At 48.0% G+C, this 57,671-nt stretch carries 37 protein-coding genes and 1 pseudogene (1 of these 38 only partly in view); 23 read left to right on the top strand and 15 right to left on the bottom strand.

The features are described 5' to 3' along the window. Nucleotides 1-1,669, bottom strand: partial view of an alpha-amylase family protein gene (locus G8768_RS14070; RefSeq protein WP_166845653.1) — the 5' portion only. The gene continues 323 nt to the left of window position 1, outside the view; only the first 1,669 of its 1,992 coding nucleotides appear in the window; it begins with the start codon at nucleotides 1,667-1,669; its stop codon lies beyond the left edge, outside the window. A gap of 262 nt (nucleotides 1,670-1,931) precedes the next feature. On the opposite strand from G8768_RS14070, the gene G8768_RS14065 reads away from it, so the two are divergent. Then, complete coding sequence (locus tag G8768_RS14065; protein WP_341801009.1) at nucleotides 1,932-4,466, top strand: glycoside hydrolase family 95 protein; 2,535 nt, start codon at nucleotides 1,932-1,934, stop codon at nucleotides 4,464-4,466. A 55-nt stretch (nucleotides 4,467-4,521) separates the two neighbouring features. Here G8768_RS14065 and G8768_RS14060 read toward each other — a convergent pair whose 3' ends face one another. Beyond that, nucleotides 4,522-5,445 carry a LysR family transcriptional regulator gene (locus tag G8768_RS14060; protein WP_166845659.1) on the bottom strand — a complete coding sequence of 308 codons (924 nt, stop codon included), beginning with the start codon at nucleotides 5,443-5,445 and terminating at the stop codon, nucleotides 4,522-4,524. 529 nt (nucleotides 5,446-5,974) lie between these two features. On the opposite strand from G8768_RS14060, the gene G8768_RS14055 reads away from it, so the two are divergent. The 3 genes from G8768_RS14055 to G8768_RS14045 all read left to right on the top strand — a co-directional run bounded on the left by G8768_RS14055 (nucleotide 5,975) and on the right by G8768_RS14045 (nucleotide 12,407). Continuing rightward, complete coding sequence (locus G8768_RS14055) at nucleotides 5,975-8,632, top strand: TonB-dependent receptor (protein ID WP_166845663.1); 2,658 nt, start codon at nucleotides 5,975-5,977, stop codon at nucleotides 8,630-8,632. A 296-nt stretch (nucleotides 8,633-8,928) separates the two neighbouring features. After that, nucleotides 8,929-10,347 carry a solute:sodium symporter family transporter gene (locus G8768_RS14050; protein WP_166845666.1) on the top strand — a complete coding sequence of 473 codons (1,419 nt, stop codon included), beginning with the start codon at nucleotides 8,929-8,931 and terminating at the stop codon, nucleotides 10,345-10,347. 146 nt (nucleotides 10,348-10,493) lie between these two features. Next, the gene (locus G8768_RS14045; RefSeq protein WP_166845670.1) at nucleotides 10,494-12,407 is read left to right on the top strand and encodes a metallophosphoesterase; all 1,914 of its coding nucleotides are present in this window, start codon (nucleotides 10,494-10,496) and stop codon (nucleotides 12,405-12,407) included. A 51-nt stretch (nucleotides 12,408-12,458) separates the two neighbouring features. Here G8768_RS14045 and G8768_RS14040 read toward each other — a convergent pair whose 3' ends face one another. From G8768_RS14040 to G8768_RS14020, 5 genes are all read right to left on the bottom strand, one after another. Beyond that, nucleotides 12,459-14,042 carry a glycoside hydrolase family 31 protein gene (locus G8768_RS14040; protein WP_208020179.1) on the bottom strand — a complete coding sequence of 528 codons (1,584 nt, stop codon included), beginning with the start codon at nucleotides 14,040-14,042 and terminating at the stop codon, nucleotides 12,459-12,461. 96 nt (nucleotides 14,043-14,138) lie between these two features. Then, complete coding sequence (locus G8768_RS14035) at nucleotides 14,139-15,005, bottom strand: sugar phosphate isomerase/epimerase family protein (RefSeq protein ID WP_208020178.1); 867 nt, start codon at nucleotides 15,003-15,005, stop codon at nucleotides 14,139-14,141. A gap of 23 nt (nucleotides 15,006-15,028) precedes the next feature. Then, nucleotides 15,029-16,201: an MFS transporter gene (locus G8768_RS14030; protein WP_279546162.1), complete on the bottom strand. Its 1,173-nt coding sequence runs from the start codon at nucleotides 16,199-16,201 to the stop codon at nucleotides 15,029-15,031. A 64-nt stretch (nucleotides 16,202-16,265) separates the two neighbouring features. Beyond that, nucleotides 16,266-17,333 (bottom strand): sugar phosphate isomerase/epimerase family protein, encoded by a 1,068-nt coding sequence (locus G8768_RS14025; RefSeq protein ID WP_166845673.1) that lies wholly within the window; start codon nucleotides 17,331-17,333, stop codon nucleotides 16,266-16,268. After that, nucleotides 17,330-18,499 (bottom strand): Gfo/Idh/MocA family protein, encoded by a 1,170-nt coding sequence (locus G8768_RS14020; RefSeq protein WP_166845675.1) that lies wholly within the window; start codon nucleotides 18,497-18,499, stop codon nucleotides 17,330-17,332. The genes G8768_RS14025 and G8768_RS14020 overlap by 4 nt, the downstream gene beginning before the upstream one ends. A gap of 165 nt (nucleotides 18,500-18,664) precedes the next feature. Here G8768_RS14020 and G8768_RS14015 point away from each other — a divergent pair, with 165 nt between their 5' ends. Together G8768_RS14015 and G8768_RS14010 are read left to right on the top strand one after the other, a co-directional pair. Continuing rightward, nucleotides 18,665-19,429, top strand: a complete 765-nt coding sequence (locus tag G8768_RS14015; protein ID WP_166845678.1) for an AraC family transcriptional regulator — start codon at nucleotides 18,665-18,667, stop codon at nucleotides 19,427-19,429. 61 nt (nucleotides 19,430-19,490) lie between these two features. Then, nucleotides 19,491-20,414 carry a hydroxypyruvate isomerase family protein gene (locus G8768_RS14010; RefSeq protein ID WP_166845680.1) on the top strand — a complete coding sequence of 308 codons (924 nt, stop codon included), beginning with the start codon at nucleotides 19,491-19,493 and terminating at the stop codon, nucleotides 20,412-20,414. 53 nt (nucleotides 20,415-20,467) lie between these two features. Here the strand turns inward: G8768_RS14010 and G8768_RS14005 are convergent, their stop codons facing one another. The 5 genes from G8768_RS14005 to G8768_RS13985 all read right to left on the bottom strand — a co-directional run bounded on the left by G8768_RS14005 (nucleotide 20,468) and on the right by G8768_RS13985 (nucleotide 28,431). Continuing rightward, nucleotides 20,468-21,169, bottom strand: coding sequence for a 3-keto-disaccharide hydrolase (locus G8768_RS14005; RefSeq protein WP_166845682.1), 702 nt, complete (start codon nucleotides 21,167-21,169; stop codon nucleotides 20,468-20,470). A gap of 123 nt (nucleotides 21,170-21,292) precedes the next feature. Further along, nucleotides 21,293-21,928: a gluconate 2-dehydrogenase subunit 3 family protein gene (locus tag G8768_RS14000; protein ID WP_166845684.1), complete on the bottom strand. Its 636-nt coding sequence runs from the start codon at nucleotides 21,926-21,928 to the stop codon at nucleotides 21,293-21,295. A gap of 1 nt (nucleotide 21,929) precedes the next feature. Then, nucleotides 21,930-23,636 (bottom strand): GMC oxidoreductase, encoded by a 1,707-nt coding sequence (locus tag G8768_RS13995; protein WP_166845686.1) that lies wholly within the window; start codon nucleotides 23,634-23,636, stop codon nucleotides 21,930-21,932. 367 nt (nucleotides 23,637-24,003) lie between these two features. Beyond that, complete coding sequence (locus tag G8768_RS13990) at nucleotides 24,004-26,502, bottom strand: TonB-dependent receptor (protein ID WP_166845688.1); 2,499 nt, start codon at nucleotides 26,500-26,502, stop codon at nucleotides 24,004-24,006. A gap of 312 nt (nucleotides 26,503-26,814) precedes the next feature. Beyond that, a complete protein-coding gene (locus G8768_RS13985) occupies nucleotides 26,815-28,431 on the bottom strand; it encodes an alpha-amylase family glycosyl hydrolase (RefSeq protein ID WP_166845690.1) in 1,617 nt (538 codons plus the stop codon). 118 nt (nucleotides 28,432-28,549) lie between these two features. Between G8768_RS13985 and G8768_RS13980 the strand changes: the two genes are divergently transcribed. The 10 genes from G8768_RS13980 to G8768_RS13935 all read left to right on the top strand — a co-directional run bounded on the left by G8768_RS13980 (nucleotide 28,550) and on the right by G8768_RS13935 (nucleotide 44,902). Then, nucleotides 28,550-29,467 carry a LysR family transcriptional regulator gene (locus G8768_RS13980; RefSeq protein WP_166845692.1) on the top strand — a complete coding sequence of 306 codons (918 nt, stop codon included), beginning with the start codon at nucleotides 28,550-28,552 and terminating at the stop codon, nucleotides 29,465-29,467. A 432-nt stretch (nucleotides 29,468-29,899) separates the two neighbouring features. After that, entirely contained in the window at nucleotides 29,900-31,705 is a 1,806-nt protein-coding gene (locus tag G8768_RS13975; RefSeq protein WP_208020176.1) for a glycoside hydrolase family 36 protein, read from the top strand. A gap of 5 nt (nucleotides 31,706-31,710) precedes the next feature. Next, a complete protein-coding gene (locus G8768_RS13970) occupies nucleotides 31,711-32,871 on the top strand; it encodes a Ca2+-dependent phosphoinositide-specific phospholipase C (protein ID WP_166845694.1) in 1,161 nt (386 codons plus the stop codon). Between the two features lie 265 nt (nucleotides 32,872-33,136). Then, the gene (locus tag G8768_RS13965; protein ID WP_166845696.1) at nucleotides 33,137-33,715 is read left to right on the top strand and encodes an RNA polymerase sigma factor; all 579 of its coding nucleotides are present in this window, start codon (nucleotides 33,137-33,139) and stop codon (nucleotides 33,713-33,715) included. A gap of 42 nt (nucleotides 33,716-33,757) precedes the next feature. Further along, nucleotides 33,758-34,819, top strand: coding sequence for a FecR family protein (locus G8768_RS13960; RefSeq protein WP_166845698.1), 1,062 nt, complete (start codon nucleotides 33,758-33,760; stop codon nucleotides 34,817-34,819). Between the two features lie 134 nt (nucleotides 34,820-34,953). Further along, complete coding sequence (locus tag G8768_RS13955) at nucleotides 34,954-38,007, top strand: TonB-dependent receptor (protein WP_166845700.1); 3,054 nt, start codon at nucleotides 34,954-34,956, stop codon at nucleotides 38,005-38,007. A gap of 218 nt (nucleotides 38,008-38,225) precedes the next feature. Beyond that, nucleotides 38,226-38,810 (top strand): RNA polymerase sigma factor, encoded by a 585-nt coding sequence (locus tag G8768_RS13950; protein ID WP_166845702.1) that lies wholly within the window; start codon nucleotides 38,226-38,228, stop codon nucleotides 38,808-38,810. Further along, nucleotides 38,807-39,853, top strand: coding sequence for a FecR family protein (locus tag G8768_RS13945; protein WP_166845704.1), 1,047 nt, complete (start codon nucleotides 38,807-38,809; stop codon nucleotides 39,851-39,853). Before G8768_RS13950 ends, G8768_RS13945 begins: the two co-directional genes overlap by 4 nt. A gap of 555 nt (nucleotides 39,854-40,408) precedes the next feature. Continuing rightward, nucleotides 40,409-43,204: a TonB-dependent receptor gene (locus G8768_RS13940; protein ID WP_166845706.1), complete on the top strand. Its 2,796-nt coding sequence runs from the start codon at nucleotides 40,409-40,411 to the stop codon at nucleotides 43,202-43,204. Between the two features lie 123 nt (nucleotides 43,205-43,327). Beyond that, nucleotides 43,328-44,902 (top strand): tryptophan halogenase family protein, encoded by a 1,575-nt coding sequence (locus tag G8768_RS13935; protein WP_166845708.1) that lies wholly within the window; start codon nucleotides 43,328-43,330, stop codon nucleotides 44,900-44,902. A gap of 45 nt (nucleotides 44,903-44,947) precedes the next feature. Here the strand turns inward: G8768_RS13935 and G8768_RS13930 are convergent, their stop codons facing one another. After that, nucleotides 44,948-45,949 (bottom strand): Ca2+-dependent phosphoinositide-specific phospholipase C, encoded by a 1,002-nt coding sequence (locus G8768_RS13930; RefSeq protein WP_166845711.1) that lies wholly within the window; start codon nucleotides 45,947-45,949, stop codon nucleotides 44,948-44,950. 229 nt (nucleotides 45,950-46,178) lie between these two features. On the opposite strand from G8768_RS13930, the gene G8768_RS13925 reads away from it, so the two are divergent. Together G8768_RS13925 and G8768_RS13920 are read left to right on the top strand one after the other, a co-directional pair. Then, nucleotides 46,179-48,107 carry an alkaline phosphatase PhoX gene (locus tag G8768_RS13925; RefSeq protein WP_166845713.1) on the top strand — a complete coding sequence of 643 codons (1,929 nt, stop codon included), beginning with the start codon at nucleotides 46,179-46,181 and terminating at the stop codon, nucleotides 48,105-48,107. 1 nt (nucleotide 48,108) lies between these two features. Then, on the top strand, nucleotides 48,109-49,806 hold the full coding sequence (locus G8768_RS13920) for a hypothetical protein (RefSeq protein WP_166845715.1): 1,698 nt from the start codon (nucleotides 48,109-48,111) through the stop codon (nucleotides 49,804-49,806). Between the two features lie 98 nt (nucleotides 49,807-49,904). Here G8768_RS13920 and G8768_RS13915 read toward each other — a convergent pair whose 3' ends face one another. Beyond that, nucleotides 49,905-50,756 (bottom strand): MurR/RpiR family transcriptional regulator, encoded by an 852-nt coding sequence (locus G8768_RS13915; protein ID WP_166845717.1) that lies wholly within the window; start codon nucleotides 50,754-50,756, stop codon nucleotides 49,905-49,907. A 295-nt stretch (nucleotides 50,757-51,051) separates the two neighbouring features. Here G8768_RS13915 and iolG point away from each other — a divergent pair, with 295 nt between their 5' ends. The 5 genes and pseudogenes from iolG to G8768_RS13890 all read left to right on the top strand — a co-directional run. Continuing rightward, complete coding sequence (gene iolG, locus G8768_RS13910; RefSeq protein WP_166845719.1) at nucleotides 51,052-52,038, top strand: inositol 2-dehydrogenase; 987 nt, start codon at nucleotides 51,052-51,054, stop codon at nucleotides 52,036-52,038. A 147-nt stretch (nucleotides 52,039-52,185) separates the two neighbouring features. Then, nucleotides 52,186-54,105, top strand: coding sequence for a glycoside hydrolase family 97 N-terminal domain-containing protein (locus G8768_RS13905; RefSeq protein WP_243749575.1), 1,920 nt, complete (start codon nucleotides 52,186-52,188; stop codon nucleotides 54,103-54,105). Between the two features lie 8 nt (nucleotides 54,106-54,113). Next, nucleotides 54,114-56,072, top strand: a complete 1,959-nt coding sequence (locus G8768_RS13900) for a glycoside hydrolase family 97 N-terminal domain-containing protein (protein WP_166845723.1) — start codon at nucleotides 54,114-54,116, stop codon at nucleotides 56,070-56,072. A 45-nt stretch (nucleotides 56,073-56,117) separates the two neighbouring features. Next, nucleotides 56,118-56,549, top strand: a complete 432-nt coding sequence (gene fucU, locus G8768_RS13895) for an L-fucose mutarotase (protein ID WP_166845725.1) — start codon at nucleotides 56,118-56,120, stop codon at nucleotides 56,547-56,549. A gap of 104 nt (nucleotides 56,550-56,653) precedes the next feature. Next, nucleotides 56,654-56,914 (top strand): annotated as a pseudogene (locus tag G8768_RS13890) (IS3 family transposase); the annotation flags it as partial. Nucleotides 56,915-57,136: 222 nt separating this feature from the next. On the opposite strand, the gene G8768_RS13885 reads toward G8768_RS13890, so the two are convergent. Beyond that, nucleotides 57,137-57,526, bottom strand: a complete 390-nt coding sequence (locus tag G8768_RS13885) for a winged helix-turn-helix transcriptional regulator (protein ID WP_166845729.1) — start codon at nucleotides 57,524-57,526, stop codon at nucleotides 57,137-57,139. Between the last annotated feature and the right edge of the window lie 145 nt (nucleotides 57,527-57,671).

The following is a 57,671-nucleotide window of genomic DNA, read 5'->3' as shown; positions in this document are numbered from 1 at the left end:
TGAGGGCATTGTGTACCAGCTTTTTGGCCCAGAAAGGTGCGCTTTCTACGTATTGATTAAAGACCGGGTGGGCGAAATAAATGGCATTGTCGGTTTTAACAACGGCAGGGTAGCCCGGTTTACTTTTATCGACAGGGGCGTGCATGTGAGAGCAATAGTGTTCCCAGGTACGGTTGAAATAGGGGACTCGGGTTTCACTCAGTACTTCTGCACCCGCCAGAGGTTTCACTTCTTGTGCTTTTAGGTACATTGCGTGTTCAACTTGAGGAAGTCCTTCTGCCATCTCACCAGTGGGCACAATAAAGTCCGGGCTATAGGGGGCTTCACCAATGTTTTGAACACCAAATAAATCGGAAGCGAATTCCTGAGTGTCAGGATTGAGCCCAGATTTATGACTGGCGAGAATTTTTCCGCCGGCATCGGCGTAAGCTTGCAGTCGTTGGTTCAAATGTTCATCCACAGGTACCTCGTCTGGCAGGATCAGCACTTTGTAATCTTCCAGCGGTGAATGACTGTCGACGATATCAAATTGATAGCCGCCTTCAGAAAGAATGCGGTAAACCCCTTGCAAAACCATAGCCTGATCGCGGTGATCGATTACATAGCGAAACTCTTCCGGGTTCAACACGGCAATGTCTGCAATGGCTTTTGCATCGACACACCAGGCTTCCTTTTCAGCAACTTGGGAATAAACACTACCAATTAATTTATAGGTTTCCGGGCACAGTTCGCCATTGGGGAGTATCTGATCACCTACAGAACACTTGGCGTTGAGGGCCAGCATGTGAAAACACTCGAATTCCAAAGCTGCTTTTGATTTGTAGGAGTGAAAGTCTCCCCAGTGTGTGTGGAACTTTCCAGTCATGCCCAGCACGTCCTGATGAAGACTACGGGCGTAGCGTGCAATTACTGGAAAATGATCATAGCCCCAGCCACCTGTTGGCAAGGATTCAACTTCCAGATGGTTGTAATCTTCAATGACTTCGCGGGTGTCGGTGCCAATGTGTCCCTGATTATAGAAAACTTCGCTTTCGGGCTGGAAGCTGCGAATAAAGGAGCTGATGTCGTGTTTAAAGCCAACCATCATTTTTTCAGCGTACTGGATACGGTCTTCGTATTTGCTGGGGTCCAGGCCTTCTTCAATCGCACCCTGGCGGCACCAGTGACAGGAACACTCGTCCATCTTCACAATATCGAGGAAGAAACCATCGCATTTAAAACTGCTCAGCAAGTCTTTTAAATGCTCCTTTAGCTCATCGCGGTAAGGCGTATTCACACAGAGGTCTCGTCGAAAGGTTGCCTCGTAAGCTGTTGCGGTGGGTTGGCCGTCAGCATTGACTCTCAACCATTCCGGATGGCGCTCGGCGGTGTATTGATCCCATTGAATGGTTGTGTAGATTGGGGCACGGATGCCTCTGGAGTGCAGCTCTTCAATTTGTTCCTTGAGCATATTCTTATTTTCTAAATGGGGATGAATGCGCTCGGGGTGAACCTCGGAATCGTAATACAACCAGCCGTGGTGACAGCGGGCGAAACAAGTGATCGAGTTAATACTGGCTGCTTCGACGGCATCGGCAAAGGCCCTGGCATTAAAATCGGCAGCAATGCCGCTGATTTTTTCGCTGGTATGGCAATCCAAGTGAACTTGGCGAAAGGGTAGGTGTGACATTAAGTGTAACTCCAAAATTCAATTGCTGGGCCCCTGTCTGAATTTATAGTTGGGCATTGGGGCCGTTGACACGCTACAAACAAGTTTTTGTGGCGCAACCTGTGTGTCTTAAGCAAGCGTATTCACAAATATTTGAGCGATTGTCTCGCAATATAGACCATAAATATCTTTATGTATATAAATAGAAAAAATATTTCATATGTACATATGAAAATAGTTTTTATAATATAAGTCATACTAAAACATCCTGCCGACGTTTGAAATGTCGGTATATAAGCTTATCCAGTATTCAGCGAATGGGCAGACTATGCGATACCCACTACTCAACAAGTTCAATGACTCATATAAAGCTGGCGCATCTCGTGAGCGGGTGCAGAGGCCCGGCCTTTACGGTTTGCTGTCTGTTCTGATTTTTGGGAGTGTTGCCTGCTCAGATCAGCCGCCAGAAGTCGTTACGATAGATGACTCTATTAAGACGTCTGAGGCGTCAAAATCTGCTACTTCCCTCGTTCTATGGTATGACAAGCCGGCACAAGACTGGATGAGCCAGGCGTTACCGATTGGCAATGGTCGATTGGCGGCTATGGTATTTGGAGGCGTAGACGAGGAACATATTCAATTCAATGAGGAATCACTCTGGGAAGGTGGGGCCGGCGAATGGCCAGCTTATGAGGGGGGTAATCGTCCGGATGGCCATCGTTACTTGCCTCAGGTGCGCGAATTACTGAATCAGGGAAAATTCGAGAAAGCCAATGAGCTGGCCCAGGAGAAGATGTCCGGCCAGTTTCTTGGGGAGGAGCGCTCGTCTGATGGTTATAGCTATTATAAAGGCTTTGGTGCCTATCAACCGTTTGCGGATATTCGAGTGGCCCTTGTTGATCAGGGCGAGGCGAGTGAGTACCGACGTGAGCTGGATCTTGAACAGGGCATCGTTAACATTACTTACACTGCGCGTGGGATTGAGCATCGCAGAACAGTCTTTGCCAGTTATCCAGACCGTATTATCAGTGCTCAATTCAGTAACACCTCGGAACGGGGGCAGGACTATCGAATCGGCCTCCAGTCTCTGCATCAACACGATATTCAATGGAGTGAAGGACGACTGCGTTTGGTGGGTGCGCTGAAACGCAACGGTATGAAGTTTGAGGCGAGCTTGGACATTGATGCACCAGGGGCCAGCCTGAGTTTTTCCGACAATGCCCTGATGGTATCCGGAGCCAAAGAACTACAGCTAACGCTGGCCGCTGCAACGGAATACCAAGCAGTGGCGCCACACTATAAAGGAAGAGATTTTGCGGCGGACAATCAACAGGTTTTGGATGCTGTTGAAACGCTGGATTTCGACACATTACTGGCGCGGCATCAAGAAGATTACAAAGGCTTGTTTGAGCGTATGTACTTGAGGCTTGATGGCAGTGATGCAGCCCTGTCGAATTTGACCACTGAGCAACGATTACAGCGTTACCGGAGCGGTGCCGCTGATCCCGCTCTTGAGGCCTTGTTTTTTCAATACGGACGTTATCTGTTGATCAGCGCATCGCGCCCTGGGTCCATGCCTGCCAATTTACAGGGTAAATGGAATGATCGTCTGAATCCGGCTTGGGCCTCGGACTATCATTTTAATATCAATATACAAATGATTTATTGGCCCGCTGAAGTTACGGGGTTGGGAGAGCTGCAGCAGCCTCTGATTGAATATATGGATCGTTTGCGCGAACCCGGTCGCAAAACTGCGAAGCAGGTGTTCGGGAGCCCAGGTTGGGTGGTCAATACCATGAACAACCCTTTTGGCTACACCGCACCGGGTTGGGGGTTTCCCTGGGGTTATTTTCCGGGTGGGGCTGCATGGTTAAGTCAACACGCCTGGCAACATTACGCATTCAGCCTGGATGAGCAGTATCTGGAACAACGCGCTTGGCCAATCATGAAAGAAGCCGCTGAGTTTTGGTTGCACTATCTGCAAACGAATGAACAGGGAGAACTGATTTCCTCGCCCAGTTACTCACCGGAACACGGTGGTATTTCCAAAGGTGCTGCTATGGATCAGCAGCTGGCCTGGGATTTATTCAATAATATTGGTGAGGCCTGTAATGTTCTGCAAGATCATCAGTCATTTTGTGATCAAGTTGCAAAGGCCAAGTCGATGTTGCAGGGCCCCAGAATTGGGCGCTGGGGGCAGTTGCAGGAATGGGCTGAAGATCGCGATGATCCAGACAGTAAACACCGTCACGTCTCTCAGTTATTTGCACTGTACCCAGGTAATCAAATTAACCTGGAAGCCACTCCTGCCTTGGCCGATGCTGCAAAAGTGTCACTGGTGGCGCGCGGTGATGGCGGTACTGGCTGGTCGATTGCCTGGAAAATTAATTTCTGGTCTCGTTTGCACGATGGTGATAAGGCCCATCAGCTATTGCGTCGCCTGCTCAGGCTTACCAATGAAAAAAGCATTAAATATGGTGAATCGGGAGGGGGCATTTACAGTAATTTGCTGGTAGCCCATCCGCCTTTTCAGTTGGATGGTAACGAAGGTGGCACTGCAGGAATGGCAGAGATGCTCCTGCAATCTCATGCGGGTGTCATCGCTTTATTGCCGGCCTTGCCAACCGCCTGGCCAGATGGAGAAGTGAAAGGTTTGCGTGCTCGTGGCGGTGTGCAGGTCGACATCATTTGGCGTGCTGGTGAGCTGGTCGAGGCCAGGCTGCTTGCGCAACGGACAGGCAGCTATCGCATTCGAGTGGGCAAAACCCTGAGCACGGTAACTCTGACCGCAGGTCAGCCGTATCTTTATCGGCTCTGAATCATGATCATCAATCATGAGCCTTAGTTAGGTAAAAGGTGCTCAACCGAGCGCCTTATGCCTGTCTGAACTTGTCGAAAGGAATCGTGCTCTCTTGCACATAGGCGATAAAGTCCAGAGCCTCTTGTTTGATATTGTCTTCGGGTACATAAACCCCGACTTGTTCTTCAATTGCGGGTTCTTGCACATCGAGTTTACTGACTCCCTTTGTAGACAGCAGCTGAGTGTATTCAGAAACGAACGGTAAAATTAAATCTTCTTCCAGAAGTAATTCCAGGCCTACGCTCATTGAATTTGTGGATACTCGAGCAATGTCATGATTGCGTCGCTCCTGTTCCAGAGGGTTTTCTTCCACGCTTTTAATATAAGCGAGATAGCGTGAGTCGTGATGGGATACTTCAAGCCAGGGGTAGGCTGCCATTTCTTCGTAAGCGATAGGCTTACCTGCCAGTGGATGTTCATTGCGCGCAAAGTAACAGTGCGTGGTTTTCCACAGGGGAATGAATTTCACGCCCGGCTTTTTGTCCAGTCCAAGGATTTGGTGCCCAAAGAATAAATCCAGATGCCCGGACAGTGCTCGATCATAAAGGTATAAATTATTGCCTATTTCAATGTGAACACTGGCATCGGGTTGCCGCTTCTGAAAACGTTTGAGGCTGTCTTTCACACAGACTTCCCAGCACACAAAGCCTGAGCCGATTTGCAGTGCAAAGGATTTTTTGTGCTTCAGGATTTTTATTTTTTCCATGGCCTGTTGGTAGGTATTATCCATCGCGCGAACGTGATCGTATAAAACTTCGCCGTAGGCGGTCGGTGTAATTCCCTGGGGAGTGCGGTTCAGCAATTTACTGCCAATGCGCTCTTCCAGTTTTTTAATGTTCTGGGTAAGGGTTGGCTGACTGATGTATAGCGCTTCGGCGGCGGCATTGATGCTGCCGACTTCAACCACCTTTTTAAATTGCTGCAGATGACGGTCCATATTGTTCCAGGCTTATTGGTATTTTCGATACCATAAGGGATAAAACCTGGAGCTGCAATCCCAAGCTATGCTTGGGATTCAATGGCTTTATGGCTTGTAAAGAGGTGGGTTGTTTCCAATAAATAGCCTACAAAAACTGTGGCTTTGATGGATTGCCAATTCTCAAGGTTGTTCGAATCGCGGCCTCAAGCGCTTATTTTATTGCATTTTTATGGTGTTCATGGTCGTACGGCTTCTGCTTTATAGGGGTTTTGGCAGGCCCGTTGGCCTCTGTCTTTGCTCGATACTTGTTTCTTGTTTTGGGGGATCGTCGCTGTACTTCGTTTGTTGTAAATGCCTATGTGAATGATCCAATGAGGTCTCAGAAAGGGTATAGGTTGCACCTATAGCGCATACATAATACGTATTACCGGGCTCGGCGGTGGTTCGATATATTTTCAGCGTTGAATAAGTTTTCAACAGCAAAGAATAAATATGCGTTCGATATAAATAAATATAAGGCCATTAATTGGCTTGATCGGAGACGAACATGAGTTGTATACCCTTTAACAAAACGCTGATAGCAAGCAGTGTGGCAACGGTGGCGCTAGGTTTGGGCTCAGGAGCTGCGCTCGCCCAGAGTACCGAGCCTGATGCGTCGGCCGAGCTTATGGAAGAGGTAACGGTGAAAGGCTTCCGCTCCAGCTTGATGCTGGGGCAGGATTTAAAGCGCAATGCGGTAGGTTCCCAGGAAAGTATTGTGGCAGAAGATATTGCTGACTTTCCGGATCTGAACCTGGCTGAATCACTTCAGCGTATCCCGGGTGTGACGATCAATCGTGATAACGGTGAGGGTCGACAGATTGCCCTGCGTGGATTGGGGGCGGATTTTACCCGGACTCAATTGAATGGCATGGAAGCGTTGGCAACTAACGCCTCCATTTTGGATTCCCGAGGTTCAGTGAGTCGTACCCGCAGTTTCGATTTTAATATTTTTGCATCTGAATTGTTTAACCGCATCGATGTGTATAAATCATCTGAAGCTAAATTGGATGAGGGTGGTATCGCGGGTACCGTTAACCTGCGAACGCCCAAACCGTTTGATTACGATGGCTTTAAAGGTGCTTTGTCCGGAAAATTGAGTTATGCCGAAAACTCTGAAGAGTATAACCCTCGTATTGCGGCTCTGGTGTCCAACACCTGGGGTGATTTCGGTGCAACTTTCTCTGTGGCCCACAGTCAATCAGACAGTGTTGAGTTTGGCCACCGTAACTGGCAGTGGGAAGGGTTTTCAACCAGTAGCTTTGGTCCTGACATCAGTGAGGCTGATCAGGCGAGATTGAGTGATGGCTCTCTGGCCTATCCGGTTGCCAACACCATCAGTTCGGTTTCAAACAGTCAGGATAGAACGGGCATTACCCTAGCTTTGCAGTGGAACGTGAGTGATGATTTGCTGCTGTCCACCGATATCATCTACGGCAAGCTTGAAAGTGATGCACGTGAATACAATGCCGCAACCCGTGGTTATCGCCAGATAAACGACTTTGAGGTTCGTGGTAGCAGCATCGTGTACGCTGAATTTCTTGATGCTGATATTCGTAATGAGTCGAAATTCAACCAATCAGAAACAGAATTTAGCCAGTTCATTTTTGAAGCCGATGCAAGCTTGAGTGATTCCCTAACGGCCAAGTTCACGGCGGGTTACTCGAAATCCGAATTCGATGCGCCCGTACATGACAAGGTATATCTGATTTCCACGGGTCACACCTTCAGCTTTGACTATCGTGACAGCCCTGAGGGTAACAATACTTACGATTTCGATATTGCTGATCCTTCGGCATATCAGCTGCACCGTGCGGATACCCGTGAAGATTTTATCAGTAATGAGTTCACCACTCTGAAGGCGGATTTTTCCTACGAGATCAACGATAGCAGCAGCCTGGATTTCGGCTTGCAGTACAAGAACTACGAATCCGATGGTTATGAGCGTCGCCAGACGGTACGAAACCTGGAAGATTTGGGTATCAGTTATGTTTCCGGACCTTTTTCGACAGCCACCACGCGTAATTTTACGGTTGCCGATGTGCAAGCCAGCTTTCCCAATATTCTGGCTGCCGGTTTGAATGCTCGGAACACCGATCGTTTGTTTACCCGTGATCTGACCCCTGCCGACAACATTGAAGGCAGCGCCTATCAGGTAGAGGAAGAGACTGCCGCGCTTTATGCCCAGTACAATATTGAAGTAGAAAATATTCGGGCCAACTTTGGTGTCCGTTATGCCACTACGGATGTGACCAGTTCCGGGGATCTTCTGGTGAGAGAAGCTGGGCAGCCAGCACGCTTCGAGCCGGTATCCATTGACAGCAGTTATTCCGAAATTCTGCCTTCTTTGAATGTTACAGTAGATCTGAGCGAAGAATTGCTGTTCCGCTTCAGTGCGAACCGTAACCTCAGCCGCCCAAGCCTGGGTGATTTACGTGCGTCGGCGAATATTGGTTTTGCCGGCGGAACGATCGCACGCGGTAACCCTGAATTGAAACCGTTTATTGCCGATTCTTTCGAAGCCTCTTTCGAATATTACTTTGGTGAAATTAACTATGTTTCTCTGGGGGTGTTTACCAAGGACATGGCCTCCTTTGTGGTAACCGAGTCCAGCAACGTTCCTTACACTCAAACGGGCTTACCGCCGGAGTTGCTACCACCGGGTGATGAAGGGCGTATTTTCGTGATCACCAAGCCAGTCAATGGTAATGGGGCAACGCTAACGGGTGTCGAGCTGGCTGGCCAGTATGAATTCGGTGCAGGCTTTGGGGTCATTGCCAATGTGACCTACGCGGAATCGGAAGCGGAACATTTCATTAATGGTGAAAAGATCACCGCTGACCTTTTGGGCCTATCTCAGATTTCCTATAACCTGACGGCTTACTATGAGGCTGAAAACTGGGGCGCGCGTATTTCACAGGCGTATCGCGATGGTTATCTGGAGTCAGTCGCTGGTCGTGTAAACGATTTTCAGGGTGTTGAAGATACGACGTTTGTTGATGCCAGTGTCTTTTACAACATCAGTGAGAACCTCAAGTTGTCTCTTGAAGGCATTAACCTGACCAATGAGAAGTTGTACCGCTATCAGGACATTGCTGATCATCGTGCAACTACGGTGTATGAGAGTGGTTCCAGCTTTCTATTGGGTTTGAACTATACCTTCTAAACCAGCGAGTCAGCGCGAGCAACAGGAGCTGCCGAAAGGCAGCTCCTTTTTGCGTTTATCGTGGTGGAAACTGCAGTGGCTTGAATGATAGCGATTTTAAGGAAAATGGCATTAACGAGAGTAAGCTCAACAACTGTAAAGGCAAACAGTTATAGTGTTTTTCTATAATCGCAGGTGTAAATAGTATTACCGCAGCTAAGCGGAAAAGGTTAATTTTAGTGGTTAGGGTGGTCCCTGTTTGTGTTGCAACTAAACCATTCGTTTTTATCCCTTGAGCAGGCCGATTGGAGAATTAGATGAGTGGTATTCAGTACACGGTATTTTTTGTCATTACGGGCCTGGTTGCCCTGATTACCTATTGGAAATGCCGTCAGAACAGCCGCAGTGAAGATTCCAATCGCGAATATTTTCTTGCCGGCAACGGTTTGAGCTGGGTGTTCATTGCAGGGTCACTGACGCTAACCAATATCAGTACTGACACTCTGGTTGGCCTCAATGGAGCCCAGGCCATTGTTGTGGCCTGGTGGGAGTTGGGTGCAGTAGTCGGTATGCTGGTGTTGGCCAAGGTGCTCTTGCCGGTGTATTACCGTTACAACTGCACAACCACAACTGAGCTACTGGAAAAGCGTTACAACAATCCCAATATTCGCGCGACCGTATCGATGCTCTTCTTGTTGGGCAATCTGTTCATTTACTTGCCGATCTTACTGTTTACCGGCTCATTGTTTATGAGCAATTTATTTACGGTAGACATCTCCCAGATGACCATCGCGATCCTGATTGCAACGGTAGGCGCATCGTATGCGATTTTTGGTGGCCTGCGGGCTGTTGCGGTTTCCGACACCTATAATGGCATTGGTTTATTGATCATGGGGCTGGTGGTTGTAGTCCTGGCTTTGGTGGCCATCGATTTTGATTTTAGCGGTGTGCCTGCCGAACGCCTCACGCTGATTGGTGATAATGATTCGGATATCCCCTGGCATACCCTGTTTACCGGAATGCTCTTTATTCAGGTGTTTTACTGGGGAACGAATCAGAATATTACCCAACGGGCGCTGGCGGGTAAGTCTTTAAAAGAAGCACAGAAGGGTGTTTATGCGACGGCGCTGATTCGTCTGTTGATTATTCCACCTATGGTGGTGCTCCCGGGTGTCGTTGCCTATAAATTATATGGTGATATTGGTGATGCGGCCTATGGCACCTTGGTAAAAGATCTGCTGCCCGACTGGCTGGCTGGTGCTTATGCGGCGGTCATGCTCGGGACTATCTTGAGCACTTATAACAGTATTCTCAATGCTTCGGCGGCACTTTATGTTTGTGATATTCACGAGAAATATATCAATCCTGAAGTGGGTGTGAAAAAAATCAGTATCGTGGTGTCTTTGTTGATGGTTATTCTCTCGATTGTCATGGTGCCTGTTTATATGGATTCAAAGGGCATTATGGCGTTGATGCAGCAACTGAATGGTCTGCTCTCCATGCCCATATTGGCGGCGTTTATCACAGGTCTTGCATTTAAAGAGGTTGATGCGAGAGCCATTATTGCAACGGTAGTTTTTGGCAGTTGCCTCTATGCCGGCTTTACCTACATTTGGGCGCCATTCCACTTTATCCATATGATGTTTATCACTTTGGTTTGCAGCGTGGCATTTGCCTTGGTGACGAATCGTATTGTGTTCAAGCAGCAAGCCAGTTGGCGCTTTGGTCTTACGTAGTCCATTTGAGAAATTTTTCAGTAAGGCGCTAGGGGATTTTCAGTGCTGAGCAGTCCTAGTTTAGGAATGCACGGAATTGGCAGGTAGGTAATTCATTGGTAAAGAGTAAATTTTTGGTATTGCTTGTCGCATTGGGGGGCTTGTGTGTGAGTGCTTTCACGCAAGCCGAGCAGGATGTTCGAGTAGCATTTATGCCGGATATCCACTTCCATAATGTTTATGGAGATTTTCAGGACAAACAGTTCAGTGGTGTAAAGAACCCTCTCAATGGTAAGCCTGCGACTATCCGCACCATGGCGGCTCAGCTGAAGTCGACGCGTCTGTTTAATGAAAGTTACTTCGCCCTGCGTGCCGCTTTGGACGATGTCGTAAAGCGGGGCGTTAAGTTTGTTGCGCTCCCCGGGGATTTCAGTGATAACGGGCAACCCTTGCATATGCGTGGGCTTCTGAAGGTATTGCAGTACTACGAGCGGCATCATGGCTTGATGTTTTTTGCGGCACCGGGTAATCACGATCCGGTCAGGCCCTATACTCGCCCGGCGGGAGCCGATGATTTTCTTGGCCGTGATGGTCATCCCCAAGCCATATACAGTCCCGGAAGCGCCGCGTGTCCACGCAAAGGCAAAGCTCGTGCAGGTGTGATCTGCAGTGAAGAAGTGGCTGAATTGGGGTATCGTGAAATCATTGGGCACTTGGAGACCATGGGTTTTATGCCCCGGCCCAATTATCTACATTGGGAAACTCCTTTCGATTATGTATCCCTCAAGTCAAAAGGCCCATCAAACTACGGTTATAAACAGGCTTTAAGTAAGGCTGAACTGACACAGCGGCAATATCAAATTTGCCAACAGAAACACGAACAAAAGATTTGCCAGCAACAGATAGATGCCAGTTATTTGGTGGAGCCGGTTCCTGGTCTATGGTTGTTGTCGATTGATGCCAATGTTTACGTGCCAGAATCGATTGACGCCGATGGGAATGTTAAGAGCGCCGGTTCAGGCAATGCCGGTTACAAGGCAGTGCTTAAGCACAAGCCTTTTTTACTGGATTGGATTCGTGATGTTGCCAAGCGAGCAGAGCAACAGGGCAAAACACTTTTGTCTTTCAGCCACTTTCCCATGGTGGAGTTTTATGACAACCGTTCGGATCTGATTAACACGGCTTTTGTTCCGGGCAGTATGCAGATGCAGCGCCGTCCCGGAGAAGAAGTCAGCCATCAGTTGGCCAAAACAGGTTTGCGCGTGCATATCGCAGGTCATATGCACATTAATGATACCGGCTTAAGACGTTATTCAGATGGCCACTATTTACTGAATATTCAAGCCCCGAGCCTGGCAGCTTACGTGCCTGCGTATAAATTGCTGAGTGTCAAAGCTGGCCGTAAGTTGGATGTGAAAACGATTGTGCTTGAAGACGTTCCTGATTTTGATCAGCTATTTGAGCTTTATCGTTTTGAGCGTCGACAATTGTTGGTGGCTGGGAAGCCCGCTTGGGACGCTTCGATTTTGGATGCCAAAAACTACCGTGAATTTGCCAAGCATCATTTGCATGGTTTGGTAGAACAGCGTTTTCTTGATAATGATTGGCCCAACGATATCCGCCAGTCAATGTTGCACTGGAATGGACTGGACTTGCTCAGTTTTAACTTTCTGATGCTTGAGTCCGAGACTTCCAAATTGGAAGACTGGCGGGCATCCAAGGCATGGCAGCAAGCCAGGAAACTGGTGAAGGCATTTTGCAAGCGACAGGGAATGAATTGTCGAGACTATGAACGCTGGCGATTCAAAGACTTCGTTCATGATTTGTATCGTCTGCGCAATGCTGACAGTCTGGCACTTGATGATATTGGTCAGTCACGTATGAATCAGTACTTGTTTCTGTCGAAAGCGGCCAAAGCGCGCTTATACACCCAGGCCAGTAAGCCGTTTAACAATGCTGCATATAAAGATCTGCTCACTCGCATGGCCTACATATACGATGTCTTTGAAGGTTTCAGTGAAGGGCAGGCCAGTAATCATTTTGAGCTTGATCTGGCGACCGGTTTTGTTACTCGGCAGTGATTATTGAAGGGAAAGCGCTGCCTGGCTCAGTTAGCAGCGCCTCGCCAAATATTAATCGCCAGTGAGTTCAAAGTAAGGCAGGTCATCCAGACTGACCTTCAGTTGTATTTGGGCAGGGCCTTGTAGGGTTCGGCCGTCATAGCTGTGCCATTTACCTTCAGGTAAAAATACCTTTCGGTAGCTCGCTGATTTTTCCAGAACGGGTGCCACCAGCAGTTTCTTTCCAATTAAAAACTGGTCTTTTACATTGGCGTATCCCTGATGGGGAAAATCATATTCCATTAAACGCATAATCGGCTCGCCAGTTTTGGCTGATTTGCGAGCTTCGTTCAGTATAAGTGTTTTGAATTTTTCTCTAATTTCAACGGCTTGTTTAATTCGTTGCATGTTTTCCGAGCTCAAAACTCTCCACGGAGCGACGGAAAACTGCATCATGGGCATTAAGGCATGCGCCTGTGCGGAACGGACTATCAGTTCCTGATCCATGGTAGCGCCATTGAGAAATGCCTTGAATTGACCACCGCCTATCATGTCCGGGCAGGAAAAGGGGTATCCCATAATGCCCATAAGGTTCATCTGCGGAACCAGCTTGCGAAGGTCTTCCCAGCTATGATCTTTATCGCGTAAGCGTTGCACAAGCGCCTGACCGCCCATTTTCCAGGTTGCGCGATACTCATTGAAAGGGTAATTCAGGCCAATTTTTGAAAACGCTTCCGTTTGTTGATTTGGGCTCAGTTGGCCAAAGCTTTTTCCAATTTGATAAAACTCCGGGTCGCCAGCATCCAACTTAAAGCCATCAACCTTGTATTCTGCCTGCAGATAATCCAATTCGGTTTGAAACCATTGCTGATCAACTGGATTAGACAAATCCAGCACAGCGCTGCGGCCATTCCACCAAGGCACCATGACCGGGAGGGCTTGTGGGGTCTCTTCGCGCAGCAGACCACCTTTCGCCTCTAGGTGGCGATATTCAACAGAATCGCCACTGACAAAAGGTGCAACCCATAGCATCACTTTGAAACCCATCTGGTGCAACTCTGTCATCATGGCTTTGGGATCAGGAAAACGCGCGGGATGGAAACGCCATTTGCCATAAGCTTCCTGCCAGATATCGTCGATCATCAATACGCCGGGAGGGAGCCCGTGATCAATAATCGAACGGGCGTATTTCAGGATGTCTTGTTGGTTCTGATTGTAAGTGAGTTCGATCCAGGTATTGTATTGCGGCGCGGTGAACAGTAAGTCAGCGGGCATTTTCCCCGATGGCGGAAAGTACTTATTGGAGGCGTAGAGATAAGCTTCTTTCAGATTTTCACCAGGACGGGAGTGTTCGATATCAGAATTGCCTTTAAGTTGCGCCATCTTGCCTTGATATTGCAGGCTAAACGCTTTTTCGGACCAAACTACGTGACCATTGGCCGAGAGAAGAAGAGGCTGGGCTTGATTGCCATAATTATTCGCGTTTAAATCGGCCTCAAAGGGCTCCTGCAGGGGCATCTTTTCGCCCTGTGAAACAATGCCGAGCCACCAGCTTTCCTGTGTGCTTAGAGACCTTGTTTTTTCAGCAAGCGCTACACTGCTGCCAAGTGCGATAAGCGCAAGCAGTGGCTTAATACTATTGAACTTTAATTGCATATTGGTTTTCCTGGCGGATATAAAAGCCCGATCAAGAAAACCGAGCTTGGAATTGAACAACAACGGTTACAGCAAATAACAGAATTTGGAAAGTGCTCAGTGATTATGTGATTTTATAATGTGATCCAGTGCTTTTTTTGAGGCTCTAACGGCCTCAAGAGGGCTAAGCCCAAGCGGGTACTCTTCCTGTTCCAGTACAATCCATTCAATGCCGCCAACCTCGATGCTGGCTTTGAGCACTTCCGCCCAGTCATTGTCATCTTGCCCGATAATTGGGTATTTACCCTCGATGGGTTTTGCCAGCTTCGCTTTGTAGTGAGCGGTGAGCATTCTTCCAGGATAACGTTTTATATAATCCACAGCGTCTTTTTGGGCTTTGTTGATCCAACCTATATCCAGTTGAAGAATAAAGTTATCAGGTGTGCCTTTGGCAATAGCGTCCCAGAAGGTATGATTTTTATAACGATCGAACTCCTTTTCGTGGTTGTGAAAACCAAAACGAAAACCGCGCTGATTCAACGCAGTATTGATTCGATTCAATTCCTCAATAAAGCCTTCGATTTCTCTACTTTGGTAAGCGCGTTCATCATAGGGCAAAACCAGAATATTCACGCCCATTGCCTTGAAGAAATCAGCTGTTTGAGGGAGGTTTTCAGGACTAAGACTCTGGGTACTTACGTGAGCAGCACTGATTCTTAAATTTTGATTGGAAAGAAACGCCCGAAGACCCGCTGGGTTGTTCTGGAATGGGCCAAAATCGCCCGCTAATTCGACACCATCAAAGCCCATGGCGGATAATTTTTTCACGGTTCCGTTGAAGTCATTTTTTACATCATCTTTCAGCGACCATAGCTGAATACTCACAGGTGGCATTGCCCGATGATTGTGTTGTTCGGCATGACTGGCGCCGGCCAATATCGTGCAAAACAGGATCAGTAATTGAGGTTTTAACAATTTAGGCATTTTGAAGGTTCCTGTTGTTGCATCTAGGCTGTGGCAGCTTGTTTTTGTTTGAGTCTAAATATTGCCAGCGCTGCGAAGGCAATGATCAGTACCGCTGGAAAGATGACTAACTGAGAAAGTACAGCCTGACCCGCAAGCAACTCAATATTGGTGCTATCCATTTGGCTGGCCTGCTTTCGTGCGCTATCAATCCAACCACCAATGACCGGGTTCCAGAGACTGACGGCGAACATACCTGCGCCACCCATCAGGCTTAGGCCCAATGCGCCACTTTGAGGAATGTTCTCAGCAACAAAGCCCAGCATAGTTGGCCAGAAATAGGTAACCCCCAGAGCAAAAACGATGGCGCTGATGTACACCATAGCACCACTGGCGACGCTCATGCTGTAGATTCCTGCGCAGGCAAAGACTGCGGAAAGGAGCAATACCCCAACAGGATTAAAACGGTTAATAAGAGGGCCGGCGAAAAAACGACCTATCGCCATCAACCCCGTAATCATCGCGAGGATAAGCATTGGTGAGGCGCCCGAGGCTCCCAGAATTTTATCGATCCATTGCTGGGTGCCCAATTCGGTGGTGGCGGTTAATGTCATGCACAACACCATAAATAAAAACAGGGGCGAAAAGAGGGCTTTGATATTTTCGCTGGTTGAGTGACTGATTCCGTTGGCGCGGGGCAGCGATTGTTGCAGCAACATTAGACCATAAGCCAGAGTTGGAATGATCATAATGGCGATTTGCAATTGCCAACCCAGTCCTGCGTCAGTCATGAACTTGGAACACAAGGCGCCTACGACAATACCACCGGGGAACCAGACGTGGAAACGGTTGAGCATTGTGGTTTTTCGGTCTCGATAAATGTCGGCAATCAAGGGATTACACGAGGCTTCTACGGAGCCATTGGCAAAGCCGATGAACAGCGTCGAAATCAGCAAGCTCCAGAAACCGGAGGCACTGATGGTCAAACCCAGGCCGAGCAGGTGGCAAACAAAGGCCAGTTGCAAGAGTTTTTTGGGGCCAACAAAATTGTAAACAGCACCGCCAAATAATGTCGCCAGGGGAAACCCTAAAAAGGCCATGGCATTGATCCAGCCGAGTTGGGTATCACTGAGGTTAAACTGGTTCCCCAGCTGGCCGAGGATTCCCGCGCGTATTGCGAAGGTCATCGCGGTTACCAACAGGGCCAGACAACACATGATGAATAGGGGGCTGTGGCTTGAGTCTGAATTTATTGTTGTTGTACCCATGAAAAACCTCGTTTTAGTTATTTTTTTCAAGCAAGCCTAAGAGGCTTTGGTTCAAGCGCTTGTCGGTGTCGACCGCCGCAAAATCATCGAAGGCCTTGTCTGTTGGCCTGATAAGATGCGACTGAATAAACTCGGCGCCTTCGCGAGCACCATCTTCCGGATGTTTGATGCAGCATTCCCATTCCAGTACTGCCCAGCCTTTGAATCCGTATTGGGTCAGCTTGGAGAAAATGGCTTTAAAGTCGATTTCGCCATCACCGAGCGAACGAAACCTGCCGGGCCGCTCCAGCCAGGGCTGATAGCCGCCATACACGCCCGAACGCCCGTTGGGATTGAATTCGGCATCTTTGACATGAAAGGCTTTGATGCGGCTGTGATAGATATCAATAAAGGCCAGGTAATCCAGTTGTTGTAAGACGAAGTGACTGGGATCATAGAGTATATTGGCACGCGGGTGATGATCGACGGCCTCAAGAAAGCGATCAAAGCTGGCGCCGTCGTGCAAGTCTTCCCCTGGGTGTAACTCATAGCAGAGATCCACGTCGGCCTGTTCGAAAGCATCGAGGATCGGTAGCCAGCGCTGGGCTAATTCTTCAAAGCCTTCTTCGACCAGGCCGGCTGGGCGTTGCGGCCAGGGGTAAACTGTAGGCCAGAGCAGGGCACCGGAAAAACTGGCATGAGCCTTGAGCTCTAAATGCGCACTGGCTTTGGCTGCGGCCTTCAATTGTTGAATGGCCCACTCGGTACGCGCTTGGGGCTTACCTCGTAATTCCGCTGGGGCGAAACCATCGAACATTTTGTCGTATGCGGGATGCACCGCCACCAGCTGCCCCTGCAGGTGAGTGGACAGCTCGGTAATTTGCAGGCCCTGTTGCTCGACCATGCCTCGAATGTCGTCGCAGTAAGCCTGGCTGTCGGCCGCCTTGTCGAGATCAAAAAAACGCTTATCGTTGCTCGGCAGCTGAATACCCTTGTAGCCCAAGCTTGCCGCCCACTGACAAATATTCTGTAAATTGTTGAACGGTGGTTCGGTGCCCATAAACTGCGCAAGAAATATGGCGGGGCCTTGAATGTTATTCATGAAATATCCATTGGGCTGAGTTTGAAATCATGCCATTTTTGCGTCGAAGCGCTGGCAGCGACCGTATTTTCGATAAAAGCCATGCCGCGCACGGCCTGTTCAATACCGGGTACATCAAGAGCGGCGAGGGGCATTTCGCTTTGCCATAGCTCGGCCCGCAACTGCTGGGAGAACTGTCGATAAATGTTGGCGAAGGCTTCTAAAAATCCTTCGGGATGACCCGCAGGCGTTCGCATATTGGCTTGACTCAATGGCGACATGGTACCTACGCCGGCTTGCAGCAATTGACTGGGCTGATCGGCGAAACTGATTCGCAGTTCATTGGCATTGAGGTGTTGCCACTCCAGGCTGGCTTTGTCGCCGTAAATACGAATTTTAAGATTGTTCTGCTCACCCAGGGACACCTGACTGGCGAGTAAAACACCCCTGGCCCCATTGTTAAAACGTAGGAGAACGGTTCCGTCATCATCAAGGCTGCGCCCATCAACGCAGCTGTTCAGATCCGCGCAAAGTTGCGTGATTTCAAGGCCGCTGATGTATTCGGCTAAATTGGCGGCGTGCACACCAATATCTGCCATGCAGCAGCTAATGCCACTGCGCGCCGGGTCCATCCGCCACTCTGCTTGTTTGCTGTTCTCATTGTCTTTGCTGGACAACCAGCCCTGGGGATACTCGACTACAATTTTGACAATACGTCCGAGTTCACCTGTGGCTACACGGTGCTTGGCCTCTTTGACCATGGGATAGCCATTGTAGGTATGGGTCAATGCAAAACGTACATCGTTCTTGGCGATGATGTGCTGTAATTCCAGTGCTTCCGCCAAATCAAGTGTGGCGGGCTTATCACAAACAATATGAAAACCGTGTTCGGCCGCCAGCTTGGCAATTGGGAAGTGCAGGTGATTTGGCGTAACAATGGCAACTAAGTCCATTCGCTGTTCGGGCCCAAGCTTGGCTTCCTGGAGGATCATGCTGTGGTAATCAGCGTAGCAACGTTCAGGGTCGAGATATAAACTTCTGCCGAAATTCATGGACTTTTGTGGATCTGAGCTGAAGGCACCGCAAACCAGCTCGATCTCATTGTCCAGTTGCGCGGCAATGCGGTGTACCTCACCAATAAACGCTCCCGGGCCTCCGCCCACCATGCCCAGTCTTAGTTTTCGCATCTGCTCCTCAATTTATCGAACGATTCGGGATACTTTTATGATAATGAAATGGCTTTTTGGGTGTTAAGATAAAATCGGTTTTGAATGCGACAAAATCGGCGCTTGTTTAATTATCATATTTATATGTGCTAACCTGCCAATCATAACTGATAGGGTTTATTCCAAATGTCAGAATCTGAAAATAGAGAAAATAGCCTGGATCTCATTGACCAGTACAGCGTACGCCAGATTATTCAGATGTTTGATCTGATGCCGGATATTTTGTTCTGGGTGAAAAATGCTGATGGTCAAATTGTGTATGGCAATGCCTACTTTCTTGAGCATATTGGTGTGCAGAACCTATCCCAGGCGATCGGTTGTACCGACTATGACTTTTCTCCTCCGCACATTGCCCGACAGTTCAGTGTGGACGATCAAAAGGTCATGGCGGGAGAGATCGTTAACAATCGCCTGGAAATGAATATCACCCAGACGGGCGAAATGGCCTGGTTTACCACTTCCAAACGCCCCTTGCTTGATTCTGAAGGAAAAGCAATTGGTTCGTATGGCGTGTCCCGGCATTTGGAAAAAACGTCATTGAGCTTATCCGGTATGGATGCATTGAAAATACCTGTGGATTTTATTCGCTCGAATTATATGAATGAGATCTCTCTCGAAAACTTGGCCGACATTAGCCATCTGTCTATCAGTGCATTGGAACGTCGATTCAAAAAGCACTTGGGTAAAACTCCCAAACGTTTTATCAATGAGGTCCGCTTGGAAAATGCCCGTCGCCTATTGGTCGAAACCACTCAGTCTGTCGCGAGTGTAGCCAATGCCGTGGGTTTCACCGACCACAGCTACTTCAGTAAACAATTTAATGGTCTGTTTGGCCAGTTGCCCTCAGCGCTGCGGAAGAGTCACATGCGAGCCGAGATGAAACCTTCGTGAAGGTGCTGTTGAGTATAAGTGGTTGAGAACAGAAAAATACCAAAAACAATAAGGAGCAAAGATGGAACGCCGAGAATTTATTAAAGGTACGGGGTCTGCATTGGGTTTGGCCGGGTTGATGGCTTCCGGGGTGGGTTCTGCAGAATCCGTGCCGAATGCTTCTCTGTCTTACCAGTATCAACTGAACTACGCCCCTCATCTGGGTATGTTTAAACATTTAGCGGGCGATGATCCTATTGATCAACTGAACTTTATGGCCGATATGGGTTTTAAAGCGTTTGAAGACAATGAGATGAAATCCCGCAGTCTTGATTTGCAGAAAAAAATGGCCGAGACACTGCGTATGCGTGAGATGACGATGGGTGTTTTTGTCTGTCATAAGATTCACTGGCACAAGCCCAGCCTCAGTTCCGGTGATGCGGATTACCGTGAAGCATTTTTGAGTGAGGTGCGGGAATCGGTAGAGGTGGCCAAGCGCTTGAACGCACGTTGGATGACAGTTGTACCTGGGCATGTCGATTTGCGACAGGATATGGGGTATCAAACGGCGAATGTTATCGAGGCGTTGAACTATGCATCGGATATTTTGGAGCCTCATGATATGACGATGGTGTTGGAACCTTTGAATTTCCGTAATCACCCGGGCTTGTTCCTGACCAAAATCGCCCAGGCTTATCAGATCTGCAAGGCAGTCGACAGCCCCAGCTGTAAGATCCTATTTGATGTTTACCACCAGCAAATCCAGGAGGGTAATATCATTCCTAATATAGATCGGGCCTGGGATGAGATTGCGTATTTTCAAATTGGCGATAATCCTGGCCGCAACGAACCAACGAGTGGTGAAATTAACTATTTGAATATCTTCAAACATATTCACCAAAAAGGCTTCAAAGGCATTTTGGGTATGGAGCATGGTAATGCGGGTGAAGGAAGTGAAGGTGAGTTGGCGGTGATCAAGGCTTACCAGGAATCTGATCGTTTCTAAAGATCAGAATGCTTGTGAAAAAAGCGCTCAGGGCATATTTGAGCGCTTTTATTTTATAAAGCTTTGATTTTCAGGTTGCGAAACCACACCGGATCGCTGTGATCCTGGAGACCAATGAACCCCTCCTTGGCGACATTGGCCCAATCCGAATTTAAGCTGGGAAACTTACTGCCGGCGACCAACGCTTTCCACTGCTCCGTATCCAGTTGATAGCTGAGTACTTTCACTCCATTTTGAATGTGGCTGACCTGGCGATCATTCACTATGATTTCAGCCTGATTCCATTCGCCAGCGGGCCTGGCATTTTGTGGCCTGGCAGGGATCAGGTCATACAGAGAGCCGGCTTGTCGGTTACCGTTTTTACCTTTGTTGGCATCCGGGTGACCGATGTTGTCGAGGATTTGCATTTCCGGTGCTGTGCGCCAGATGTAGTCTCGGTCTCCAAAACGATCATCCCTAGGTTCCTGACCGAGATAAAATATTCCGGAATTGCCTTTTTCGGAAATCTTCCATTCGAGCTTGAGGTGAAAATTTTTAAAAGGCTTGTGGTAAACAATATCTCCGCGGTCCTGCTTTTGCAGGGCTGACATATTCGCTTCACCAACCATGTGCAATAAGCCATCTTTGATCAGCCAGGCGCTGGGGAGCTGACTTTTTTTATAGCCTCGCCAAAGTGTTGCATTTTGACCGTCAAACATCAGTTCCCAGCCATCGCTTTGTTCTTCTGGCGTTAGCTGATTGTAAGCTTGTTTCATAACAAGGTTCTTGCTCTGGCTGTGAGGGTTTTGTGGTGTTTGGCTTTGGCTGACCGCACTAACGCTGAGTAGCGTGATCAGCAAGACACTTGCGAGCCTTATATCAGGTTTCGGGATATTCATTTATAACGACCACACTTTGGTATTTTCGTCGGCTTTGAAATCTCCATCGTATTCACCGGGGATGGGAAGGTAGGCCAGGTGCTGTTCACCAATGGTTTCAGAGGTAAAGTATGCCTGGATAGTTAATTCACGCATGCTGATCAGAAAGCTGTATAAGGCATAATCGACTTTATCTTGCGGCTCGGGTTCGCCTTTCTTGATCAGTTCCAGTAAGCGCTGTTCCTCGGCTTCAGGGAGATCATAAAGTGAATGCACAAACTCACTCTGTTGTGTTGCTTCGGATTGCGAAAACTGACCGTGATGTTGTTTCCGGAAACGTAAATTAAACATTTCGATCCCGAGTTGAAAGCGCTTGGCTTGCTCGGCTGAGAAAATGTCTTTGTATAATAAATCAATGAATTGAGGCACGGCGACATCGAGAGCGCCAGGTGATTCGGTGCGCGGTAGAATAATATCCGCGCAGCGGCTGATGATCTCGGCTTCTTTGGGGCTGAAAAACTCGGGACTCCATTCCAGAGCAGCTTGGCTCTGCGTCTGGCAGCCCTGTAACAGGCTCCCCAGAGTACCGGTTGAAACAACGGCGCCAGTACTTAATGCGAAGGTTTTTAATGCTTCTCTTCTGCTGATAGCGCTCATGTTATAGCCTCTTATTTTTGATTTGCTCAGCGGCGTAATTGGCCGCTCTGGCGGAGAATGCCATATAGGTGAGAGATGGGTTCTGACAAGCTGAGGATGTCATAAAAGCGCCATCGGTCACAAATACATTCGGGACACTGTGAACTTGATTGTATTTGTTGAGCACTGAAGTTTTCGGGTCGTGTCCCATGCGAGCTGTCCCCATCTCGTGAATGCCTATGCCGGGACCAATTTCGTTCTCAAAGGTCTTAACGTTTTTAAAGCCGGCATCTCTCAAAATCTTTTCCGAGCGATTCCTCATGTCCTCGCGCATTTTCAATTCATTGGCTTTAAGCTCTACGTCGAAGGTTACGGTGGGTAAGCCCCATTTATCGGTTTTCTCATAATCCAGGTACATTTTGTTATCGTGATCTGGCAGGTATTCCCCAAAGGCCATCATTCCTATTCGCCATGGTCCGGGAGCCGTAAGCTCTTCTTTCAAGCCTTTGCCAATACTCAGTTCGCGAATGCCGCGTGTCCAGTTTTCCCGGCTGGCGCTGCCCTGATAACCGTAGCCACGAATGAATTCAACTTTTTCAGAATGCTCGCTGAGGTTTTGAAATCGAGGAATATAAAAACCACTGGGACGTCGGCCCTTATAGTAATCCTCACCAAAGCCTTCAACCTGGGCAGTCGCACCGATGCCCAAATGATGATCCATCATATTATGACCCAGTTCGCCGCTGTCATTACCCAAACCGTTGGGGAAGCGGGCGGATTTGGAATTCAACAGGATTGCTGTTGAGGCGACCGCTGAGGCACAGCAGAAGATAACTCTGGCCCGAACGGTATATTCCTCGTGGGTTTCTGCGTCGATAACTCTCACACCGGAAGCTTTTCCGGTTTCTTCATCATAGATGATGGAGTGGACAATGGCATTTACCTGAATATCCAAATTGCCGGTTTCCTGTGCGGCAGGCAGCGTAGAGGAAAGGCTACTGAAATACCCACCAAATGGGCAACCTCGCATGCAGCGATCGCGGAATTGACAGGGCGTACGATGTTTAAATTCTTTTGTCGGATCGGTTAAATGTGCGGTGCGGCCAGGGGTAAGGACACAGTCAGCGTGATGATTCGCTATGTTTTCCTGCAATAGCTTTTCTACGCGATTGAGATCCATGGGGGGTAAAAATTTACCATCGGGCAGCTGTTCGAGGCCAATATTCAGGCCGCTAACGCCAATAAACTGCTCCACATGGTCATACCATTTTTTGATATCGTTGTAGCGCACAGGCCAGTCTACGGCGATTCCTTCTTTTTTGTTGGCCTCGAAATCCATTTCGCTGAGGCGATAGCTTTGTCGTCCCCAGGTAATTGAACGACCGCCAAGGTGATAACCCCGTATCCAGTCGAAACGTTTGACTTCGTTATAGGGATGTTCGTGGTCGTTCACAAACCAGTGAGCGTGTTGAGGGCGGTGAACATAACCAGAGCGAGCTTGCTTGTATTGGGCTTCCATTTCCGCCGGAGTGTTTCGGCCCCGGTATTTTTGATCCCAGGGATCATCGTGAGCGGTGGTATAGTCTTTGATATGCTCAACTTTTCGGCCACGTTCGAGAATCAGGGTTTTCATGCCGTTTTCACACAGCTCCTTGGCTGCCCAACCCCCTGAAATTCCACTGCCAATCACGATAGCGTCAAATTGCTTGGATAAATCTGCTGTTTTCATTAGTTTCGCTTCTTAATTTCTACAATGAGACCTGATTTTTATTATTGGATTTATTGTATGTTCCCAGAGTCCGAGGTGTTAAGAGGAAATCGGCCTTTTTATGCGAGAAAATCGGCGTGATTTTTTGATCAGTTAATGTTCACCTCTTCAGGCCTTACGATACAAGCCTTGTGCCGGGAAGACGGCAATATATTGGAGTATTCAGAGTCGCGATAGTTCGGGGCTCTGTACGCTTTCCTGGTCGATATCATGATGCAGCGTAGGCGCTGACAAGCGGGGAAATGAGAAGGTCGGCTGCTTTGTGATCGAGGAGCTGATCCAGAGTGGAAAAAGGGGGAGTGTAAAACTCCCCGTAAGAAGAGAGGATTTAGAACTCGTATTTAACAGACAATGTAAAGGCGCGACCAAAAATTGGGCGAGCCAGGTATACCGAACCCGTATCGGTGCTTGTAAATTGCCCAGCACGAGGATTCCCCTCGGTGAGGCCAATTTCGTTGTCCAGGTTTTTACCCGAGAAAATCAATCGGAGATTGTCATCCAGTTGGTAGCTGGCACCAATATTCCAAACACTGTATTCAGGCAGTATTCGACTGTTGGCAGCGTCGACATATCGATCCGAGTTGTATTCATATTCAAGGTACAAACGAAGCTGATCATCCAGAAGGTTCAGGGCTGGGCGCAGTCGCATGGCAAAGTCCGGGATGCGAATAGGGCGGTTTCCGGTAAAGCTCACCTGTGTCACATTATTTTGCTCATCTACCTGATTAAACTCGAAATCTTTAAATTCGGCGTCTTGCCAGGTAATGGTTGCGGCGATATCGAACAGCTCTGTTGGACTCCATACGGTTTCCAATTCCAGCCCCAGTGTTTCCGTCTTTGCGAATTCACGCTGTGTACTGGTGCTATTGGTGGCGGAATCAAAAATGGTGTTCGTGAATTCAACATTGTCGAATTCGGAATAAAACACTGTTGCAAACAAGCTAAGTTCTTCACTCAGTAATTTATAGCCTGTTTCCAACTGGGTGATGTCCTGAGCTTGAATGTCTCGATTTGGATTCAGGCGGAAATCAGCGCTGTTTGGTAGGCGGAAGGCCTTGGTATAGCGAGCAAAGAGGGCGCTGTCTTCATTCAGGGCGTAGTTGCTTCCCACGGTCCAGGAAATATCATTAAAGCTGCGATCGAAGGGAACAAACTCTCCATTTCCAGCGGAAACATTATCATCGGCCAGCGTACTGCTGTCCCCCAGATCGAAGTTGCTCGCCCGTTCGGCGACGCCTCGAACGTCGATTTCTTCCCATCGGATACCCAGGTCAATACGCAACTCATCGTTCAACACCCATTCATCAGCAATATAGAATGCACTTGCGCGGCCTTCATCGTCTGCTTGCTGGTAACGGGAGCCGTATCGCAAAACGCCATTGTCTGTGACTGAACCGACAACATTGCCAGCAGCATCAATGGCGAGAACATCTACCAACGCAGGCTGTGACTTAACATCGCTCAAATAGGTTGCGGCATGTCTCTGGAATTCCCGATCGTAATTTGCAAAATACACGCCGAAAGTCAGGTTATGCGTCTGCTCACCAATATTGACACTGGTGCCGAGTTGGAAGTCGTTGATAAATTCGCGTAAGGGTGTTTTGACCGAGGTGAAGTTGTGAGTCATCAACAGTCCATTGCCATTACTGTTGGCGGGAACCACATCACCACTGGTGACATACTGGGCACGAATGTCTACGGCATCGCTAAAAGCGGCGAGTGCATTATTTCGATAGGCATCCAGGCTGCTGGCGGCGGCGTTCGGTGTGTTTGGAAATGCCGAATTGCGTGAAATATCCGAGTCGCGCACACGGGTTCGGTTTATTAGTGTCCAGTCGTCATTGAGTTCGTATTCAAAATTAACGGTAAATTGCGAAAGTTGAACATGGGTGCCATCACTCAAATCTTCAATACGGTTACCATCCGGGAGCTTTAAGGTAAAATTCTGCACCTGTGGACTTAAGGTGGTTCCGGTATTTGGATCGAAACCGGGAATGCCTGCGGGGTCGCCAGAACCATCGTTCGTCAGTGGCAATGGTAGGGCAAAGAAGTTGCGGTCGTTCAAGTGGCGGTAACTGATGTCGAGACGGCCTTTGTCCATTTCTCTGGATAAGGTTACTCGGAATTGACCACCGTCATTGGCGGTGAAGCCTGGCTCACGAATGCTGTCGTCCGTACGATAGTACCCTCCCAGGGCAATTTTCCAGTCATCATTGATTGGCCCACCGTAGAAAAAATCGCCACGACGCAAACCGTAATCGCCTACGGTCATTTTGATGCTGCCTTCCGGGGTATCGCTGCCTTTTTTGGTAATGACATTGATAATGCCACCGGGTGCATTACTGGCGAAAATGGAGGATGGACCACCGCGCACAGCTTCGACCAGTTCCACAGTATCATCCAGACGAAAAACCTGGTCGGCATTCAGCCAGCTCAAGCCACTGTCGTGCTGCAGCGGTAGGTTGTCTTCATACAACGCCACAGAGCCAAAGCCATCAACCGGAATGCCACGGGCGCGCACATTACCGTTCGCTTCGCCTCCGGAAGCTTCAACCCAGAGACCGGGAACGGCCTTCAGAAAATCGGTCGCGCTTAACGGAGCCTGGCTTTCAATATCGTCGGCAGACTTAGTGGTCACAGAGTGGCTAATATCCATCTTGGTTGTATCACCAGCGCCAGCACGGCCGGTGACGACCACTTCTTCCAGATGCAGAGCATCGTTGTTTTCACTTTGTGCAAAGCTTGGTATTGAACCCATTGCTACGGCGGCAACGGCTGCGGCCAAAACGGTTTTTTGACTTGGGAACCAGCCAGTATGACATCTCATTATCGACTCCAAAATTGACAATAATTTATAGGTATTATTAGGACGCCGCCTATAGGCAGGAGGCCGTCACGGGTATTTACCGTACGCGCTTTCATTGGGGGAAAGTAATACTATTTGTGGAAGCAAATATAGATTTTCTCTATATCTTTTGATGTGAATAATATGATGATTGATTTGGTTTGGCGTGAAAAATCAAGATTCATAGAATCGCGCAAAGCGAGAATACTCGAAAGAGGATGGCCACTGCCGAGGTGTTTCGATAGCGGCCAGAAGGGAGATTCAACAAAATGTTTCAGCCGGCGGAAATCCGGCTTATTGAGTTAAAAGACAATATTGCCAGGGTTTCAGGGTAAGCTTTGAATCGTGAAAATCTTCCGCTGCTTGTGGTGAGGAAAGCGTGTTCCATGTTGGCGGAAGATCCAGGCACTGTTCACGAGAACTCAGATTAAACACTCCTAGAAGCGTTTCTTCGCTATTGCTTCGGGTAAACATCAGTACGTCATCACAGCTATTCTGAAATTGAATGTCGCCATTAATCAGGGCTGAATGTTGTTTTCGGTACGCTGAAAATTGTCGAACAAAATTGAGCAAACTATCACGATGGTTTTGTTCAGAAACAGCCTTGTTTAAGTGTGCTTGAGGAATCGGTAGCCAGCTAGTGCCGTTGCTGAAGCCTCCAAGCTTTTCATTGCTCCAGACCATTGGTGTGCGACAACCATCGCGCCCTTTATACTCGGGCCAGAAGGCTATGCCAAAGGGATCAGCCAGTTCTTCCAATTTCAGCTCCGCTTCATCTAAGCCCAGCTCCTCACCCTGATAAATGCAGAAGCTTCCACGCAAGCACATCAGAACGCATAGCATTTGCTTTGCAAAGCGTGTTTTGTCTTCGACATCGTGCCCCCATCGGCTAATGAAACGGGTGGCATCGTGATTTCCGAGTGACCAGCAAGGCCAACCCCCCTCCATTTGAACCGTGGTCGTTTCGATGACCTTTCGAATGAATGCTGCAGATTTTTCTTCCCCAAGCAGGTCTGCGGTGTAACACATATGCAATCGTTGCTGGCCCTTGGTATAAGCTGCCATCGTGCCGAGGGTGTCTTCCACACTGCCAATTTCACCTAGCGAGGTACGACCGGGGTACTGATCCAGCAATTGTCGAATTTTTTCCATGAACGCAATGTTTTCCGGACGATTCACATTGTAAATCTGCGCTTGGTAACTTCGAGGGTTATCAGGATTCATGCCGCCAATTGCGAGGCTCCGGTCGCGGCTGGGATTGTCACGCAACTGCTCATCGTGAAAATACATATTGGCGGTGTCAAAACGAAAACCATCCACACCAATGTCCAGCCAGAATTTCAATACATCGAGGACCGCGTTCTGTACCTGCGGATTGTGGAAATTTAAATCGGGCTGGCAATCGAGAAAGTTGTGGAAGTAATACTGCTCACGACGAGAATCAAACTTCCAGGCGCTACCGCCAAAGAATGACAGCCAGTTATTGGGTGGCGAACCATCTGCCTTGGGGGCTGCCCAGACATACCAGTCACTATGATCGTTGTCATTATTCACCCGACTGCTTTGAAACCAGGCGTGTTGATCTGAGGTGTGGCTTAACACTTGATCGATTATGACTTTCAGACCGAGTTCATGGGCCCGTTTCACGAGCTGTTTAAAGTCTTCCAGTTCTCCGAAAATGGGATCGACGCCACGATAGTCCGCTACATCGTAGCCGAAGTCTTTCATGGGGGAAGTGAAAAACGGTGAGATCCAGATAGCGTCTGCACCCAGTTCGGCGATATATGATAGTTTTTCAATAATGCCTGGTAGATCGCCGATCCCGTCGTTGTTTGAGTCAAAAAAACTGCGCGGGTAAATTTGGTAAATGAAAGCCCCTTGCCACCAATTTTCAGTATTTACGGATGTCACAATACAATCTGTTCCAAGTTAATGTTCAGCCATCAGGGTAAACATTTCCCTTTGATTGCAGTAATACTTTTTGTACTTTAAGGTATAGGTTTTGCTTATAGGTTTGGAGTTCGGCCCCGTGGACAGACAATTAGTTCAGTTTAAAAGCATTGTGGAAATTGGCAGCTTGAATGGTGCTTCGGAAGCCTTGTATGTGAGTCAGCCCACTCTGACCCAAAATATGAAAAAACTGGAAGAACGTTTCGGTATTAAGTTATTTGAGCGCACAGCCAAGGGCATTAAACCGACGCCATACGGCCAGGTTTTGTATGATCATGTGCGTGCTATGGACAAAACCTATAAGCAGGCGATACAGCAAATCGAGGTTTTGAAACACAAAAAAGCCTTTGCCCTGCAGGTAGGAACCGGTGATGTCAGCTGGGAGTTGTGTGTTAAGGGTGCCTTGGAGGAATTTCAACGTGCTTATCCCAATGCCAGTATTCACATCGAATTTGGCAATAATCTGTACCTCTATGATCGCGCCCTGGCAGGGCATCTCGACCTGTTTTTTGGCCATGAAATTCTGGGCCTGGACAAAAAGCCGGGTATTGAGTTTATACCCATGTGGAATTCGGGTCATGGGTATTTTGTACGTAAAAATCACCCTCTTGTTGGTCGAGAGGTTGACTATGAGGAGCTCGATCGTTACCCCTGGCTCGAAGTGTCGCATCACGATTCCCGCTATATCGAGTACATTAAAAGCATCGAAAAAAACCCTCTGGAACAAGAGCGAAGGCGGCATGATGTGGCTCGGGTTTCCACCAATTCCATGGCTGCAGGTGTTACCTTTTTAAAACAGCAAGATCTGATTTTGCCGTTCCCTGAAGAGTATGCCTCTATTTTTGCTGAACAGGACATTGTTGCATTGGATGTTATCCAGGAACCGATTATTGAACGTGTAGGTTTGTACGTTGCTGACAGCGAAAAGCAGCAGATTGTTGACGAGTTTATTCGCTTTGCTCAGGCCTGTTGTTCACTTGGCAAGCCCCCCGGCTGAACCGCACTTTCTCGAATTCATCTTTCCATGTTTTAAATCCTTTCCTTGCGCCCGGTGAGCAGCCGGGTGTGCTTATATTGATCACCACCAGTGGCTAGGTGGCCTTCAGCGGTCATTCGATATTGGTTCCTGGCAGGGGTATAGGAAAAGTCTATGGCCAATAAATAAAAGGTATTACCCGCGATATAAGGCATTGTTTATATTCATCTTCTGGCGTATCACCGTCGGCCTGGAGGTTTACCAGCTTGATAATGTGATGCACCCGCTGCAGGGTTCATATTGATCGATGTTGATTATGCCCTGTGGCCTGCGGTTTTGACCCTCCGGTTCGAGTAAACACTTGAAATGCAGGGGTTCGATTTAGTGTAACTCCAACACTAAGCTTTAGTGGCCCCGACGCTGGCGGGGCTACCTTTTTTAAGAAGATGATGAATGATTTACAGCTTAAGCCACGGTGACCTGACCGCAGATTTAATGGTTGGTGAATCCATGCAGGAATTGGACGTTGAGTTTAGTAAGCGCCAGGACGGCGACCTTGTCTATCTGGATATTGAACTTAACAGTACAGTCGTACAGAAGTTTCAGGAAATCCAGCTGCAGTTGAAACTGCCTTTTGTGGATATGCATTCCTGTTGGACACCCGGTATTGTGGGGAATCCCATCTCCATCCGCAACAAAGGTATTTGTGAGTGGCGCTATGGCTTTGAAAGTAAGGTTAGCAAACTTGCTCCCGTAGCGTGTTTGTACAGTATCGACAATCACAATCGCCTGGCTGTGGCGCTTTCTGATGCAACTGAATCCGTGGTGTTCCATGTCGGGGCCTACGAGGAGGAGCGGGTTGCCCTGGTATTGCTCAAGTTCTTTTCAGAGGAGCAGCCGCCTCGTCAACATTATCGTGTCAGTTTGCGATTGGATATGCGGCCGCAAGCTTACTACCGAGCTATTCAGGATATGGCAAGCTGGTATGAAGAAGGTCGTTATCCTCATATGCCCGTACCTGAGTCAGCAAGCCTGCCGGTTTATTCAACCTGGTATGCCTTTCACAAAAACCTGCAACAAGAAGAAGTCTTGCGACAGTGTGCAGCAGCCAAAGAGCTGGGTTGCGATCTGTTGATACTTGATGATGGCTGGCAGGCCGGAGACAGTGATCGAGATTATAAATATTGCGGCGACTGGCAAGTGGATCAGGAACGTTTTGCGAATATGCGTAACTTGGTTGATCAACTGCACAACACCATTGATATGAAAGCCATGTTGTGGATGAGTGTTCCATTTGTGGGGCGTTGCAGCCAAATCTGGTCAGATTTCAAAGAGCAAATTTTATTTTATAGCGAAAAAAATGACGCCGGTGTTTTCGATCCAAGATACCCTTCTGTCAGGCAACATATTGCAAATACCTGCCAGCGCCTGCTGGCTGAGTATGATTTTGATGGTTTGAAACTGGATTTTATTGACGAATTCGATATGGCCCGGGCAGAAGGCAAAGCGTTACAGCCAGACCCGCTGCGAGATACGGAATCACTGCAGCAGGCCGTTGAAATGTTGCTGGCGGAGATCCGCTTTAGTCTGGAAGCTCTGAAAGAAGATGTTCTCATTGAGTTTCGCCAAAGCTATGTTGGGCCGGCAGTTAGGCATTACGGCAATATACTGCGTGTTCATGATTGTCCAAATGACGCCATAATGAATCGCATGAGCATTGTCGATTTGCGTTTATTCTCAGGAGACACTGCGGTGCATTCCGATATGATTATCTGGTCTCCGCAAGACAGTGTTGAAAGCGTTAGCCTGCACTTTATCAATACATTATTTGCTGTACCGCAGATATCCCCAAATGTCGACCAACTCAGCCAGCAACATAAGCAGGTTGTGAAACACTGGCTGAGTTTTTGGCAGCGCCACAAAGCCTTATTGTTACAGGGCGAGTTAACGGCGATCAATCCAGAAATGCAATACCCCATCATCAGCAGCCGTTTGGGGGATGAGATGTTAAGCGCGGTATTCGCTGAGATTCCGGTAAAGGTTTTTGATGCCGGAGAGAAATTTTTGTATCTTGTCAACGGCAGCATGAAACCACGAGTCATTGTTGAAACAGCTCAAGCACGTTCGGTCAGAGTACAAAGCTTTGATTGCAAAGGGCAGTTTCAGTCTGAACAGGATCTGCTATTGGAAGCGGGCTTGAACGAAGTTTCTCTGGCGATTTCAGGCTATGCAACGATGAGTATTTTGAATAAGGCGTAAAGGTAATGATCGAGGATTTGAAATCCAAAGCTGTTTCCCTGTGGCTGGTGTTGGCTGTGATCACATCAGCAAACTCGATTCAAGCTAAGGAAGTTAACTCGAAGAATCAACATCTTCGCCTAAATCAATTGCAATATATCGGTACTCACAATTCCTATCATATTGCCCCGGAGCAGGGAGTGGCCTTGGCGATAGCTGCTTCAAAGGCGCTTACGGCCCAACAAAAACAATACATTCAAAAATCCCTGGACACTTATCGTTATACCCATCCGAGTTTGGACGATCAGCTTCGGCTGGGGATTCGAAAATTCGAAATTGATGTTGTAGTCGATCGTGAGGGGAGGAAGTTCGCCAAGCCAGCCATTCATCAGTTGATGCAAAAACAAGGCATCGCTTTACAACACCCATTTGATCGACAGCAGGATCTTCAAAAACCCGGTTTCAAGGTTATTCATGTGCCTGACCTGGATGTGCGCAGCAATTGCAATTTATTTGTTGATTGCCTGAGAGAAATTAAAAACTGGTCGGACGCAAATCCCGGGCACTTCCCGATCAATATTCAGTTGGAGGCGAAACTGCCAGCGAACCCAGGAATGAAAATGCCCTATGCCCTGGCCGAGGTAGAGAATTTCAGCGCAGATGATTGGCGTGCGCTGGAGGCTGAAATTGCTGCGGTGTTTCCTGTCGAGCAGTTGATAAGCCCGGCCAGCATCCGAGTAAAGGGCCTCAGTACCCGAGATTCGGTATTGCAGCATGGTTGGCCGAGCCTGGCCGAAGTTGCAGGAAAGATTATGTTCAGTCTGGATAATGGTGGTGCTACCGCCGCTGGCTATCAAGAGGCGGTCGCTGCGCCCAACATCTTCCTGAGTCTCGATGAACAACATCCTCAAGCTGCATGGTTCCGCCTGAATGACAGCTTTGATCGAGATATTGATAAGTTGGTTGCAAAAGGTTTTATGGTGCGTAGCCGTGCGGATGCATCACTCAGCGAGGCGATCAACAACGACCCGAAACGCCGGGATCGGGCATTTGCCAGTGGTGCCCATTTCATCGATACCGACTTTATCTTTGCCGATAAGCGGTGGTCTGATTACGTGGTACGTTTCAAACAGCGGCCCTATGTGCGCTGCAATCCCGTGACTGTGACAACAGGCTGCCCTCTATAACTCTTTGTTTTAAAAGAGAATGTCAGCTGACTTTGGATGAACCCAGTTGCTTGCATTGGAGAAATTGGTGGTTTATTAGCCCCGTTTTAGTCTTGGAATAAAAATGCCATTAAATATTTGTGTCATGAAAATGTTTCAATATGGTATTGTTAGCCCATAAAAACTAAAACGGTAGCTCCCATGGCCATCGATATTCGAACCTGCTTCTTGCCTCACTCCCCGTTGCGTGCAGCCTGGAAGAGCCGTGGGAAGGTGGTAAATTTCCATGTCTGATAAATCTTCCAAGCCTTCTGGATCACATGATGGGGTCTTGAGTCGGACCTTTCTGGAGAATATTGGCCAGTTAAAAAGTTATCTGGGCCGGTTCTTTAGCTCGTCCCACGATATTGAAGATATCTTGCAAGATACCTATATCAAAGCGGTGGAAGCTGAAAAGCGTTACACCATTAATACGCCCAAGGCCTTTTTGTACAAGGTCAGCAAGAACCTCGCGCTCAACTACCATGATCGGGCAGCACAAAAACTCACCGACGGAATAGAGGATTTCGACAGCTTGGAGGTCTTATTCAAGAGCATCAGTCTCGAAGACCAATTTGAGCAGGAAGATCGTTTTCAGCAATTTTGCCTCGCCGCCAAGCAGTTGCCGCCAAAATGCCGCAAGGTATTTATTTTAAAGAAGGTTTATGGCCTCAGTAATAGCGAGATTGCAGAGCGTTTGAATATTAGTATCAGCACAGTAGATAAACACTTGGCCAAAGGTCTGCTGCAATGTCGGGAAGAGTTGCAGCGGCGGGGTGTGGAATTTAATGTGGCGTCCAAGAAAGGAAAGAAAATCTCAGCCTGATTCGTCCATCTTGGGGAGCATCAGGTAATGAGTGGAAAGAGAATGACAAAGGTTACGCACATTGATGGCCTTCATCATGCCCGGGAACAAGCGGCAGAGTGGATCGTGCGCGTCGATAATGATGAGCTGATTCCGAGTGAAGTGGACGCCTTGAAACAATGGCTGTCTCAGGACCCCTTGAATCAGCGCGCGTTCGCAGAATTGGCTCAAGTTTGGGGGGGGATGGATTCCCTGTCTGAACTCGCTGAATTGATTCCTCTCGACTCGGCGATGGTGGATACCGAGCCTGACGATACTCGGGTTTACCCCTGGCGCTCCGTTGTGGCGTTTTCTTTTGTTTTATTTTTTGCCGTTGCCATTGCCGTTATTTACCCGGACTGGAAAGCCCAACAATTTCGCCATGCCCAAGTAGCCACGACACTGGTAGGTGAACAGGAAACCTTGGCCTTGCCCGATGGTTCCAGCCTGGTGCTCAATACCGATTCCAACGTTAATATTCAGTTTGACGAGCATCGTCGTAATATTTATCTCAACCGAGGTGAAGCGCATTTCGATGTTGCTCACGATCCAGACCGTCCCTTTATTGTTCATGCCGGGCAGGGGCGAGTGACGGCAGTCGGTACTGCGTTTAATGTTCATTATCATCAAGGCTCTGTCGATGTCATTGTTACCGATGGTGTGGTGGAAGTTGAAACTCTGAGAGCTTCGATTCCAGAAGAGCCTGCGCCGGCTGTGCCCAAATCCGAACCGATTCTCAGCCGGAAAGTGACGGCGGGGCAAAGCGTCAGTTTTGATACCGTGATCCATGAGGTGGATAAAGTTCCGGAACCTGAGGTGGATCGAAGATTGTCATGGCGCAAAGGAATGCTGTCGTTTTCAGGCGAGCCTTTGCAACAGGTGATTGCAGAAGTTTCCCGTTATACTGAAACCCGGATTGTAATTCAGGACCCTGTTGTGGCCGAATTGCCTATGGGTGGGTACTTTAAGGCTGGTGAAACCGAGGCGATGCTCGAAGTTTTGCAGGTGAGTTTTGGCCTGCAAGTTACCCGAGTATCTGACAAGGTTATCGTTCTATCACAGGGGGATGATTTCAAACCCGAATAGCTTTATTTTCAAATGTAAAAATTCTTTTCATATAAATAGCAGATTTCCAATGCTCATCTGTCCTAAGCCTGAAGCGTTTGTGCTTACCGCTCTTATCCGGGCCTGCTCAGACGCTTTGCTGTATCGAGTTGATTATGTTCGTGATTAGCAGATTGCTGCGGTTTGCCGCTGTGCTGCTGTCCGTGTTTTATGCGGCGACCAGTACTGCTGCAGGCCAAGAGCCTGAACAAAAACATCAATTCTATATTGAAAAACAAGAGGCGAGGCTGGCATTAACTTTATTTGCCCAGCAGGCAGAGCAGCAGGTTCTATTCCCTTTAAATCGGGTGAAGGATATCGAAGCGAATCGTTTGGTCGGTGCTTATACGACAGAGCAAGGCATTGACATTCTTCTCCGTGATACGGGCCTTGAGCCGGTGTTCAGCAAAAATCGCGTCCTTACGATTGTTGCCAGCAAAAAAGCTGCACCAGAGGAAAGCACAATGAAATTTGAAAAGAAGAAACTGTCGGGCATGATTGCCTTTTTGACAGCCATGTTTGGCGGGGGCCAAACGGCAATGGCTGTAGAAAACGGTAATGGTGATGATTCCATCGAAGAAATTGTTGTCACGGCCAGTTATGCAGGAAGCTTGGCCAGCGCTCTGGATCAAAAGCGCATGGCCGATGGTATTGTCGATTCTGTTAAGGCTGAGGATATCGGTAAATTCCCGGCGGTGAATATTGCCGAAGCGGTGCAGCGGATTCCCGGCGTATCCATTACCCGTGAGGCCGGCGAAGGTCAGTTCGTCAGTGTGCGTGGTTTGGGGCCGACATTTCAGGCCGTAACTTTTAATGGTGCGCCAATTGCCTACAATGAAAATATTCGTAACTCTGGCCAATCCGGGCGCCAGTTCCGATTCAGAATACTGCCGGCAGATCTTATTTCCGGTGTGGGCGTTTACAAGTCGCCTACCGCCGATATGATTGACGGCGGTATTGGTTCCAATATCGATGTCGCTACACAAAATCCATTGGATGGTGATGGCTTTACCTCCATCAACGTATTTGCCAACTACGATGAGCAATCTGAGCAGAGTAACCCCAATGCGGCCATCAGTTATGGCTGGAACAATGAAGACAAGAACTTTGGGTTTATCGGTGGCCTGTCGCGCTCCGAACGTGAAGTGCGTTTTGATCGTTTTCAAACGGAAGGTTTCAGCACTTTCACCATTGATGGTCAGGAAGTGGAGCGTGCGGGTAATCTTCAAGCCACACTTGAGCAGGAAAAACGCCAACGTACCAGTGCCTTCGGTGCCATGAAGTGGCAGCCTTCGGATCAACTGGAATTGGGCTTGGATGTCCTGTATTCCAAGTTCGAGAATGAAATCCTTGAAGATCGAATTCGTTTCGAGGGTGACAGTGGTACTTCCTTAGCGGGCTCAACCATTATCGAAAATGGTTTGGTTGTTGCAGACAGTCGTGTCGGAGGTCGGGTCAGTCGCAACCTCGAAGCCTCTGCTCAAACCCACGAAAACTTGTTTGTGAAGTTGGGAGGTGATTGGCAAATCAATGATGACTGGAACGTTTCGGCGTTTTACAGTTTCTCTGAAGCCGATAGTAAATTGGATTTACCTTTACAGCGTATTGAAGCGCGCACGGTAGGTGGCGTTGACGGAAATGGTAACTCTGTGGATTACAGCTACGATCTGCGCGGTGGTGTTAATAGTCAAAGTTTACCGGTGTTCAGCACCAGTGTGAATCTGGCCGACCCTAACGCCATTCCATTCCGCCGTTATCGCATTCGCCCAATTGAATCCAATGATGAGGACAACAGTTTCCTGGCGGACATTGAGCGACAGTTTGAAGGTGTTATCACAGGCGTTAAAGCCGGTATTCAATGGACCGAGCGCAGCCGAGATTATCAGCGTCGCGATCGTACTCTGGTTGGCCCTGATGTAGACGGCAGTTTTTATAACCGCTCAATTCCAAATGCCTATGGCGATATTTTTGGCAGCGGTGCCTTGCATCAGGTGGGTGGAAACGTTGGCCTGTTTACTGGCAGTTTTGGTTTGAATCCCAACGACAATGCCTTAAACAACCCGACCAATTCCGATCGCCGTAATTCCTATGGTGTTGAGGAAGAAATTCTGGCCACATATGCGCGTTTTGATTTTGAAGCGGAAGCCTCGGGTGTACCGATCGAGGGTAACTTTGGCCTGCGCTATGTGACTACGGATACCGATGTTTTAGGTAACGAAAGTGTTGCTGATGGCAGCGGTGGTACGACAATTCAACCACGTACCTTTAGCAGCAGTTACAGTGAAGTTTTGCCCAGCATCAATGCGAACTTCAAATTCACCGACAATGTGCAAATGCGTTTAGGCCTTTCACGTTCAATGACTCGCCCATCACTTGCGGATTTGCGTTCAACGCTGACACCGAACAGTACCGCAGTGAGTGACTTGGCCGATGCCGCTGCGCAAGGGCAGGCGGCCATCGATGCGGCCATTGTTGATTTGCGTAACGGTGGTGAACTTGTCGGTATTGCTGGTAATCCGAATTTGGATCCGTATTTGTCCTGGAATCTGGATGCCTCATTTGAATGGTATTTTGATGACTTCGGTGCATTGACGATTGCGGCCTTCTACAAAGACATTGACGGATTTATAGCCTCGGTTGTACAGGATGAGTTGCTTACCGTATCCGGAGTGCAAACGTCTTTCGCCATTCAGCGTCCGATAAATGCGGGTAAAGCTTCGGTCAGTGGTATCGAGCTGGGCTATACCACCAAATGGGAAAACGGCTTTGGTTTAACGGCCACCGGCACAGTTACTGACAGCAGTGCAGAGCTGGATTTACCGACTGGTCAGGTTACTGCCAACCTACAGGGTGTGTCGGATTTGAGCTATAACATTTCACCGTTTTATGAGAAAGGCCCTATCCAGGCTCGCATCAGTTATACCTGGCGCAGTGAGTTCGATCGAGGCTTTAGCTTGAACACATCATCGGGTCGTGCCTTTACCGTAGGTGCATTTGGCTCGTTGGATTTCAGCCTGTCTTACGATATCAATGAGCGTTTCTCGGTGTATGTGTCTGGTGTGAATATGCTCGATGAAGTCGAAACGGCCTATGAAACCAATAAGGCCTTTATTCGTGAGCTGAATGATTATGGTCGCAGCTATAACGTAGGTGTGAGGGCAAGTTTCTAATCGCCTGCATCGCTTATGTAAAGGGGGCTTCGGCCCCTTTTTGAGGTTTGGCTGCCGTGCCGGTAGAGAGTATCCCGTATCCGTAGAAATCGATGAATTGCCGCATTTTGTTGCCTGTCCGGCTTTCCTCTGGGCCCTTGATTGATTAGAATGGCTCAAGTTGAAATTCAAATTTAAAAAATAATTGCAAATATGCAATTCTCGCCTGGAAGCTTTTCATGAGTCGATTAAAGCAAAACAGTGCCGAGGGCTCCCGTATATCGGGGATATTCCTGTCAATGGAGTCTGAGCTGAAACGTTTTCTGGTTCGCTTTTTAGCGCGCAAGGAAGATGTTGAGGATGTAATGCAGGATGCTTACCTTCGGGCAATCAAGGCCGAAAAGACCATGGATATCGAATTCCCACGCCCGTTCCTGTATAAAGTAGCGCGTAATTTAGCACTTACTGAAATTTCTAAAAAATCCAATAAAATCACCAGCTCTCTTGAGGATCACGAGTTTCTTGATCCCATCGATAATAACTCTTGCCTGGAGCACAATGCGTCTGTTCAACAGGAACTGAATGAATTTTACGAGGACGTCTTGCAGGCCTTGCCTCCCCAGTGCCAGAAAGTTTTTGTATTGCGTAAAGTCTATGGTTACAAGCACAAAGAGATTGCGGCCAAACTGAAAATTTCTGTCAGCACTGTGGAAAAACACCTCACTAAAGGTCTTAAGAAGTACGAGCTTTACGTCACGCAAAAACAGCAGGCGAGGGAGGCCGATCAGCCTTTGGCGGAACTAAGGATGATGGCAAAGAAATGAGCAAGATTAGCCCGTTACAAAATCCGGCTACCGAACAGGACCGCATCGATGAGCAGGCCCGAGCCTGGGTTATCCGCCTGGATGGGGAATCCATGGCCGCCGAGGATTATCAACAGTTCCGCGCCTGGCTTGCTGAAGGGGATCAGCAAAGGCAAGCCTTTAAGCGTATCGCTGAATTATGGGACGTGCTGGATACAGTGATGCCGGAGTTGGCGGACAGCGACATTGCTGCAGAGGCCATTGAGACGGAAACGGTTCGAGGTTCGCAGCCTTGGTATTACGGGCTGGCAGCCTGTCTGTTGTTAGGCGTTATGGTTCTGCTGAGCTTTCAGTACAGCAATTCTCTGGAAACCTACCAATCCAATTATGCGACTCAGATTGGTGAGCTGGAAACTGTCAGTCTACCGGATGGGTCGGGAATCAGTTTGAACACCAAAACCAGCACTAATGTGAATTTCGATCATAAAAGCCGAGTGGTTCATCTGTTGGAGGGTGAGGCTCATTTTGATGTTGCGCCAGACCCTGACAAGCCCTTTGTGGTGTATGTCGCCGATGTCGCTGTACGGGCCGTGGGTACGGCATTTACCGTGCAGCTTAAGGCCGACAACTCAGTTGAGGTGACGGTTACCGAAGGCAAGGTTGCAATGACTTCCTTTGAGCAGCCTATTGCTGAAGCCCCGGATTCCAGACCACCGCCGGAGCAAGGGAAAAATCTGGGTTCCCTGATCGAAGGTCAGCATATGGTGGTAAACCAAAGCGACGTTAGCCTGGAAAATCTGCCAGCCCCTCGTATTGAGAAAAAACTGTCCTGGCGGCAGGGCATGCTCAGCTTTGAGGAAGATCGACTTGAGGACGTTATTAATGAGGTTGGGCGGTATACCTCGGTGGAGATCGAGATTCTTGACCCCCAAATGAAGGACCTGCGTATCGACGGCTATTTCCCATCCGGCCGCCTGGATATGCTGCTGGCCACACTGGAAGGCTCCTTTGATATCAAAGTTGAGCGACTTGATGAGCAGTCCATCCAGTTATCCCGCAAATAAGCAGGAGGTCAAAGGCCCTGGGCAATGTACTACCTTGGGGCTTTCCGTACCATGCTATTAGCCGGTCTCAGACAATTAATTATTCCAAAATTTAAAAAAAAGAATATTTTTTTTAAAAATGATGGTGGTTTTCTACGCTCCCATAAGTCCTTATCTGGGAGCGCCACTCAATTAGCTTGTGGTCATGGCCCAATAAGCCAGCCCCCGGCGCTTAAACAGCAAAATAACTCGCGTTTGCGATTTGCTATAGGCGCTGCTGTGCTGGTGGTATGCATACCGCTTGCCCAAGCTGAAGATCGGACATTTGAATTTCATATCCCGATCATGAAAGCGAATCTGGCTTTACGCCAATTTGCGCAGCAGTCTGGTACGCCTCTGTTGATTCCCAATGAGCGGATTCGAGAGGTAGATGCCAATGCTCTTATAGGCTCTTATTCCAAGCTTCAGGCGCTTGATATTTTGCTGAAAAACACCCGAGTTGTTGGACAGATAAACCAACACGGGGTTTTGACAGTCAATCTTGTCGAATCTGAAGACACAATAAAGGATAAGAGTATGGAGTTGCGAAAAAAACCGCTTGCTCAAATTATATCTGTGATGGCCGCTTTCTTTGGTGGTGCTCCAGTCTCGCATGCGCAAACCGATGCCGCTGCCGATGGTGCCCTGGAAGAAATTGTTGTTACCGGTATTCGCCAGAGCTTGAAGCGATCTCTGGAAACCAAACGTGATGCATCCAGCATTGTTGATGCGATCAACGCCGAAGATATTGGCAAATTCCCCGATACCAATGTGGCAGAATCGCTGCAGCGTATTTCCGGTGTGTCTATTTCCCGCGAAAGTGGTGAAGGTAAATTTATTTCCATTCGAGGTCTGGGCCCTGCGTTTTCCCCGGTAACCATTAATGGCCGTACGCTGACATCAGGCTTTACCGGCACGCCCAGCTCGATCAACCTGTTTCAGGGATCGGGTCGCGAATTTGCGTTTAATGTATTGCCCTCGGAATTGATTGCTGGCCTTGAAGTTTACAAAACGCCAACGGCGGATTTGGTTGAAGGCGGCGTTGGCGGTTTGGTAGAGGTGAAAACCCGTCGTCCGCTGGATTTTGATGATACAACATTAGCAGCAAGCCTTAAGGGCACCTACGACGAGGGTTCGGAAACTACGGAGCCTACCGGTTCTGTAATGTATGCCGATCAATTTGCGGATGAAACGGTTGGCGTCCTGTTAAACGGTACCTATGCCAAACGCAGTACTACCAGTGATCGTTACTGGGGCTGGGGTTGGGAACAAGGCGGTGTGCACGACCTGAGTCAGCCGACGACAGTTGACCCCGACACTGGCAATGTGAGTAATACCAGCAACCCAGAAGGTTGGTATCCCTTTGAGGATGTATACAACAATGTAACCGATTCCTCCGAGCGTTATGGCATTAATGGCTCTTTGCAATTCCGTCCGACAGATGAATTGGAAATTGTGGTTGACGGCTTGTTCACCAATACTGATGCTGAGCGCGTTGACTACGCACAGGCTGTGCGTTGGACTGCGGGTGGTTTAACTCCGCAAGGGAACCCTCAACCGGCGTTGGGTGTGGATGTTAACGGTAACCCAATTACCGCACGTAATCGCAAACCTTTTCGCCTGTTCGACTCGATTGTTGATGCCAACGGCAAGTTAATCAGTGGTAATACCGGTACCAGTGGTGTTCAGGTTGCGCCAAAAACCGAGCTGACCTTTACTACCACAGATACACTGGCTTTGGGTACGAATGCAACATGGGAAAGCGATCAATGGACAATTTCCGGTGATGTATCCTATTCAAAAGCGGAATCAGACTTTGAGCTGAAAGCCGCTAACTTTATCGGGTATGCGCCAGTTTCTTACACTGCGAATGGTTCAGCACCAGCGGTATACACTTCTTCTGCCAATCTGGCTGATCCGACGCTTTACCATTTTAAGAGTTTGGATCTGCGTCGACTGCGAGTTGAGGATGATGAGCTGGCTTTTAAATTGGATGCCGATTATCAATTGGATATGGATTTTGTCACCAGCCTGGAGTTTGGTGTTCGAGTGGCCGAGCGTAATAAAACCAGTAATAATGAAAGGGTTGATGATGCGCACTCTGGTGGCACAGGTATTTATCTGAACAGTGGTGATTTAACTCTGGCGGATTTCCTTACGACCACGTCTGGTGGTTCGGGTTCGGTCATCAGCAACGATGGTTCGGCTGGAAACTTCCTGGTGCCAGTTGCGCAAAATGTGTTTGATCACTTTGATGCCGCCAATGCAACTTATGTTCAACGCCAAAATGAATTTTTTGATATCTCGGAAGAAACCCGCGCAGCATATGTACGTTTGAACTTCGATCAGGAGTTTGGCGATATGGCGTTGTCAGGGAATGTGGGGGTGCGATATATCACTACCGATATTACGGCGACCGGCGCGAGCCCAACCAGCTTTACGGCTGACCGTGCTAACGGTACTGTGGAGACCGTTGGCGATTTCCGAACCGTTGATACCAACTACAGTCATACCCTGCCGAGTTTGAATTTGCGTCTGGATTTAACCGAAGAGTTGGCCTTACGCTTTGGTGCAGCTCGTACTCTGACGCGTCCAAATCTGAGTGCGATGGCGCCACGCGCGAAAATCTCTGCAGGTGGTGGTAATGTCAGTGTGAATGTCGGTAACCCGGATCTCAAACCGTTTGAGTCTGATGGTTATGATTTGTCACTGGAGTATTATTTCTCTGACGCGGGCTTGCTGTCTGGTGCAGTTTTCTACAAGGACGTAGGCGGCTTTGTGTTTAACAACACTTTGCAGAATCAGCAGTTCCTCGGACAAACCGTAGAGTTTTTGACCATTGCTGAAAATGCCGCGAGTGCCAAGATTAAAGGTTACGAAATTGGCTACCAACAAGCCTTTGATTTCTTGCCAGGTTTTTGGGGCGGCTTCGGAATGTTGGCTAACTACACCTATATTGACAGCAGCACCGAGTTCAATAATGGTCAAGCTAACGCAGGTCAGTCCTTTGCGTTTGAAGGCCTGTCAGAAGATACCTATAACCTGACCGGGTATTATGAGGCCGACGGTTTATCCGTACGCTTGTCTTATAATTACCGCAGCGAGTTTCTGGAGTTCGGTAAATTCCTGTTTTCTTCCAGAACCATCGATGCCTACGGTCAGTTAGATCTAAGCGCTTCTTATGATGTGAATGAAGATGTCAGCTTGACCTTCGATGCGGTGAACCTTACCGACGATGAGGTCAGAAGTTATGATGGTGGTTTTGATGACTTTACCTCTGTCTCATACCACAACGGTCGTCGTTTCACCTTAGGTGTGCGCGCCAAGTTTTAAATGAAGACTCTCCTGTAAGACGCTTAGCCCTATTGGTTTTCCAATAGGGCTCTTTTGCGTTTACAGCTTTATTCATGGCAACTTTCTATGTTGCGAGACAGTGACTGAATTGCGGGACGGCTTATGAGCAGCGAGTCAATCAAAAAAATTGCCATTCTGGGTGGTGGTACCGCAGGCTGGATGACGGCTTGTTATTTGGATCGGCAATTTAATCAAGCTGGTCAGAGGGCGGTGGATATCACCTTAATTGAGTCTGACGATGTTGATATTATCGGAGTTGGTGAGTCGACTTTTGACAGTATTCGAGGCTATCTGCAAGCCGTGGGTGTTGATGAATCGGAATTTATGCTCAATACCGATGCCAGTTTAAAACACGGTATCTATTTTAAAGATTGGTATCGGGGTGACGATGAATATTTTCACCCCTTCGAAAAAGTACAAATCGGTGATGGGGTCAATATGCTGCATCACTGGGTTAATCTTCATCAGCGTGAAATGAATCAACATTCGATCTCGGAAGCTGTAGGGGTTCAATACAAAGCGGCAATGGCGGCTTACTCACCTAAAATATCGAGCAATAAGGATTACGAGGCACCGTTGCCATACTCTTATCATCTGGATGCCGTACTGATGGGGCGCTATCTTCGACAGGTAAGTACCGCTCGTGGCGTTAAGCACATAGTGGCCCACGCTGAGCATATTGAGCTGGCAGATGATGGGCGAATTCAGTCAATTATCAGCCGTGAAGGTGAACGTTACGACGCTGATTTTTTTGTGGATTGCACGGGCTTTGCTCAAGTATTGATGCGTGCCCTGAAGAATACCGACTATGTTGATTACCGTTCCAGCCTTCTCTGTGATCGAGCGGTTGCGGCCCAAGTGGCTCTGCCGCAGGAGGAGGGGAGTGGGCAATATAATCCCAGGCCTTACACCAGTGCTGTTGCTCAGGAAAGTGGTTGGATATGGGATATTGATCTGTATCGTCGCCGAGGTTGCGGATACGTCTATTCCAGTGAATTCAGTGATGAGGCTAGAGCTGAAGAGGTTCTATTTCAGTATTTAGGCAAACAGTACTCAGGAAAACAGTGCCCGAACATTGAGCCAAGATTTCTAAAAATGCGCATTGGCCGGGCTGAGAAATTCTGGCACAAAAACTGTGTTTCCATCGGCCTGTCCGGGGGGTTTATTGAGCCTCTGGAATCCACAGGTATTGTTTTTATTGATAGTGGCGTTCGTTTTCTGGCGGAACTGTTAGGGGCAGACCCGTGTTCAAAGGTTCTCTCAGATCGCTATAACAGTATGATGGGCAGCCTCTATGACGAGACGCATAATTTTATTGAGTTGCATTATATCTTAAGCCAACGAGCGGACAGTGCCTTTTGGCGTCATTATCGAGATGAGGTTAAACCATCTTCCCAATTGCAGGAGCGCTTGGCGTTGTGGCGGGAAAAGATTCCATCGTCCATCGATTTTTCCGATACGCTCTCAACCTTCTGGGAAAACAGTCATAACTTTATTATGTATGGTATGAATTGGAAACACAGCCGAATGCCCGCCAATTTACAACAGCTGGATAGCGGGCGAAGCATTCATATGCTCAGTGAGATGCAAAAGATTCAAGCCAAAGCCTTACCGCATTTTGAGACGCATTTGGCCAGCCTCGATAGAATCCGATCGAGGGGCAAAAGGGTGATTTAGCGTTCATAATGAAAAGCGCAGGGAAAGCATCGGCCAAAGTGACATCTAGCGATTCAGTTTGCCACGTTTTTTCACTTTACCGTTGAAATCTTCAGGCTGGGAAAAGTCGTTTCGGTTAATAAATTGGGCACCGTAGGAAAGGGCTTTTTGCAGATCCGTCAGGCGGTCGAAATCCAGTTCAGCTTCGACTTCCCAGATGTGATTAATTTGATGGTTGTCACGCGCGGCTTTTAAAAAAGCCCTCGCTTGAGCATCGTTTTCCCATTGAACGTTTCCACAAACCACCCAATGTGAACTGTCGGTATTCATGCCTGTGAACTTGCCTTTCGCACTGAAATCGGCAGCCCTTTTGACATTAGGGCAGGGGAAACCTGCAAGCTCTGAGGTTTGCGATTCAATAATGCTCTGATAAAACTCTGGGCTACCCGCGGTATAGAAAACAATAATCTGTCCGAGTTTCAGCATGTCCTGGGAATTGGGCCAACCGGAATTGGCAATATTATGACGTAGATTAAACGATTGTTGGGTGTGTTGCCGGGTCCAGTTAAGCAGGTCCTGAGGTTGAATTAATCCAGCTTCAGCCAGTTGTTCTTTCAGGTTTTTTTCGAGCGAAACAAACTCTTCCACATTCCAGCTGGGCATGTCTTTTAAATCCAGGAATAAGCTGATGGGCTCCTGAATTGGATTTTCGCTTAGCCACTGGGCAATGTTTTGGAGGCAGTCATTCAGTGAGCCGTTTTGAGAGTTGGCTTTGCAGCTATTGCGACTGCCGGGTCCTTCATGACTCACAAAGTCATTGTTGCTGCCAGGGCGATTAAAGAGGTCGATTTCCAGACTGCGATAGCCTTTGTCTAAGAGTAAACCCAGACCAGGACTGGAATTTTCACCGAGCCGGTACTCATAGGAATTGTGCGGCATCATGTGATAAACCTGATCAAAAGGCAGCGTATTGAGAGTTTCGCCTTGAGCCGGGCTGGCAATGAGTGTGGAGACGCTCAAGGCTGTTAGAAGCGCTTTTAATACGTGTGGAGCTGAAAAGTGATTCATGTTTAATACCGATAATTTCACATGGAATAAATATTACACTTTTATATAAAATAAACCAAACGTTGCATATGTAAAATGGCTGTGTGATGATAAGTGCCTGTTCGATGCACTGATTCGATGCACTGATTGGATGCTGGATTTTGATGAATATCGGCTGTGATGTTGATCGGTTTGCAGAAGGCATCTGCCGTCATTAGTGAGTCTTGATCTTTATTGGAGAAAACGGTTGATGTTAGGTGAAGTTACGGTTAATGCCCTTTTTGAAAAGCCACTTTCAACGCTCACTTTGGCAATCAGCACTTGTCTGCTGCTGGCTTGCTCTGAGAAATCCACAGAGCCTCAGCAAAATCTGAAAATTACCTATGGCGCAAAACATGGCGAGCTTCGACGCTTGGCGACACTGCCAATGGGAGCTGAGGTGGCAGGCTTTGTGGAAACTCAGCAAGGCGATATATTTTTTAATGTTCAGCACCCCTACGAGCACCATAGTGACAATCCAGACAATAACAGCTTGCCGGATGGCATCGGCTTAGCGCGCATCGGTGTTATCGAGGGGGTTACTGCAAATCAAATTCCTTTTGATTTCACTTCCTTATCAGTACCTGTCAGTGACCTTGATAAATCCCGCGTTCGCTTAGCACTGGGGCAGTACAATACTTTGGCTAAGGAGCGAGATACCTTTTCAGGAAAAATTCCATTTGGTCTGGGTGTGATTCCGAGCTTTGATCAGCAGCAAGGTCTGGACGAAAAAAGCATCGCCAAGAGCCTGATTAATAATCCGCAACCGAGTGTTTCCCAGTATTTTGGTGAGGCGCTCAGCACCGACATGCCAGATCTGAATGTTTTTGTTCCCAGTAATGAAGAGGGTAGTCGTGGTTATTTGTATACTGCCTGGGAGTCGCGTCCGAGCACGATGAGTCGAATGGCCCTCCACAAAAAAGAAGGCCATTGGCAAGTTCACAACAATGATGTCAGCCTGGTTGATTTTAATACTCGCTCTTTGATGGGTGCCTGGCATTTGTGTTCCGGAAGTTTGAGTCCCTGGGGAACACCTTTGGCGAATGAGGAGTTCTTTAACGATGATGATGTTGTTAATTGGAATAATCCGGACCCGCGCAGTAAAACCTTTGCCCGCGCCTATGGTGGCGTAGCATTCCTGAATCCGCAACTCAATAAGGTCGAATTAACAGGCAGTGGCGAAGAAGCTATTGCCGATTACGCGGAGCGTCTGGCAGAAGCGATTGATATTTGGCCCAATCCTTATCGCTATGGTTATGCCATTGAAATTGAGCAGCCTTTGGCCGATAAACCGAAACCCGTTAAGCGTTACGCGATGGGGCGCTATACCCATGAAGTGGCCCTGGTCATGCCCGATCTAAAAACGGTTTACCTTACCAGTGATGACCGCCCCAGTGGCTTTTTCAAATTTGTTGCTGATGAAGCTGAAGATTTAAGTTCAGGAACGCTTTATGCGATTAAATTGAAACAGGATCATGGTCGGGATAAGGCCCATACCTCTTATACTGGTTTCGATGTGAGTTGGGTGGAGCTTGGCAGGGCAAACGATCAACAGGTTGAGGCCTTGATTGCGCAATACGATAATGTCGGTTTAAAAGCCTATGGTGATGACTCAAACAGTTACATACGCCAGACTGAAATCGATGCCTATGCGGATCAATACCGTCGCGAGGGTAAAGCCGACAATCCGGCTTTAGCGTTTGTTGAAACCCGCGCGGTTGCGGTTGCTCTTGGCGCCACTGTCGAGCTTGATGGGGTGGAAGGGCTTACCGCAAATTATGAGCGTCTTGTGCAGGCGCATGAAAAGGGTCTACCAAGTTCCATGTATTTAGCGGCCTCATATATGCGCGATACCGTTGCAGATGAAGAAGGTGATATGCAGCTCACCGAAAATGTCTGCGGAGTAGTCTACCGCATGGACATGGATTTACAGTTCAATGTAAATCGCATGGAGCCGGAAATTATTGGAGGGCCGTACGACAGTAAAAGCATGAATCGATGCTCATTGGATTCCGTCGCCCAGCCCGACAATATCCTGGAGTTGCGCGATGGCAGATTGTTGGTGGGTGAAGATACCCGTTCTCATATCAACAACATGATTTGGGTTTATACCCCAAAAAAACTGGCTGGGAATCAATAATATGAATGCTCGAAAATTGATTCCTTTAACCTTGTTTTGGGGCGCCAGGCTAGGGCTTGGAGTGCTCGGAATAGCAGGGCTTGGATTGGTGATAAGCAGTGTTACGGCGGGCTCCTCAAAACCTCTGTACCAAATGGATGCTAAGGGCTTGCCCCTAATTCCCGCTGAGCAACAAGTCGTACAGCGGGCTGATCGTTTGCAGAACCCTGAGGCGGTCATTCCCCCTCAGTGTTACACCGATACCCAGGGTCAGTTCAATCCTTGCTACACCTGCCACCAAAGCCATGAATTTTTTAAGGGCCAGACGGCTCGCTTCAATGTTATGAACGATGGCAGTTTGCAGGGCAGCTATGAGTTTTCTGATGTCGGCGTTAAGAACCACTGGCGTAACTTGTTTGAGGACAATCAGGCATTTATCGCAGCGATCAGCGATAAGGCCATTATGGATTACATTGCGCAGGATAATTACTCCAGCTTGGCGGGCAGGCTGAAAGCGGAAGGTTTTGAGGGCTACATTCCGGATTTAAAAAACTTTGCCTACCCTGAGCAAGCGTTTGATAGCGATGGCCTGGCAAAAGATGGCAGTGCATGGGTGGCTTTTAACTACAAACCGCTGCCAAGCACTTTTTGGCCCACCAATGGCAACACGGATGATGTCTTGATTCGCTTGCCTGTTCATTTTCAAAACCTCAATGGTGTATTTAACCGCGATATCTATTTCCTGAATTTATCCCTTGTGGAAATGTCGATTAAGCAAAAGCAATTCCTGGATATCCCTCCAAGTGATGAAACCCAGTTAAGAGCGGATATCGATGGTGACGGGGAGTTGAGGGGCGTAGTGACTAAGCTTGCATGGCGAAGCTCCTTTTTTGGTGATGCGGCTGATAAAGCAACAGCCATTTTACAGTATCCCCTGGGTACTGAGTTTTTGCATTCTGTGCGTTACATCGGCCTGAGCGGAGATGGGGAAATTGTCACGCCGCCGAGAATGAAAGAACTGCGCTATATGAAAAAGCACCGTCAACTTAGTGCGGGTCAACTTAAGGCGCGTTACATCGCTGAGTCTGTCGAAAAAGATGGCGGAGAGTTACCGTATTATCCTTATACCAAGGCAAATGGCTTTAGCAATAACTATGGTTGGTCCTTAATTGCCTGGATTGAGGACAGCGCCGGGGAATTGCGTCAGCAGAGCTATGAAGAAAATCTGTTTTGCATGGGTTGTCATAGCACAGTCGGCGCTACCATTGACCAGACTTTTTCATTTGCCCGTAAGCAGGATGGCGTAAAAGGTTGGCGCTACCTTGATCTGCGAGGTATGCCCGATGCGCCCGCACTGGGACAGCAAGATGGCGAAATTGCTCAGTATCTTGAGTGGGTCAATGGCGGTGATGAGTTTCGCGAAAATCAGGAGATGCTGGCTAGCTGGTTTACATCAGAAGGCCAATTGGACAAAAAACGACTGAAAGGTATGGATGTATACCAGCTCATTACGCCTAGTGCGACAAGAGCTATGGCATTGAACAAGGCCTACCTGAAAGTAGTGCGAGAACAGAGCTATATCTATGGGCGTGACGCCGTACTAAAGCCCGTCAAAAATGTGCTGGCTGAGGTGGATCCTGAAACCCAGACGCCTTTGCAGGAGTCCAAGCGACGTATTAACTGGGATATCCGTCTCAATTGGCCGAAAGAAGCTCAGTGAATATAAAATACCATATTTAAAATTCATTTTCAAATATGGTATTCTCTTGGGCTCGTTTAAACGGTTGGATAGCTGGGGGCTTGCTCGGCTTTTCGCGTTTATGAGCGACGCTTTTTGTTCTGCTTTTTATCGTCGAACACCAGGCCTGTGGCCAGGGTTTGGGCGAGCAGCATTGTCGCGGACAGTGAGCGGAAATTGTGAACCTCGGCTTCATGAACATTGAATGAGACGCTGGCTTGATCGACTATCGGGCTAACGCTGCTGTCGGAAATTGCTACGTAGGGTATGGATTTCTCCACAGCGATATCAACTACCTGGCTGGTATCGGCGGAATAAGGGTGGAAGGTAATCGCAATGAGCGCGTCCTTTTTGCTCATGGCTCTGGCCTGTTCTCGCAGAAGTCCGCCGCTGCCATCGATCAGATGTACTCGGCAGTCGGCTCGGCTCAATGTGTAGGTCAGATAGCTGGCAATAGGCAGTGAACGACGCTGGCCAACAATATAAATTTGCTCTGCTTTTTGCAGGATGCGCACGGCTTTTTCGATATCTTTAACGTCGATGCCTTTTTTCAAGTGTTCCAGCGAGACGACATTGGCATCGCAGAATTGTTGAAACAGCGCTTGCAGTGAATCGGGTTCATCCTGGTTGTTTTCCGCCAGCTCCCGGGCAACGCGCTCTTTATAGCTTTCCGACTGTTCGGTGACATAGCGTTGAAAGATCCGTTGCATATCGCTGAAGCCAGAAAAACCAAAGTTTTTAGCGAAGCGAATGAGGGCGGAGGGCTGCACTTCAGCGCTTTGGGCAATATTGGCAATCGTTTCAATACCCATAGTGGTGGGGTGTTCGAGAGCAAAGCTGGCGATCTGCTTGAGTCGCTTGCTCAAATTAGCGTGATTGTTGGATATAGCTTCAATCAGCTCTTCGTATTCCTGCGGTGCGCTCTCTAACATAGCCTCTCCATACATTGGCTGTTTTTATATGATCGACTGAGGGAAGCTTGAAACCCGGCTCCGCTCAGAACCCTGAAAATTGGATATTTTACTCTAAAATATAGAAATTTGGCATTTTCATATTATGAAGTTAAAAGGGCTTATGACGGTTTGGTTCAGCTCATTAAGCAGTATTGGAATATTTTTATTGTTTTAATGTGAAAATAGAAAATATATTCACTTGATGTTGAGAGTGGTATATATTGGGTATTTAACCCAGTATGGCTGGGCCAGTGGTTCTTAAGAAGGTTTTACTATGATTTCCATTGCTTTATTTGGGGCAGGCCGCATCGGATCGTTGCACGGTGCTAATGTTGCTCGTCGTGATGATGTTGAGTTGCGCTATGTCTCGGATGTGTTTCCTGAAGCCGCACAAAAGCTGGCGGACAAGTTTTCGGCACAAGTGGTTTCCATTGAGGAGGCGCTTGCCGACAGTAGTTTGGATGCTGTCATTATTGCGAGTTCGACCGATACCCATGCGCAGCTTATTGAGGCATCCGCGAAAGCTGGCAAGGCCATTTTTTGTGAAAAGCCTATTGATCTGGATATTCAGCAAGTCGAAGCGTGTCTGGCTGTTGTTGAAGAAACGGGTGTTGCCTTGTCTTTGGGGTTTAACCGCCGTTTTGACATTAATTTCCGGGCTTTGCAGCAAGCGGTTGCCGAACAGAAAATTGGAAATCTGGAAATGGTGTCTATTACCAGTCGTGATCCTTCGCCACCGCCGGTGGATTACATCAAGGTTTCCGGTGGCTTGTTCCGAGACATGATGATCCATGATTTGGACATGGCTCGCTGGTTGCTCGGTGAAGAGCCCAGTGAGGTATTTGCGACGGCCAGTTGTCTGGTAAACCCGGAGATTGAACAGGCGGGTGATGTCGATACAGCCATGGTTATTTTAAAAACGCCATCAGGGCGTATGTGTCAGATCAGTAACAGTCGCCGCGCTGCCTATGGTTATGATCAGCGTATCGAAGTATTCGGATCGGCTGGCATGATGCGGGCTGAAAACGCGGCGAGTAACACAGTGGAATTATTTACAGAGGCGGGAGTGCGTAAAGACAATCCGCCTCATTTTTTCCTTGAGCGTTATATGGATGCTTATCAACGGGAACTCGATGAGTTTGTCGATGCGATTGTTGCCGGTGTTACCCCCAGTGTTGGTGGCAATGATGGGCGAATGGCATTGGTATTGGCAGATGCTGCCTTGCAATCCTATCAGACAGGAGTTCCGGTAAAACTGTAAACACATTCAAACCCGGGTTTATTCATCCCGGGTTTTTTTACACTAAAAATAATAAGCGTATTTATCAGATAAAAGCCAAGAAGCTTGTTCCATACGTGAACACGATAAATAACGCTTTTACATAATGTTGGAGTTATCGTGAGACAAATGAAAACCCTGTTAAGGGCGACAGCGTTGTGCCTGTCAGCGTTGGGGCTATCGACCTATGGGTCGCCGGCATTCGCAAATACATTAGAACTGCACAGCGTTGACGGTGATACCACGCTGGAGTTATTCACCAAGAATACGCAGCTTCAGTATCGAGTAAACGCCAATGGGCAACAACTGCTTCCTGCGGCGCGTCTCGGTTACACCGTTGAGGCGAACGATGCGCTCATTAATCAGGGGGATTCGGTCGATAAAATCAGCATTGAGCGTCAGAGCGATTGCGGCTCGGTTGAGCTGCTTTGTCGACAATATGATATTCGCGTGAAGGCTCGAAAACCCTCTTTGAACGATCTGAAAATGCAGTTTCGTTTGTATAACGACGGTTTTGCGTTCCGTTATATTTCTCAATTGGAAGGTCAGCAATCGATTGCGGGTGAGCTTACCGAATTTAATTTGAATTCGGCCAGCCAGCTCTGGTTTCAGTCCGATGATGCGATTGCCAGTCATGAGGGCCAATACGCTCAATATCCTTTGTCACAGGTCAGTTCCGATCAAGCGATTCGACTCCCTGTTGGTGCCAAGTTGAAAAATGGATTGTATCTTTCGATATCCGAAGCCAATTTGTTACACGACAGTGGTCTGCGTTTACAGAAAATCAAGGCAGGGCGCTTCCAATCGAATTTTTACGATGCCTCGTGGCCGGCATTCGCACAGCATCACAGTGCTTGGCGTTATGTCGTGATCAGCAAAAGTTTAACCGGCTTATTGACAGCCAATATGGTTGAACGTTTGGCCGATAAGCCTGATTCTTCTATATTTGCGGATCGCGATTTTATCAAGGTGGGCAAATCGGTATGGCATTGGTTGCCGGAAGGCCCTTTCGGGGTTCTGCCCAAACGACAAAAAGAATACATTGATATTGCCGCCGAGCTGGGTTTTCAATACTCCTTGATTGATGCAGGTTGGCAAGAGCGATATCCGGATCTGGCGAGTAATAAAGACCCATATTCCGTTATTGCAGACTTAAGTCATTACGCTGAGGGTAAACGTATTGGGCTCTGGATATGGTATCCAGTAGAGGAATTGGGAGACCCGATTAATCGAAGAATAATTTTTTCCAAATTGCAAAAGCTGGGCATTGCGGGCATTAAAGTCGACTTCTTTGATAAGCAATATGGCGATGCGGAATCTTATGCGGCGATTTTGTCCTATCAATCCGTATTGAAAGACGCCGCTGAATTTCAGTTGATGGTGAATTTCCACGGGGCCAGCAAACCCACTGGAATGGCGTACACCTTTCCCAATGAAATGACTCGCGAAGGTGTTCGCGGGCAGGAGTTTGAATATATTCGCGAAGCTTTGAATCCACAGCACAACAGTTTATTGGTGTTTAGTCGTTATTTATTGGGTTCAGGCGACTTTACACCCATTCGTTTTAATGCCACCAAATTGGGAGCGTCGGGGAATACCGCGAGCCACCAGTTGGCATTGGCAGGTTTGTTGGAATCGCGAGTACAAAACTTTTCCTTCAGCCCTGAAGACATCTATCGTTTGCAGAGCAGTCAGCCATCTCTTATCGATTACCTGCGTGAACTCCCGGTTGTTTGGGACGAGGTCAAAGTGTTGGCGGGTTCTGAAGTCGCTGGCATGTTGAAGGTGGCCAAGCGACGTGGGAGCGACTGGTATGTGTTTGTGATCGATGGTCGTGCGAATATCGAGCAAAGTGTCAATGCGATTGATTTTACTCCGGAAAGCCTGGATTTTTTGACGGCCAATGGTTATCAGCTTGATGTGTGGTCAGATAAAAACAGCGTAGATGTTGCCCATACTGAGTACCCGAAATTTATACCAGGGCAAAAGCTGGAGGCGACGTTTTTCAGTCACGGTGGCCTGGTGTTACGTTTTAAGCCGATTAGGTAGGAGGACTTATGTCAGCGATGATCAAGTCTTTTTGGTTTCGCGCCACATCCGTGTTGCTAGGTCTTATTGGTTCCGCCGTGGTGAGTGTCAGCTGGGCTGACGCTCACGGTAGTAAAACCATTTTGTCGGAAAACGGAGAGCTTGCCTTTGTTTTGAAACAACAGGGTGGGCAACTGCTGTATTCGGTATCGATGAACGATACGCAAGTCTTAAAGGATTCCTTGTTGGGGTATCGGGTTCAAATTCCAGGACAAGCGACCATTAATCTGGCAGAGAGCATACAGTCTGTTACCTCTGAGTCAGAGGTGCTTGAGTGTGCTGCCAGTAGCGGAGACCCTTCTTGTCGGGAGTATCGCTTTAAAGTGCTCAGCGAACATGGTAACAAGTCGTATGAGCTGGGGCTGACTCTGAGAATGTTCAATATTGGATTGGCCTTTCGCTATGAACCTGAACTTGATGTGCCGTATTCCCTTTTGGGGGACGACAGCAGTTTTGAGTTCCCTGCCCAGGCTCGCTTATGGCATCAAGATGATGTGCGTTCTTCTTCTCATGAAGGGCAGTATAAGTCTTCACTTCTCACGTCGATTAAGTCTGGCCAAATTCTACGTTTGCCCATAACGGCTGAGTTGGGGCAGGGCTACTACGCTTCGATCTCTGAAGCTAATTTACGTAACGACAGCGGTTTGCGCCTGAGAAAAGCCCAGCAAGGCAATGCTTTGTGCGCCGATTTTTACGATACATCGTGGCCAGGAACAAGAAAGCACCACAGTGCCTGGCGATATGTCAGTATTGGCAAAGGACTGAATGCCTTGCTTCAGGCGAATATGATCAAGCGCCTCAGCGATGCTCCCGACAGGAACTTGTTTAATAAGCATGATTTTATAAAACCTGGTGTGGCCCTATGGCACTGGCTGCCGGAAGGAAAATACGGTGCAAAGCCGGAACGTCAGCGACAGTATATTGATGCAGCCGCCGAGATGGGCTTTGCCTACAGTTTGATTGACGATGGCTGGGCACGTTTCTTTGCAGAGGCGGATACGAACAATGACAAGTTCGCAAGCTTGCAACGGCTGAGCCAATACGCTCGGAGTAAAGGTGTTGGTTTATGGGTATGGATAGATGTTAAAGATGTCGCTGAGACCAAGGCCAGGAAAATATTTTTCTCTCGTCTGCACGCATTGGGCATTGTTGGCATCAAGGTGGATTTTTTCGATACCCAATACGGTGATGCGGAGTCTTATGCGGCGGTGCGTGCATATCAGGCAATACTAGGCGATGCCGCAGAGGCTAAGTTGATGGTTAATTTCCATGGCGCCAGTAAGCCCACTGGTCTGGCAATTACCTTTCCGAATGAAATGACCCGTGAAGCTGTACGGGGGCAGGAATACGAACACCGCCGCGCTTGGATTAATGCACATCACAACAGTATCCTGCCGTTCACACGTTATTTATTGGGTGATGGCGACTACACACCGGTACGTTTTAATCCTACCAAGCTGGCAAGCTCGCACAGTACAGCGGCTCATCAGCTGGCACTGGCAGGTTTGTTGGAATCCAGAGTTCAAAATTTTTCGTTCAGCCCTGAAAATATTGAGGTGCTCAAGGCGGAAAGCCCTGCGGTTCTGCAATACCTAAGAGATCTACCTGTAGTTTGGGATGAAAGCCGGGTGTTGCCGGCCAGTCAAATTGGCGGCATGGTAATGATCGCCAAAAGAACGGGGGCTCAGTGGTATTTGTTTGCAATTGATGGTGATTACCAAGCAGAGTCAGCTCATGCAAAGCGCTACTCTTTCTCATCCGGGCAATTTACGTTTTTGTCAGAGGGATCATACCAGTTGGATATTTGGACAGATAAAAACCGATTCGCTGTATTCCATAAAGAAAAATCGAGTTTTAACCGCTCAGAAAAATTAAGCGTTCCGTACGTGAATGCTGGCGGTTTCATCATTAAATTCACACCTAATTAGTCACTAAAGTGATTAGCCACAATTGCATTATTTGAAGAGGTAAGCATGTTAAAAGGTATATCACCACTTCTTAGCCCTGAACTACTGTCGACGCTCTACAGAATGGGACATGGTGACGAAATTGTTTTTGCGGATGCTCACTTTCCCGGTGAAAGTACTAACGATACGGTTATTCGCGCAGATGGTTTGCAAATCGCAGAGTTATTGGATGCTGTACTACCTTTGCTGGAGCTCGACAGTTATGTCAGTGACCCGGTGCTCATGATGTCGGTTGTTCCTGGCGATAGCTGTGATCCGTCTGTAGAAGCCAGCTATAAACAATCACTGGAAAAACACAGTGAATTGAACCCTGCCATTATGTTTGCCGAGCGTTTTGAGTTCTATGAGCGAGCGAAAAAGGCCTTTGCGGTGGTGATGACAGGGGATACGCGTAAATACGGGAATATTTTATTTAAAAAAGGCGTAACTCCAGTTTAAACTTTTAATTGAAATGCAAGGGTTCTTCTTCATTGAATAATCAGTTTTTAAGTGCCGTGTAGAGCATAGTAAAGGTAGTTAGTACATTAGCTTTGATTGGAAACTTTGTTAGATTTCATGACTTGGAAGATAGTATGGGTTGTCGTAGAAATTGCTGGAATAACGCGGTAGCAGAATTGTTCCTTAGCCGTTTGAAAAAAGAACGCATTAGAAAACGGATCTACAAAACCCGTGATTTAACGAAGCAAGTCATATTCGATGACATCGAAGTGTTATGCAACCGAAAACGACGGTACAGTCACCTTGGGAGCGTTAGCCCTGGGGTATTTGAAACAGCCCCAAAACGAGTGTTGGATGTGTCGTGAAAAATCGGAGTAGTCCGCGCTTCGATTTTTAGGGCGGAGCTCACTTTTACGTATAATGTGTAGATGTCGACTGGAAGGCGTTTGATCTGTTTGCTGAGCTTTGGGTTGCAAGTGTACTAATTATTGCGGCGACAGTGTTGGGAACAGGAAAGGCTCTATCGCCTAGTGGTAAATACTAGACTCTTTTGAACCATCTCAGTTGTGTAGGTGTCAGCCTAAAGTCTAGGTGTAGGTAACTTTAAGTGCTGGATTATTAGTCACAATATCTAACATATTTTCTTCGATCCAGCGATCTAGAGAACATACTATTTCACGCAAGGAATTACCAAGTTCCGTAAGTTCATAATCTACGCGAGGTGGATTTGTTTGCTGATCATGGCGAGCTATCAGTTTCATATCTTCTAAATCTCTTAGAGTTTTTGTTAGTACTTTTTGTGAAATCCCTTCTATATGTCGTAACAGCTCACCATTTCTCATACTGTTTCGGCTTAGGGCATCGATCACCAATAGACTCCATTTTCCTGAAATTTTATTAAGCAGGTGACGTGCAGGGCAATTTTCAACAAATACGTTCGCGGAAATCAATTGTCTATCTGAAGGTAGTTCAAGCATTGCTTACATCCGTTCTAATCAGCTTAGAGTAGCCACTGTTGATAACTTCTGGTTACCAAAAGGTGCGTACTATTTTCGAGCAATTCTACATATTATTATATGTGGTATTAACAAGAACAACACAGTTTATTTATAGGGCTCCTAT

This window comes from Pseudoteredinibacter isoporae, from assembly GCF_011602085.1.
GTDB lineage: Bacteria > Pseudomonadota > Gammaproteobacteria > Pseudomonadales > Cellvibrionaceae > Pseudoteredinibacter > Pseudoteredinibacter isoporae.
Note: the sequence above shows the minus strand (reverse complement) of the source record. Positions and strands in the feature narration are given on the sequence as shown.

What these genes read in the sequence shown, in the direction of transcription:
- G8768_RS14000 (WP_166845684.1), bottom strand. Translation starts at nt 21,928, where the DNA reads ATGAGCGCTATCAGCAGAAGAGAAGCATTAAAAACCTTCGCATTAAGT.
- G8768_RS14005 (WP_166845682.1), bottom strand. Translation starts at nt 21,169, where the DNA reads ATGAAACAAGCTTACAATCAGCTAACGCCAGAAGAACAAAGCGATGGC.
- G8768_RS14060 (WP_166845659.1), bottom strand. Translation starts at nt 5,445, where the DNA reads ATGGACCGTCATCTGCAGCAATTTAAAAAGGTGGTTGAAGTCGGCAGC.
- G8768_RS13990 (WP_166845688.1), bottom strand. Translation starts at nt 26,502, where the DNA reads ATGAGATGTCATACTGGCTGGTTCCCAAGTCAAAAAACCGTTTTGGCC.
- G8768_RS13930 (WP_166845711.1), bottom strand. Translation starts at nt 45,949, where the DNA reads ATGAATCACTTTTCAGCTCCACACGTATTAAAAGCGCTTCTAACAGCC.
- G8768_RS13940 (WP_166845706.1), top strand. Translation starts at nt 40,409, where the DNA reads ATGGAGTTGCGAAAAAAACCGCTTGCTCAAATTATATCTGTGATGGCC.
- G8768_RS14065 (WP_341801009.1), top strand. Translation starts at nt 1,932, where the DNA reads ATGTCGGTATATAAGCTTATCCAGTATTCAGCGAATGGGCAGACTATG.
- G8768_RS14015 (WP_166845678.1), top strand. Translation starts at nt 18,665, where the DNA reads ATGTCAGAATCTGAAAATAGAGAAAATAGCCTGGATCTCATTGACCAG.
- G8768_RS14020 (WP_166845675.1), bottom strand. Translation starts at nt 18,499, where the DNA reads ATGCGAAAACTAAGACTGGGCATGGTGGGCGGAGGCCCGGGAGCGTTT.
- G8768_RS13900 (WP_166845723.1), top strand. Translation starts at nt 54,114, where the DNA reads ATGTCAGCGATGATCAAGTCTTTTTGGTTTCGCGCCACATCCGTGTTG.
- G8768_RS14050 (WP_166845666.1), top strand. Translation starts at nt 8,929, where the DNA reads ATGAGTGGTATTCAGTACACGGTATTTTTTGTCATTACGGGCCTGGTT.
- G8768_RS13995 (WP_166845686.1), bottom strand. Translation starts at nt 23,636, where the DNA reads ATGAAAACAGCAGATTTATCCAAGCAATTTGACGCTATCGTGATTGGC.
- G8768_RS14055 (WP_166845663.1), top strand. Translation starts at nt 5,975, where the DNA reads ATGAGTTGTATACCCTTTAACAAAACGCTGATAGCAAGCAGTGTGGCA.
- G8768_RS13915 (WP_166845717.1), bottom strand. Translation starts at nt 50,756, where the DNA reads ATGTTAGAGAGCGCACCGCAGGAATACGAAGAGCTGATTGAAGCTATA.
- G8768_RS13955 (WP_166845700.1), top strand. Translation starts at nt 34,954, where the DNA reads ATGTTCGTGATTAGCAGATTGCTGCGGTTTGCCGCTGTGCTGCTGTCC.
- G8768_RS13960 (WP_166845698.1), top strand. Translation starts at nt 33,758, where the DNA reads ATGACAAAGGTTACGCACATTGATGGCCTTCATCATGCCCGGGAACAA.
- G8768_RS14035 (WP_208020178.1), bottom strand. Translation starts at nt 15,005, where the DNA reads ATGCCTAAATTGTTAAAACCTCAATTACTGATCCTGTTTTGCACGATA.
- G8768_RS13975 (WP_208020176.1), top strand. Translation starts at nt 29,900, where the DNA reads ATGATTTACAGCTTAAGCCACGGTGACCTGACCGCAGATTTAATGGTT.
- G8768_RS14040 (WP_208020179.1), bottom strand. Translation starts at nt 14,042, where the DNA reads ATGCAATTAAAGTTCAATAGTATTAAGCCACTGCTTGCGCTTATCGCA.
- G8768_RS13885 (WP_166845729.1), bottom strand. Translation starts at nt 57,526, where the DNA reads ATGCTTGAACTACCTTCAGATAGACAATTGATTTCCGCGAACGTATTT.
- G8768_RS13965 (WP_166845696.1), top strand. Translation starts at nt 33,137, where the DNA reads ATGTCTGATAAATCTTCCAAGCCTTCTGGATCACATGATGGGGTCTTG.
- G8768_RS14010 (WP_166845680.1), top strand. Translation starts at nt 19,491, where the DNA reads ATGGAACGCCGAGAATTTATTAAAGGTACGGGGTCTGCATTGGGTTTG.
- G8768_RS13950 (WP_166845702.1), top strand. Translation starts at nt 38,226, where the DNA reads ATGAGTCGATTAAAGCAAAACAGTGCCGAGGGCTCCCGTATATCGGGG.
- G8768_RS13925 (WP_166845713.1), top strand. Translation starts at nt 46,179, where the DNA reads ATGTTAGGTGAAGTTACGGTTAATGCCCTTTTTGAAAAGCCACTTTCA.
- G8768_RS14025 (WP_166845673.1), bottom strand. Translation starts at nt 17,333, where the DNA reads ATGAATAACATTCAAGGCCCCGCCATATTTCTTGCGCAGTTTATGGGC.
- G8768_RS14030 (WP_279546162.1), bottom strand. Translation starts at nt 16,201, where the DNA reads ATGTGTTGTCTGGCCCTGTTGGTAACCGCGATGACCTTCGCAATACGC.
- G8768_RS13945 (WP_166845704.1), top strand. Translation starts at nt 38,807, where the DNA reads ATGAGCAAGATTAGCCCGTTACAAAATCCGGCTACCGAACAGGACCGC.
- G8768_RS13935 (WP_166845708.1), top strand. Translation starts at nt 43,328, where the DNA reads ATGAGCAGCGAGTCAATCAAAAAAATTGCCATTCTGGGTGGTGGTACC.
- G8768_RS13970 (WP_166845694.1), top strand. Translation starts at nt 31,711, where the DNA reads ATGATCGAGGATTTGAAATCCAAAGCTGTTTCCCTGTGGCTGGTGTTG.
- fucU (WP_166845725.1), top strand. Translation starts at nt 56,118, where the DNA reads ATGTTAAAAGGTATATCACCACTTCTTAGCCCTGAACTACTGTCGACG.
- G8768_RS13920 (WP_166845715.1), top strand. Translation starts at nt 48,109, where the DNA reads ATGAATGCTCGAAAATTGATTCCTTTAACCTTGTTTTGGGGCGCCAGG.
- G8768_RS13905 (WP_243749575.1), top strand. Translation starts at nt 52,186, where the DNA reads ATGAAAACCCTGTTAAGGGCGACAGCGTTGTGCCTGTCAGCGTTGGGG.
- iolG (WP_166845719.1), top strand. Translation starts at nt 51,052, where the DNA reads ATGATTTCCATTGCTTTATTTGGGGCAGGCCGCATCGGATCGTTGCAC.